Below are 57,671 nucleotides of genomic sequence, written 5' to 3' on the forward strand. Positions count from 1 at the left end.
CAGATGTAAAAGAAGCAACACCAGAAGCAGATGTAAAAGAAGCAACACCAGAAGCAGATGTAAAAGAAGCAACACCAGAAGCAGATGTAAAAGAAGCAACACCAAAAGCAGATGTAAAAGAAGCAACACCAAAAGCAGATGTAAAAGCTACAACACCAAATGCAGATGTAAAAGCTGCAACACCAAAAGTAGATGTGAATAACGATGCACCTCAAGAGATAACAGGTGGACAATACCAGTTTAGAGATGGGCATTATGTCTATCTTGATAAGGATGGTAAGTTAGTTACAGGATTGAAGAGTATTGATGGTAATATACAATATTTTGATCAAGACGGAACGCAAGTAAAAGGAGAATTTCGTACAGTACCAGGCAAAAACAAGCAATACTTTGATAAAAATACAGGTAATGCTTCAGTTTACCTAGATAAGTCAAATATTGCTATAACCGGCTATGATATAAATGGTAATCAAATTAAATCTAATTTCCTCATAGATACATCCGGTAATACATATTACTTTGATAAACAGGGTGTAATGCTAACTGGATTACAAACTATTGAAGATAAGCAGTATTACTTCGATGAACAAGGTTTAATGAAGAAAAGTTATGCAGGAACGTTTAACGGACAATTTATATACTTTGATTCAATAACTGGTGTGGGTAAAACAGCGGTTGAGTATCAATTTGAACAAGGAATAACGATTCAAAATGACAAGTTTACGCCACATAATGCCGCCAAAAGTTATGACACAAAAAGCTTCGATAATGTTGAAGGGTATTTAACTGCAGATACATGGTATCAACCGAAAGATATTTTAACGAATGGTACAACTTGGACTGCATCAACTGAAAATGATAAGCGACCATTGCTAATGACATGGTGGCCAGATAAACAGACACAAGCTGATTATTTGAATTATATGTCAAAAATTGGAGTGGTAACGGATGCAGCACAATATACCGCACAATCTGATCAAGGTACTATGAATGTAGCTGCTCAAGGTGTGCAGACCAAAATTGAAAAACGTATTACACAAAAAGCAAGTACACAATGGCTAAAAGATGCTATGCTAGTATTCATCAAAGACGAATATAACTGGAGTGGTAAATCCGAAAACATCGATTACGGAGGATTACAATTTCAGGGCGGATTCTTGAAATATAATAATAGTCCGCTAACTCCAGATACTAATTCATCGTTTCGCCTATTGAACCGAGTGTTATTCAATCGAGATGATCAAAGTGATGCTAAAGGATCGGAATTTTTATTGGCTAATGATGTTGATAATTCAAATCCTATTGTGCAAGCAGAACAATTGAATTGGTTACATTATTTGATGAATTTTGGTACTATTACCGCAGATGATCCAGATGCTAATTTTGATGGTATCCGTATTGATGCAGTGGACAATGTTGATGCTGATTTAATCGATATTGCAGGCGATTATTTTAAATCTGTCTATAAAGTTAATCAAAAAGATAAGGCTAATAAACATATCTCTATTTTGGAAGATTGGAGTGGTCTTGATCCTGATAAGTTAGATGATATTGGTAATCCACAACTATCTATGAACGTTAATGTGCAAAATTCATTACTAGATGTGTTAACTAAATCACCGGCGGTTCGAAAAAATATGGATACAATGATTGCTAATGTGTATGGTTCAGACAAAAAATCTACTAATAGTAATGCAACATTGAAACGTCTAGATAGAGATCAGAGTATTCCTAACTATAGCTTTATTCGTGCACACGATAGCGAAGTACAGACTATCTTAGGAAATATACTAACATCACGTGTTCATGCTGAATCAGGTAGCAAGTTTACTTCAGAACAATTAAAGGAAGCTTTGAAAATTTATTACGATGATCAAAATTCTCCGCAAAAAATATATACACATTACAATATGGCTAGTGCTTATGCTGCCTTGTTGACAAATAAAGACACGGTTCCACGTGTTTATTATGGGGATTTATACACTGATGGCGGTCAGTATATGGCTACCAAGACTCAAAACTTTTCTGCAATTACAGCATTATTAAAAGCACGTGTCAAATACGTTTCAGGAAATCAAACCATGTCTGTCGATTCAATTCATAAGGATGTATTGACGAGTGTTAGAGATGGTAATGGTCAACTCAATGAGGGCATTGGTGTTATTCTCAGTAATAATCCAACATTGGATATAGGTCATGATACTATTACATTATCTATGGGTGCAAACCATGCCAATCAAAAATATCGTGCGCTACTGTTAGCAACAGATAAAGGCATTGATGTTTATGATACTAATAATGAGCTTTCTGCTTTTAACCCGTCCCAAGCGCCTATTTTGGTGACTGATGATAAGGGAAATCTCAATGTAACAAGTGAATATATTAGAGGATACGGTCAAAATAATTCACTTGTATCGGGTTACTTGGCAGTTTGGGTGCCTGCTAATGCAAGTGATACACAGGATGCAAGAATTGCTTCACAAGAAGATACTAAATTAGTAAATAATCCATCTTCTGATGATACATTTCGTGTTAATTCTTCATTAGACACCAATGTTATCTATGAGGGATTTTCAAATTTCCAAGATAATCCAACAACAGAATCAGAAAGAACAAATGTTGTTATTAGTAAAAATTCAGGTTTATTTAGGTCGTGGGGTGTGACGAGCTTCCAAATGGCACCACAATATCGTTCAAGTCATGATGGAACATTTTTAGATGCTACAATTGATAATGGCTATGCCTTCACAGACCGATATGATGTTGGTTTCAATACACCGACAAAATATGGGACAGATGCTGACCTCCGTGCTGCTTTAAAAGCATTACATGCTGAAGGTATTCAAGCAATGGCTGATTGGGTACCAGACCAAATTTATAATTTATCTGGTCAACAGGTAGCATCTGTTACTCGAGTAGATGAAAAGGGTACTACCTGGCCTAATGCCCAAATTCAAAATATGCTGTATGTAGTTAACACTAGTGGTGGCGGAAAGTATCAAGCTAAGTATGGCGGAGAATTTTTAGGAACATTACAGCAAAGCTATCCTGAATTGTTCAATAAAAATCAAATTTCTACTGGTGTTCCTATGGATGCTAATACTAAAATTAAAGAATGGTCAGCAAAGTATTTTAATGGGACAAACGTGTTAGGACATGGTGCATTTTATGTCTTAAAAGATTGGGCAAGTAACCAATATTTCAATGTTGCTAAAACTGATGAATTATTCTTACCACTTCAACTGATGAATAAATTAGCACAAACTGGTTTTTCAAGAGATGACAAAGGTGTGAAATACTTCTCTACTAGCGGATATCAAGCAAAAGATACTTTTGTTCAGGATGGTGATGGTAATTGGTATTACTTTGACAAAGAGGGATACATGGTTCAGTCAGTTCAAGGGGAGAGTGGACTTGTCCAGGTTGGTGCAAAAAAATCAGATGGAACGTATGATTCCGTGGGTGGTAAATATTACTACTTTATGCCAAATGGTATTGAGCTGAGGAATAGTTTTGTAAAAGATATTAATGGTAGCACTTACTACTTTAACAGTATGGGTGAAAGATTATCAGATCAGTATGTATTTGATGCTAATGGTAATGCGTATCATTTGAATACTGATAGTACAATGTCTATAGGATTGCTGTCGGTAGGTGATCAGACGCAGTATTTTGGTAAGAATGGCATTCAACTGAAGGATTCTTATGCTTATGATAAGAAAGAAGATCAATGGTACCAATTTGCCGCTGACTCTGGTAATGGGAAAGAGATAGAACGTCCAAATAATGTTGATACAGTTGGGTATGTTGTTATTGATACTGACTCAACTATTGGTATTAGCACAGATTATACTGCTTATATTACAAGTTCTGTACGTAATGACGGCCTTTTTGTAAATGCACCTTATCAATTTAAGGATTCCAAATTATTTGATATGTCTAACAAATATAACGGATATCAAGTGCAGGTACGTCAACAATATACAGATAGTAAGGGTAGAAACTGGAATATGGTCGTATTAAACGGTCAGAATGTCTGGGTGGACAGTCTAGCATTGACAAGGATGCCATTCAAGTCGATGAACCAAATAAGTTTTATGCGTTATAATAACCGTAATGATGGTTTATTCTTAAATGCACCTTACCGTAAGACAGGTGCACAATTGTCAGGTATGACAAACCAATATAAGGGACAACTGGTGACAATTGTAGGAGTAGCTAATATTTCTGGTAATGATTGGAATTTGATTAGCCTCAATGGTGTACAATATTGGGTAGATAGCCAAGCATTGGGGACAAACTTTACTCGAAATATAACTCAGAAGGTATTTGTTAATAGTGCTACGCGTAATGATGGTTTATTCCTAAATGCGCCATACCTTCAAGCAGGCGCTAAACTGGTTGGTATGACGAAAAGTTATAATAATCAAATTGTGACCATTAGCCAACAATACTTTGATAAGCAAGGGAAAGTTTGGAGTCAAGTGGTGCTTGGCGGTCAAACAGTCTGGGTGGATAATCAAGGATTGTCGCAGATGCAGACTAAAAATATTGATCAACAAAGATACATTAATAGTAACAATCGTGAAGACGGTTTGTTCGTGAACGCCCCATATCGAGGTACTGGTTCACAGTTGATAGGGATGACAACATCATATAACGGTCAACATGTTAAGGTAACAAAGCAAGGGCAAGATGCCTATGGTGCCAATTGGCGATTGGTGCAATTGAACAACCAAGCGATATGGGTAGATGCTAAGGCATTAACAACGACATTCTCACAACGAATATCAGACAAGTTATACATTAACAGTACACAACGTGTGGATGGTTTGTGGGCCAACGCCCCGTATACAGTTAAGAATACGAAGTGGGTTGGTGACACAAAGTCTTACAATGGTAAATATGTCCAAATATCGGAAGCCTATTCAAATGAGTTAGGTAATACCTATTACTTGACGAACTTGAATAGCAAAAAGTTATGGATTGATAAGCGGGCTTTTACGGACACAGTTGATCAAGCAGTTGCCTTGAATGCAACTATTAAAGTACGCAAGCAAGTAGATGGCATGTTTAGTGTGGCTCCATATGGTGAGTCGGGTGCCAAATTTGTTGATTACGTGACACCGTATAATGGACAAAAGGTTCAGGTAACCAAAACACACGGTGATGTTCAAGGTGCAACGTGGTATTTGGCAACGATTGATGGCAATCAAGTATGGATAGATCAACGATCATTTTTACCGATTGTGACAAAAACCGTAGCGTATTCAGCAACGATTGCATCACGAACAAATCAAGATGGCCTATTTAAGCAGGCACCCTATGGCGAATCAAATGCTAAGTTGAGTGGTTATGCAAGTGACTATCAAGGGAAGAAAGTGACAGCGATAGAAGAGTACACGAACCCGAAAGGAATCACGTGGGTTTTAGTTAGGTTAGATGACCAGCAAGTTTGGATAGATAAGCGCGCATTGCGAATATAGATAGAGCAATTAAAAGGGTTAAGATTATCAGAGATGATAAGTCTAGCCCTTTTTAATGTTGAAGTTATGTAATGTTGTGATATAATCGATTTATTTATATTACCAATGAGGGGTATGTCGTAATGATTTGTAGGTTGCATAGTTATGAAATTTGATTTACTGGAAACAAATAATGAGCAACGAACTTGGAAAAATTCACAAAACATGGTGTTAGCGGTATCAACCATTGTATTAGGAATTGTTGTCGGCTTGAGTTCACTGCTTTTAGCACTTTTCTTGGATTTAATTGAACATTTATTTCTACATTATAAAGAAACAGCATTGTTACCAGCCCCAACAGCAACTGCACCAATGGTAAGATTGGTTTCTGTTGTCTTAGGTGGTATTATTGCTGCAATCATTTGGTGGTTTTTACGTACTAAAACAAAATCAACGGTCAGTATTAAAAAAGCGATGTCAGGTGAACGCATGCCATTTTGGCAGACAATTGCTCATGTCATGACACAAATATTTTATGTTGGTGCTGGTGGATCGGTTGGCCGTGAGTTAGCACCGCGAGAATTAGGTGTGCTTTGGTCTCAAAAGTGGCAAAATTTGTTAAATAAATACCATATACCAAAGTTATCCGAAGACGATCAACGTCTGTTATTAACAGCCGCTGCGGGCGCAGGGTTTGCTGGTATCTATATTGCACCCATTACAGGAATGCTTTTTTCAGTGGAGATGTTGTACAAAAAGGTCACATTACGCACAGTTAGTGTTAGTTTGACAATGGCTACAATTGCGATGATTATTGGTTCTTTAGTCAAGGGATTCAAGCCATATTACATACTTAGTGACGTCAAATTTACGGTTATTAGTATTGTCTTTGTATTGATAATTGCACCATTAAGCGGTTTAGCGGGTGGTTGGTTCAGACGATTCTTTCAATGGGCTGAAAAAAATCAAACTAAAAATAAGCATATTCTATGGCAATTACCAGTTGTTGCGCTAATGACAGGTACAATATCATTTTTTTTCCCTGAGATAATGGGAAACGGTCGCGCATTGGCACAATTAGCTATAGACAGTAACCACTTACCAATGTTGAGTGTGTTAATCAGTGGCGCCATACTCAAGACGATAATAACTGTCCTGACTATTCGATCTGGTGCTTCCGGTGGGACACTAGCCCCATCAATTGCAATTGGTGGGGCTTTGGGGGCAACGCTAGGACTAATAGTAAGTATCTGGGTTCCAAGTTTTTCAATTAGTCAAGGTGCTGTTTTGGGTGCTGGAACCTTATTAGCTGCCTCCCAGCAAGCACCGTTTATGGCAATGTTCATGCTAATTGAAATTATTCATTTAAACTATTCAGCTTTGTTACCGATGGCACTTGGTATTCTTATTGCCAGTGTTGTCTCACGACGTGTCCTAGCGAAGTAAACAAAATGCAACGACCTGATACTTTAGTTCTAGGTGTTGTTACACCTGAACTTTTGGGAATTTATTGCACAATATTGGTGGCTAATATTTCCAGTTGGTGGATTTTTAATGGCATTTTTAAATATCTAGAGATAAAAAAACACGATCTGAAAAGGTCGTGTTTTTTACAAATTAGCTTCCAATGTAATGGTATTACCTTCGGAATCTTTAATTTTAAGTGCCACTTTGTTACCAAAACGTTTTTCAGGTTCGTTGAGTAACGATACAAAGTTATTACGCAAATGTTTCTGTAAATCTTCTTGATGATCTCGCACCAGCAACTCCAACTGGTCGGTAGGTTTTCCAGACACAAAGTTAATATCTTCGCCATCTAGCATTAGATGTCGTCCACTTTTGTGACCAGATTGAGGCAGATCAAAGACGTCACGCCAAAAGCGATAGGCGCGGTTGATATCTGTAGCCGGAATTGTTTTAATGTTGAGCTTACGTGGTTTCATAATATTTTATTTTGTCTTTCTATCAGAAGCAGTGTTGTTGTTAACAGATTTTTTAACATTGGTTTTCTGCCCAGTTAACTCATAGTGTTGATCTTTTAGTACTTTCTATGATAGATAGTATACGACAAAACCGTAATTCAATCAAACTCCAAGTTGAATTTATGAGTTGTCTGTGTCGAAAGCACAATGTCAGTTTGTGCTAAAAACCGTTTAACATTTAAATAATTTTTTAAAATCTAATTTAAAAATAAACTTTGGAAATAAAATGATAAATAAATGTCTTTATTATTAAAATAAACATATATAAATGACATAAAAGCGTTGACAAATTAAATTTGATAGGGTAAATTGTATTCAACGAAGAAAAGATGAGTAATGTTGTAGCGTTAAATAGAGAGTTTACGATTGGTGAAAGTAAACAACGTAAAGACATGAACAATGGTCTTGGAGTTAAAGGTGTTATGAGTGTTCGATCATTTAATGGCGGCATAAATAATACCCGGGAGAGCCCGATATCGCGAAACTGATTCTTAGCAATGTTGATGATCAGTATGAGGTGTGTTTAATTAGCACACGAATATCAGGTGGTAACGCGATAAGTCGTCCTGTAATCTAATTTTTTAGATTACAGGATTTTTTTGTTTGAAAAAATTTAGAAGTAATCATTTTATGAGCTGATGCTGATGCACAGTAGAATTTGAAGAGAGATAAGATGCAAAAAATAACACCTAGGCGATTTTTTGAAATCACACGTGCGCTAAGTAAATTATTAGGTTGTGGATTGGTGCAGACACGAATGTCATTTGATTAATATGCACAGCACACGAAGTCGGAAACATAGTTGAGGGATGGTTTGTCTTTCATACATACAAGAACAATTTTTTAGATATTTTAAATGGATATACTAAGAAATGCAATACATAGTAAATGGGGTCTATTATGCACAAAACAAGAAATATTATTATCACAGGAGTTGCCATCTTAGTAATTATCGTGGTGGCATTTTTCTCATTTCATTCTACCAAAGTGTCTAAAAATGTCACACAACAAACAATCAGGTTAGGTAGCTCACCAGGTCCATATAGTGATCTATTTATTAAGGGAATTAAGCCGATTTTGGAAAAACAAGGTTACAAGGTGACTAATAAGTCATTTGCTAATCTGTTAAATGCAGATATAGCACTTAGTGAAAATCAAATAGACCTGAATGTTGACCAACACACGGCGTATTTAAATAATTTTAATAAAGAAAAGAAAACTAATTTAACTGCACTCACAACAATACCTACAGTACCAACAGGTATCTATCCAGCAAATAAAAAATCACTCAATGATGTCAGTACCGGCGACAGTATTGCTATTCCAAATGATCCAGCCAATGCGGCAAGAGCATATAACTTATTAGTCAAAGCAGGTTGGATTACTTTGAAAAAAGGGACTACTTTGGTCAACGCAACGACTAAAGACATTTCCGATAATAAATACAACCTAAAAATTTCAGAATTGGATTCTTCAACGATACCACGCACGATTAAAGAATTTGATTATGTCATTTTACCTGGTTCAGTGGCTTACAGTGCTAAAATTTCGACTAAAACGATATTATTAGCCGAAAATATTCGAAATGAATATCAGCTAGTTGCAACGACAAATAAACAAAACGTCAATAAAAAATGGGCAAAAGCTGTTAAAAAAGCATATCAATCTAAGGAATTTAAAAAATACTTGGAAGCGCACAATAAAGATAATTACTGGGTTACAGATGAACATCAATAAAGATATGAAATTTTAGGAGAAAATTATATGACGTTGATAAATTGGGATCATACAATGATTAACGTACCAAATTTGAAGGAAAGTATTGATTTTTTTGCAGATGAAGGCATTATTTATAAATTGGGTGGACGTCACGAAAATTGGGGAACAGCTAATGCGTTAGGTTATTTTGGCATTAACTATATAGAATTAATCAATGTTTTTGAGCAACAGAAAGCAGGTTTGGTTAGTCGTGCTAGTTCAGCAGCTGTTTATGATGTTGTACAGGACTTTAATCAACATAAAAAAAGATTCAACACAGTTGCAATTCGGACGGATGATTTAGAAAGCATTAGACAACGTTTAAAGTTATTAGGCATTGCAGCGGGTCCTATTTTAGAAGGTAAGCGACTTAATGAGAAAAATCAGTTAATTACTTGGCGTATATTTTTTATTGATGATGATATTGATGGTTTGCCATATCCGTTCTTTATTGATTGGGAAAATTCAGATGCAGATCGAGAGCGTCAGTTAGTAGCACAAGGATTAATACAACAACATCCTGCAGGTGATTTAAATGTTGTCAAAGCCGTTTTTGAAGTGAGTAATCCGGTACAAGTCTCGCAACAATGGGCCAAGATAATTAATAGTACGGTCATAGACGATCATGGTAAATTTATTGTTCCTATTGGAGAAAAGGCTTTTGAGTTTATAGCGGGCACCGCCAATCATCTCACCACGCTACATTTCAGTGGGGCACATGCTTCAAAGCGTCAGAGAACCATTAGTTTTGGAGAAGCGCAATTTATTTTTGATTAGATGGTAGTGTGAGTAATATTGGTTTATTCAAAACTAATGGGTCATGTATATATTACGATAATTTAAGAAACAAGAGAGGGACTTTTAACATGACAGAGCTATCCAAAAACGAATTAGAAAAGAAATTAGTTGCATATCGACACTATTTTCATCAGTATCCGGAACTAGCTGATAATGAAGTGCAAACAACAGCTAAAATCACAGAAATTTTGAAAAGTTGGGATATAAAAATTTTACCAACGAATTTAAAAACTGGTGTTTTTGCAGAAATTGGCATTCAAGAAGGACCAGTTGTGGGGTTAAGAGCAGACATTGATGCATTACCGATTCAAGAAAATTCAGGCGTTGATTTTAGTTCTAAGGTGCCCGGTGTCATGCATGCTTGTGGACATGACACGCATATAGCAGCGTTATTAGGGGCTGCCTATTTATTAAAACAACAAGAGGCACGATTAACAGGTAAGGTGAAACTTATTTTTCAATTATCAGAGGAGGATAAAGAAGGTGCGCTACAAGTTATTGAAGATGGACAGATTGCAGATGTAGATGCAATTCTAGGTTTTCACAACATACCGCATCATGCCACGGGTGAGTTTGGTATTCGGGCTGGTGTTGTAAACGGGGCAATTGACAAATTCAAGGTTGTCTTGCGTGGTGTGGGGACGCATGCTTCTAAACCAGAAAAAGGATACGATCCGATTGTTGCCTTAGGTGCTGAAATTAATGCATTACAGTCAATCGTCAGCCGGAATTTGAATGCCTTTGAGGCAGGTGTTCTTAGTATTACTCACGTCAATGCAGGGAACACATGGAATATTTTGCCCGAGGAGGCATTTTTTGAAGGAACAGTTCGAACCGCAAGTCCAGCATTAAGAGAAACAATCAAAACACGTTTTTTCGATATTGTAAACTATACTGCAAAAGCTCATCAAGTCACTGCAGATATTGACTGGTACGAGGGTGACCCATCTGTCAATAATGATGCGGACTTAGTAGCTATTGTAAAAGACGAAACGCGTAAATTTGCATCCGTTTATGAGCAAAATCCGTCTTTAGGTAGTGATGATTTTGCATGCTATCAAGTGAAAATACCTGGTGTGTATGTCAATATTGGAAATGGTGAAACCGTTGATTTGCATAATCCCCGTTTCAAGGCTGATGATGGTGTCGTTATTGCGGGTAGTGAGTTTTTTGAAAAAAATGCAATTCGTATCTTAAAAGAACTGAAACTTCATCCAGCTAATATTTCACAATGACATATGAAGTAATAAAGCAGGTGTGACATTATAAAAAACTAATTTTTGGAGGGTATTAAAATGGTCGATTTCAACACAGAATTAATTCATGGCGCAGAGGTTAATGACAATAACACAGGTGCTGTCAATCCACCGATATATAATTCGTCAACATTTGCATTTGATGATGTGACCGTACCAATAAAATGGGACTATGCTAGGTCCGGTAATCCAACGCGAGAAGCATTGGAAGAACTCATAAAAAAATTGGAGAGTGGTTATAAGGGTTTTGGATTTTCTTCAGGACTTTCTGCGATACATGGCGTTTTATCTATATTTGAGCCAGGGGATCATTTGGTAGTTGGTGATACCGTTTATGGTGGTACTTTTTCACAATTAAACGACTATTTTAAGCGTTGGGGGTTAGAAATAACAGCAGTTAATACGCAGAACTTGAATGAAGTGAAGCAGGCAATTAAAGAAAACACGAAAGCAATTTATTTTGAAACATTTTCAAACCCATTATTGCGAGTGACAGATGTTGCAGCAATTAGTCAGATTGCCAAAGAGAATCACATTTTAGAAATAGTTGATAACACTTTGTTAACGCCATATTTGCAACAACCATTGAAGTTGGGCGCAGATATTGTTATTCATTCTGCTACAAAATATTTAGGCGGACATTCTGATTTAATTGCTGGTTTAGTTGTGGTAAATAATGAACAATTAGCAAAGAAAATTTACTTTTCTCAGAATCGATTGGGAGGAACATTGTCTCCTGAAACTTCAAATTTGGTACGCCGAGGCATTCAAACACTAGCTGTTCGTCTTGACAGGCAAATTGAAAATACGAATAAAATCATTGCATATCTAAAAGAAAATGACCTAGTCGCAAAGATTAATTATCCGAGTGTCAATAAAGATTCCAAAGATTACGAAATTGCTTTACGTACAACTAATGGGTTCGGCGCGGTATTATCTTTTGAAATTAAAGCAGGCTACGATGCGATTAAATTAGTTAATAGCCTTAAATTATTTAAAATCGCAGTGAGCTTAGGGGCAGTAGAAAGTCTTGTGGAGTTACCTGCGACAATGACACATTTTGAAATACCAAGAAACCAACGATTGAAAATTGGTATAAAAGATGAGTTGATTCGTATTGCGGTTGGACTAGAATCAGCAGATGACTTAATAAATGATTTAAAACAAGCATTTGTTAAAATACAAAAATAAAGGAATTTATAATGAAAAAGAAGTGGATTTATGGGCTCGTAATTGTAGTAATTTTTCTAATTGGTGGTGGTTATCTATTACATAATAATAGTACGACGGTAAAGTCAGATAATGGTGATAAAGCATCGCTTGTAAAAAATGGCACATTAACGATTGGATTAGAAGGAACCTATGCACCATTTTCATATCGACAAGATGGTAAACTAAAGGGATTTGAAGTCGATCTTGCTAAAAAAGTAGCTGAAAAATCAGGTTTGAAGGCTAAATTTATACCAACAACTTGGGATGGCTTGATTGCCGGTGTAGGGGCTAACAAATTCGATGTGGTGTTTAACGATGTTGCTATCACGCCAGAACGTCAGGCAAAATACTTGTTTGCAACACCATACCTCTATTCAAGAGAAGTATTGGTTGTGAGGAAGGATAATAAAGAATTAAAGAACTACAAGGATGTTAAAGGACATACGTTGGCAGAAGGTGTTGGATCAAATAACGAGACAATCGCTAAAAAATTTGGGGCAAAAACGATTGCATCGAGTGAGTTTACTAACACGGTTAGTTTGATCAAACAAGGACGAGCAGAAGGTGCTTTCAATGATGAAGGTGCGTTTGCAACTTATATTAAAGACAATCCTGCTGATGCCAAAGTGCTAAAAGCGATTAAAGTACCTACTTCAGCAAGTCCAGCAGCAAAAATTGCGCCTATTTTGAATAAGAAAAATAAAGGTCTTCAAAAACAACTTAATCGTGCAATCACAAAATTAATTGATGATGGGACTATCAAAAGGTTATCTGTTCAGTACTTTGGTTCTGACTTAACGCAAAAATGATGAAGGAGAACGCATTGTGTGGAAAATAATCATTGATGTAACACCGCAGATATTGCTAGCTGGACTTCAGTATACCGTAACATTATCAATACTATCTTTTATATTTGGTTTAATTATTGCGACAGTAGTTGCACTTTTTCGTCGCGAAAAACCAAAACAACATAATCAAATCGCCTACATTGTGTGGCTTATTTTGGATACATTTTTACGATTTTATGTTTGGCTATTTCGTTCTACGCCTTTACTTGTACAGTTATTTATTATCTTTTATGGGTTGCCTAGTATAGGTTTGCAAATTGGTGCTTTTCCAGCTGCGGTTATCACATTTAGTTTAAACGTAGGGGCATATGCTTCTGAAACAGTTCGAGCTGCTTTGGATTCTGTACCACAAGCACAGTGGGAAGCAGCTGCGACTTTGGGATTGTCGAGAAGACAGACAATATTTGAAATTATATTCCCCCAAGCTATACGTATTGCATTACCACCATTATCAAACGAATTTATTGGTTTAGTAAAAGACACATCTTTAGCATCAACCATCACAATAGTTGAAATGTTTGCAATTACACAACAAATTACGGCTAAAAATTATCAACCGCTATTAATGTATTCAATTGTTGCTGTTATTTACGCCTTCTTTTCAACAATTTTGGTATTTCTTCAAAAATATTTAGAAAAAAGAACCTCTCGTTATCTAAAAGCTTCGTCTTTATTAGGAGAAAACAATGATTAACGTCGATCACTTGAATAAGTCATATGGAAAACATACTATATTATCAGACATTTCATTAACCATTAATGACAATCAAACAACAGTTATTTTGGGCTCTTCAGGTGCAGGGAAATCCACATTATTGCGCTCGTTTGATTTATTAGACATACCAGATTCAGGCACATTAACTATTGCTTCTGAATCTATTGAATTTAGAGATGGTTACACGAATGAACAATTACAAAAAATTCGAGCACAGACATCCATAGTGTTTCAATCCTGGAACTTATTTCCGCATTTAACGGTTTTAGGAAATGTGATTAAAGGTCCTATATCAGTGTTGAAAAAATCACAATCAGAAGCTAATCGAGATGCTAGAGCGCTACTGAAACAAGTGGGATTAGAAAATTATGAAAATTATTATCCGGTGCAACTATCCGGAGGGCAACAACAACGTGTCGCTATAGCAAGGGCATTAGCAATGGAACCTAAATTTATACTACTAGATGAGCCAACATCTGCCTTAGATCCCCAGTCAGAGGCCAATGTTTTGAATGTGTTGTCGAAATTATCACGTCAAGGACAGGCATTAGTTATTGTGACACATAATATGGCGTTTGCACGCGCAATTGCAGATGAAATTGTGTTTTTAGAAGCAGGAAAAGTTTCGTTTTCAGGCAGTCCATCTGCATTTTTCACTTCTAAAAATGAACGAATTGAAAGATTTTTGAATAAACAAACAGCGCTGCCATTATTGGAAGATTGATTATTGTGAAGGTCGGTACTAGATAAACATTCATAAATAACGAAAATATAACTTATTTTATTTATATATGAAAATGATAAAAATATTTTATTATAATTAAAAATAATATATAAAAATGGCAAAAACATGTTGACAAATTAAAACTGATAAGGTAAATTATATTCAACGAAGAAAAGATGAGTAATGTTGTAGCGTTAAGTAGAGAGTTTACGATTGGTGAAAGTAAACAACGTAAAGACATGAACAATGGTCTTGGAGTTAAAGGTGTTATGAGTGTTCGATCATTTAATGGCGGCATAAATAATACCCGGGAGAGCCCGATATCGCGAAACTGATTCTTAGCAATGTTGATGATCAGTATGAGGTGTGTTTAATTAGCACACGAATATCAGGTGGTAACGCGACAAGTCGTCCTGTAATCTAATTTTTTAGATTACAGGATTTTTTTGTTTAAAAAAATTTAGAAGTAACCATTTTATGAGCTGATGTTGATGCACAGTAAAATTTGAAGAGAGATAAGATGCAAAAAATAACACCTAGGCGATTTTTTGAAATCACACGTGCGCTAAGTAAATTATTAGGTTGTGGATTGGTGCAGACACGAATGTCGTTTGATAATCATAATTAAGCATAATTTTGGTAATTTAGATAAGAGAAGGATACATTTATATGCAATTCAGCGAACCAAGATTTCGATAGTATCTTGGTAAAATTGTTTTCCGAAAGTTTAGGTCATTTTAAAAGGATAAAGTATGAAAAATAAAACGTATAAAGTATTAAAGTGGTTCAGTAGATGGATAGATTTAAAGGCTGTTCCTGCGTTTGTTGATTCTGAATTTGAAACAGTATTACCATTTGATAGGAACCGATCTTAACATAATAGAGATTAATTAAAAATTTGAATTATTAATCTGTATATAGAAAATTTGAGGAGAATAAATATGAGTGATCAAATATTGCAAAAAGAATTAGAAAACATTGAGGTAACAGATACACTGCAAGCGTGTCCAATTGATTTTTCGCAATCAAAAGTTGCTAATCCGCGAGCACATCAGAAGCAAAAAGAATATGATAATGGCCATGATAAATCTAATTTTAATGAACGAGAAAAATTTGCAGCTTATCAAGGACCGCAGTTTAAAGCTCGTTTTACAGATGGGACATTACCTGTCGAGAAAGACCGTTATCGATTAATTTGGTCGCGCCATTGTCCATGGGCCAATCGTATTTCTATTGGAATTGACTTATTGGGGTTAGATAAAGTGATTTCTAATGGGATTGTTGATCCTTTAAGACCAGCTGGTGTTGTTGGGGATTGGTTCTTTACGTTAGATGAAAACAATGTTGATCCAATATTGGGAATTCATTCACTTGGAGAAGCTTACAGATTGGCAGATCCGACATATGATAAAAGAACTACAGTACCGGCACTTGTTGATATCCAAACAGGTAAGGTTGTTAACAACGATTATAACAACTTGGTTAAAGAATTTGTTTTATCATGGCAAGAGTACATACCAGAAGGTGCTCCGGATTTATACCCGGAGAGCTTACGTCCAGATATCGATGCGTTGAGTGATATCATTTTGATGGATATTAACTATGCTGTCAACGAAGCAGGTCATGGGCGTTCCCAAGCAGATTATAAAAAATGGTACGACAAAGTATTTAATCGATTAGATTGGCTAGAGGAACGTTTAGGCAATCAACGTTACTTATTCGGTGACCAAATAACGTTAGTAGATATTAATTTATATGTTACATTAGCACGATTTGATTTAGTATTTTATCAAAAGTATTTTGTTAATAAAAAGCGTTTGGTTGATTATCCAAACTTGTGGAATTATGCTAAGGATTTATATGCTATTCCTGCGTTTGGCGATAATACTAATTTTGACTCAATGCGTCAGCGTTTTTATGAGGTTGACCATACACCACAAGAAGATCTACCTCGAATTATTCCATTGGGCCCAGATGATAGTATTTGGAAGGAAACAAATGACAGAGCAGAAAGATTTGGTTAATAATACGCAAAGGTTAGCTCAGTTAGTTGTGAACTCTGAGTTCACATATCAATCTGATGAACTTAGTGTTGCTAAAAAATGTTTTGTTGATTATTTAGCAAGTGTTTATGTTTCTAGAAGCGAACCAGCAGTGAAACGTTTATTTAATACATTGAAGGGGGCGGGACCAGCTGTACTTTTTGGTCAAAACAGTACAGCTAGTATAGAACATGCTGCATTATTTAATGGATTTTCTGCACACTATAAGGATTTTGATGATGTTCAAGCAAATTTTCGTGGTCATCCGAGTGTCGTGATTTATTCAGCTTTGTTAGCTCTGTCCGATGGAACTGAAAGTACGAGTAGATTTTTTGAGGCCTATATTGTGGGTGTGGAAATTGCCGGTCAAATTGGCTTTCAAGTTAATCCAACACATAAATTATCTGGGTATCACACAACTGCAACTCTTGGTACGATTGCTGCAGCTGCTAGCCTTGCTTACTTTAAAAACTTTTCCTTAAATCAAACTATCAACATTTTATCCTTTGCTGCTACACAGGCGGCAGGCCTGTCAATAGAAGCGGGTACAGATACTAAGCCAATACATGCTGGATTAGCTGCACAGCGCGCAGTACAATCTTATCAATTTGTGTGTAGTCAGCTTACAACTAATCAAGATGTGTTTAACAATCAAACAGGTTGGATAAAAACAGTTGTAAGACAGGAGTTAAATTTAGGTTTGATTGAGTCAACGTGGTTGAATCCGGCTCAGATTACCACTCCTGGCATTTGGTTTAAACAACATCAATTTTGTTCGGCTGCCATGTCGGGATATGATGCGGTAAAGAAAGGATATTTACAAGGTATTAATATAGAGAATATCCATCAAGTTATTTTTCATTTTAAGCCTGATGGGGATAAAGTACTGCGATATAAACAACCGTTGAATGGCCAAGAAGGAAAGTTTTCAATTGAGTATATTGCATGGCAAATTTTAACTCTTGGAGATGTGAATGATGAACTTTTTGATAACAATGTAAAAACAAAACATTTTCAAGAATTAAGCTATCTGTTTAAAAGGGTTAATGATTTAAAGAACGTATCTGTTGATCAAAGAGAAATACTTGTTGAGTTCATACTAAAGGACAAATCTGTTAAAAAAATATACATTGATTGGCCCAAGGGATCACCACAACAACCGCTAACTCTCTATGACATATATTCGAAATTATCAAAAGTATTGGTCATGGACGATAGTAAGTTATTTAACATCCTGACATCAGGATTAGAATCGAAATCAGTAGTAGGATTGTTCAATATGATTGGGGAATTTTAAGGTGTTTACATTGGAGGAATTTGTTATTATTAATCGGCTCATTAAAAAAAATGAAATAAAAGAGTTACAGATTTTATTACATGAAGCGTACAAGAATGACACAAAAGTGGGTATTAACTTTCAAGCGGCAAGTGTTTCACTACAACAGATTGATGAACATATAGAGAACACAGCAACATTTGTGACTGAAATAGACCATAATATTGTGGCAACGGTTTCTGTCAGATTACCTTGGTCAGACAATCCAGGACCCTATCCTGTGCCTCACCTTGGTTGGATTGCTACACATAGCCAATTTTCAAAGCAAGGATATGCAACACAGCTGATTGATTGGGTTGAAAGGGAATACATTCAAAAACAATTAAAATCACCATTGGTAAGTTTGGGTACTGCAGTCGAGCATCCTTGGCTAAAAAAATTTTATAATTCAATTGGTTATCAATCTGTTGAAGAGGTACAAAAAACTTCAGATCATTTGACGGTGTATATGGTAAAGCCTTTGAATAAAAAATTTGACCATATGCAGTCTGAAAAATTGAAGAAATATTTAAATAGAAATAGCATAAAATTAAGTTATTAGTGAGTAGGTAAAATATGAATTTTGATTGGCATTACTTTGTAAACGCATTTCCAGAGCTTGTAAAATATATTCCAATGACGCTTTTGTTAGCAATCCTGTCGATGCTATTAGCAATTGTACTGGGCGGCATAATCACACTATTACATTTTTCACATTATAAGGTTATTCATTGGTTTGCCTCAATCTATGTATCTTTTTTCCGAGGAATGCCTGCTTTGGTGCAGTTATTTCTAATATATTATGGCTTGCCACAGATTTTCCCAATATTTAAAGGATTACCTGCTATTATTGCTACAATTATTGGGTTAGGGTTCAAACAATCTGCATACCTATCGGAAGTATTTAGGGCAGCGGTAAATTCTGTTGATAGAGGGCAAATAGAAGCTGGACAATCACTTAATATTAAAAGCTATAAAATTTTTCGATATGTGATTCTACCACAAGCATTCATTAATGCATTACCTGCTACAGGAAATACTTTTGTTGGCTTATTAAAAGAAACATCATTGGCTTTTACTTTGGGCATAACCGAAGTTTTTGCAGAAGGAAAGATGTTGGCAGGCGATTCATTTAAATATTTTGAAACATATTTAGCTGTTGGTCTCACATACTGGGCGTTAATTATTCTTTATTCATGGGCACAGTCTGGGGTAGAGAAAGTACTTAACACGCCATATAGTTAGAAAGGATAGAGATTATGTCTTTGATTGAGGTAAAAGATTTATCTGTAGAGATTAAACAAAAGAAAATATTGCAGGAAATTAATTTTTCAGTTGAGAAAGGCGAAGTGACGGTTTTGGTTGGACCAAGTGGTTCAGGAAAAACAACGCTCTTGCGTACACTAAATTTGTTACAAAAACCCTCTCAAGGTATTATAAAAATTGGTGAAACTTCTGTTGATGTTAGCAAAATCAATAAAAAATCAACTAGATCTCTGCGATCGGAATCAACAATGGTATTTCAACAGTTTAATTTATTTAAAAATATGACTGTTATTGAGAATGTGATGGCGCCACTGTTGTTAAACAAATTAGCTAAATGGGATGAAGCTCATGATATTGCTAAGTCAGTTTTATTGGAAGTGGGATTGGCAGAGTTTCAAGATAAGTATCCAAGCTCACTTTCCGGTGGGCAACAGCAGCGCGTTTCTATAGCTCGAGCAATCGCAGTAAAACCGTCAGTTGTTTTGTTAGATGAACCAACTTCAGCATTGGATCCCGAGTTGGTGGGCAGTGTTTTAAAAACAATACTGGCATTGGCTAAGCAGCATATAACTATGGTTATTGTGACACATGAAATGGAGTTTGCCCGATTGATTGGGAATCAAATTATTTTCTTGGAAAATGGGAAAATTGTTCATAAGGGTTCACCTGACAAAATTTTGTCAAGTGATGGTCCCAAAAGAGTTAGTGATTTTATGAACTCTGTTTCAACAAATAATTATTTATAAGATGCATGGAATAAAACGAAAAGAGAAGAGAATATGAAAAAAAAGAACCCAATAATTAGTTTAATCGTTGTCGTAGCCTTAGTTGTTATAGCTATTATTAGTACTTTAGTTTACCAAAATAACAACCACAAGAGCAAAGCACAGGCACAAGCCAATGCTAAACAAAAAGTACTTAAAATTGGCGCTACTGGAACAAGCTTTCCAACAGCATACAAATCCAAAGGAAAACTAATTGGTTTTGATGTTGACGTCATTAATGCTGCAGCTAAAAAAGCAGGATATAAAGTACAGTGGGTCACCGGTGAATTTGATGGTTTATTAGGTCAATTAGATAATAACAAGATTGATACTGTAGCCAACGACGTTGCCATTACACCAGAAAGAAAAGTTAAATATAATTTTAGTGATATCTACAATAAAGAAGAAACAACAGTAGCCGTTAATAAAGATTCTAACTATAATACATTAAATGATTTAGCAGGTAAGACAATTGCTGGAGCATCTGCTTCAAATAATACTAAAAATCTTCAGAATTATAATAGTAAAATTAAATTGAAGTTGTATGATGCTCGTGACATCACTTTCCAAGCATTATTAGCGGGACATGTTGATGGTGTTGTTAATACACGTAATAATTTGCAAGCTTTAATTAAAGCTCAAAATTATCCTTGGAAGGTTGTCAAGGGAAGTGCAGCAACTGTGGATATAGCCTTGCCTTTCCGTAAGGACGATAGTGAAAGCACAAAAATATTAAAGAAGATTAATCCTGCAATTAAGGAACTCAAAAAAGATGGTACATTGAAAACATTATCTGAAAAATATTTTGGTTATGATGCAACTACTGGTTTAAAGTAAAAGGAGAATGAGGCAATCAAATGACAATTGATAACAAAATTTTAGAAGATAAATTGGCCCAAATACGTCATCAGTTGCATCAACATCCGGAATTATCTAGCCAAGAACATCAAACTACTTTGTTTTTAAATAGCTACTTGGAAACACTAGGTTATCGTATTGTAACACCTCAAACATTATTGACTGGTGTCATTGCTGAGATAGGTCCTAGTGATTCGAAGATAATTATTGGACTAAGATCAGATATTGATGCTTTACCAATCACTGAAAAAACTGGGCTCACATATGCATCAGTTAATGAAGGCGTTATGCATGCTTGTGGCCATGATTTTCATATGGCTTCATTGCTGGGGGCAGCAGAATTGTTAGCTGAACATGCCAATAAATTAACTGGTAGGATTCGATTAATTTTTCAACCAGCAGAAGAAACCCACGTTGGTGCCCAGGCTGTGGTAGAAGCTGGTGGAATTGAAAACCTGAATGCGATTATTGGATTTCATAATAAACCAGATTTAAAAGTTAACGAAATTGGTATTTTGACTGGCGGATTAATGGCGGCTGTTGATCAATTTAAAGTTTCTTTTCGTGGTCAAGGCACCCATGCTGCCATGCCACAGTTAGGAAATGATCCCATCGTTGCTTTAACCAATACTGTCAATACATTACAAACTATCGTTAGTCGTAGAACAGATCCACAAAGTCCAGTTGTTGTTTCTGTTACCCATATTGATGGTGGTAGTACATGGAATGTGTTACCAGAAACTGCTTGGTTTGAGGGCACGGTACGTAGTTTTGATCAGAGTAGTCGTCAACTAGCGAGAAAGCAGTTCTATCAAATTGTTAACGGACAAGCTGAGACATTCGGTTTGTCAGTTGATATTTCTTGGATTGAAGGTCCAGATGTTGTTGATAATGACATCGTGCTGACGCCCATTGTTATGGAAGAAACTAAAAAACATGCAAAATTAATAACACCAAAACCTTCTAATGCGGGTGAGGATTTTGCATACTTTAGTCAAAAAATACCAAGTGTTTTTGCATTTATTGGTAGTTCTGGAACAACAGATTGGCATCATGATGATTTAATTGTTGATGATCGTGGCTTGTTGCCAGCTGCGAAATGGTATTTTTACACAGCTAATCGTTTACTAGAATACTTTGGTGGAAAAACACTTAATGATAGATAGGAGTAATTTTAAAAAATGGTGGTAAAAGCAATTACTGATGAACAGTATCAGGAAAAAGTAGGAAATGGTGTATCCATAGTTGATTTTTGGGCTACTTGGTGTGGACCATGTCGTATGCAGTCGCCAGTGTTGGAAACCATATCTGAAGATAAAAATAATATTAATTTTTTTAAAGTTGATGTGGATACTAATCCAGAAACAGCTGCTTCACTTCGTATTCGGGCTATACCCACTTTAGTTGTACACAAAGATGGGAAAATAGTTGAGCGATTAACCGGCTTTCATAGTAAAGAACAACTGTTAGAAATTTTAAATGGATATACTGAAGGATAATTTGTAATTTGGTGTAGTGCACGCGTAATTATTAATGTGTGGTCTAGTTCTAGTTAAATGGCTTTGATAAAAATAGGATTCATGGAATCGTTTAATTTAAAGAAAATTTTAAATAACAATATAGAGAGTAGGCAGATCATTGACAGATGTATTAGATTCAATATTGCTGCAAGGTAACTTTAGCACTCCTGCTGTTCGTGCTATTTGGAGTGATGAAAATAAAATAAAAAAACAGCTTAAAGTGGAGGCGTCACTTTCTAAAATTGAAGGTCAACTAGACGTGATTCCACAAAAATCAGCCGATAAAATTGTTTCGATTGCTAGTATTGAAAATTTTAATATCAAAGACTTGGCAAAAGAGGCGCAAGAAAAGCGTCATTCATTAATTGCTCTTGTTCACCGCTTACAAACCTTAGCTGGTGATGAGGATGGTGAGTATGTTCATTTTGGTGTAACAACACAAGACATTGTGGACACTGGAACAGTTTTGCAAGTGAAAGAAGCATATGATGTTTTGCTTAAAGATAGTAAAAATTTGATTGCCATATTAAAGGTGCAAACAAATCGTTATCGTGATACTATCCATATTGGAAGAACCCATGGTATTCAAGCTATTCCAACTACTTTTGGTTTTAAATTAGCGGTTTGGTTAGATGAACTAGTTCGTGATCACAAACGATTGGTTGAGTTAAAGAGTCGAAACATTTTTGTTGGCAATATCAATGGTGCAATAGGAACATATGCCGGGTTTGGGGCGAAGGGACCAGAAATTGAACAAAAAGTTCTTGAAGACTTAGAGTTAGATGTTCCGACCATTTCGTGGCAAGCCTCTCGTGATCGACTTGCCGAATTTGCAACGGTTATTGGTATCTATTCGGGAACACTTGGCAAGATTGGTCATGAATTATTTAATCTTATGAGAACTGAAATTAATGAAATTCAGGAGCCTTTTAAAAAAGGTGAGGTTGGTTCTTCAACGATGCCACAGAAACGGAACCCAGCATTGATTGAAAGTTTGGCCGCACTTACTCAACCAATACTTAAAGATGTTGGCCTCATGTTGGAAACAATGGAAATTGATTCAGAACGCGACTCCATGCATTGGCGTAACGAGTGGATTGTTTTGCCAGAAATTACCAACTATTTGGATACACAGTTAACTTTGGCTGCAACTATTATCAAAGACCTTCAGGTTAATGAAAGTCAGATGCTACGTAACGTTAATTTGCAAAATGGTCTTCCCTTTGCTGAACATATCATGTTCAACGTAGGAGTGGTTATTGGAAAACAATCTGCGCACGAACTTGTTTATAAAAGCGCAATGAAAGCAATTGAGCAACATGAGAATTTCTTGGACATTTTATATGAACAACCCGAAATCAAAAAGGAATTTACGCGCGATGAATTAAGGAGTTGGACCGATCCCACGAAAGTTTTAGGTAGTATTTCAGTAAAAATTGATGATGTATTAAATAAAGCAAATGAGCTTTGAATTGTTGGTTTATAAGTGCAGACAAATCTGTTTAATATGAATAATAGTTAATCAGTTATTTGGCAACAATTAGTCAAAAATACTAATGAAATTTTATTTATCATAGGTCTCTTCTATTATTTCTAAATATAGAAGGGGCTTTTTATTGAAAAAAATAGAATAGGTTTGAAGCGCTATCGTTGTTTGAATTAAAATTAATTCTAGTTCAAATCTACTAAATTGATTACAGATAAAAAATGTAATGCTTGAACGGAACTGAAAAACAATTGAATCTGATTTTTTAAAATTCTGTTGTTGCGTACTAAATTTAGATATCAGATAGCATGTTGTGTACAATGATATATGTAATTTATAACATGAACTATTCAATCTTACTTATTAGGAGGTTTTAATATGGTAAAAATTTTACTTTCTTCACGAGCATTTATAAACAAGTTAATCACTGAAAATTTTATAAATCTGTTAGGAGAGGTTAATTACAATCAAGACCTGATTGTAATTATTGTAAATTCTGTCACAGAAGGTAAAACTCACCCCAAGATGATTGAATTACAGAAATTTGTCAACAAAATGGGATTTAAAAAGGTTGTTTTGTTTGATGTTTCAGAAGATGATCAGGCAATTCTGTTTTCGGCTAAAGCGATCATTTTAAATGGAGGTTATCAATTTATATTGTTAGATAATTTAATCAAATATGGGTATTTGAAAATTTTGAGAAATTTAGTTTATCAAGGGAAGCCGTTTTATGGCATTAGTGCAGGTGCTATTGTCTTAGGGCCTGATTTGAGCTTATATGCAAACTTATATCCTGAAGATGATTTAAATAAAGACTCAAGAACTACGGCAATTGGTGCTACTAGTATTCGAGTATATCCACACTACGACAAACATTCGAAGATTAACGATCAATTAGAAAAGAATATAAAAAACTTTGAATTAAGGACGAATACAATTATTAGTAGATTAGACAATGAACAAGGAATTTTTGTTATGAATGATCAAATCAAACTAATATCTCCTTACTAAATAAAATATTGACAGGGAACACACATGAGTAATTTTGAGGTTACCTATAAACCGTGCCACATTAAAATATTTAATTAACTTAACAAGTAGCTAACAATACTATGGAAGACAATAGATACCAAAAGGTGTCAAAATGCCTATGATTATCCTGTTTTGTCAACTGCTTCAATGTCTTGTTTGTACGTCATAACGGTGTAGACGCCAATAAGTATAGCAAATAAGCTCATGAGTAACCAGGCGATGTTTGGTGAATAAAAATTAGCAGCACCAAGAAAAAGAGATTGTCCGATAGGGGTTGTAGACATGGCGCCTGTATTGATTAGTCCAGATACACCGGCTAAACGTTTACGATCAATGCGTTTCATTAAAATTGCACCGAAACGCGGGTTTATTTTAGCTTCAATATAAGAAAATATGAAAATAATGCCTAGCCATAATATAGTGTTCGGGTAGAATATGGGAACGGCAGCGATGAGAACAATACCGATACTGGCGTAACCAACGAGTTGTTTTGTAGTGATGTTTTTCAAAAAATCATTGGTAATCAAGGATCCAAGTAATAATCCAACAGAACTAACGGCGCCAAACATGGCGACCGTGGTACCAAAATTACCAATGATCAGTGTTTGGTTACGCAACAATGTTAGGTTTAACACACCGTTGAAAGAAGTACCAATGAAATTAATAGCAGTTGCGAGTAACAACATTTGGAAAAAAAGACGATCTTTGTAGACGTACACAAAAGTTGATTTTAAATCCGAAAGCAGTGATGTTGATATATCAGCGTGAGTTGTGGCTTCTATATGCTGCTCGGCGGCTTTAAAATGGCGATGGTTAAGAAACATAATTAACCACGCGGCAATAAACATCAAGGCATTGATTAAGCTGAACACTGCGTAATCTTGTTTTAACAATCCGAGTAAAGCAACACCGGCAAAACCACCAATCAAACTCACGGTAATGCTAATTGCTTGTTCTAGGCTCATTGCATCTTGCATATCGTTATCAGTTAAAATATAACGCGACACTGGTTTCATCAGTAAGTTACTATATGATCCAATGACATCAGCGATAAATACTAGTAGAAGTAGCACTAAAAAACTGATAAATTGGTTAGCAAACAGGATCATAATGATGGTAATTATGAAAAAAACGCTAGCTTGTGACAATCGCGCAACTGTCCATGCACGAAGATGATTTTTAGTTTTATCAGCTAAATTTCCAGCGATGACAGATAATAATGCAGGCAACATTTCTGTGAATGCAACTAAGGTTACGGCCAGTGTCTTATTTGGTAAACTGGCAGCGTAAACAAGAAAAACAATATTAAAAAAACTACTGCCAATGTTATTAATGAATTGTGAAATAATCATGATACGAAACGCAATATTTGTTTTAGCAACATGCATATAGGGTGACTCCTTTGATTTGAATAAATTAAGCATACACGGTAAAATTATTGAAATAACAAAAAGAGAATATACTCTCTTTTTACTGCCAGTTAGCATATATTTTTCGTAATGAGGTTACAATGATAGATTATGGTGCAACGTTTAAGCGGTTACGCGAAGACAAGGGATTAAAAATTGTAGATTTAGAACAGGTTAATATTTCACGTTCCTTAATTGGTAAATTTGAAAAAGGACAAACACGTATGTCGGCTGATCGCTTAGATAAATTATTAGCGGACATGGGTGTTAGTCATGATGAATTTCTATTTCTCGGTGGTGAAACGAATAATAATTATATTTATACTACGCTACAAAATATTGGCACACAGACTGGTAAAGCTAAGGAAATTCAGCATCTTGAAAAAGTGATAAGTCAATCAACTTTTGATTTAAGACATGGTCGAGGTGGTATCAATGCGCGTTTTATGCGTGAGTTTGGTCTAATGGTGAAGGCTGGGTTCGATCATAAGAATGATTTTGACGAGTTATATCAATCTGATCAGGTACAAAAGCATGTCAAACCTGCAGTTAATTTTTTAAAAGCAACTGAGACATGGGGACGTATGGAGTTAGACCTATTTATGTTATTTTATATTGGCATGGGTCCAGATGATTTACTTGTTTTAGGCCGGTTAGCGACTCAAAAGGCTGGTCTTTATTCGCAATTACGTACGGAAAAGAAACGATTACTGGATATTATTTATACTGCTTTTAATGGGTTATTGTATATTGATTTAAATGGTGCAACTGAAATGCTGTTACAGGAAGAAAAAATATTAAGCAGTATGAATGAATCACTAATTGATTTGACTAGTGAACGTATTCGTCTACGTGCAGGAAAAGGTTTATTAAAAATCATGAGCGGAGATACTTCTAATGGGATTAAAGCGGTGATGTCCGTAGTTGAAATTTATGAATTAGTTGGATTATTGGATAATGCAGCTGATCTTAAAAATATAGCAGAGCGTACGCAACAAGCAATTATTACAGGAAAAACTAACGAAATACCACATATGTACTCATTGTTGATTTAAAGTATGGTAAACTTATATTTATGGCATTATTAGAAGTAAGCGGCCTATCAATGGCCTACGCAGAGAAAACTTTATACGAAGACGCAGAGTTCGAGCTACAACAAGGCGAACATATGGGGATTGTTGGACAAAACGGTGCGGGTAAGTCAACACTTATCAAAATCGTTACAGGTCAAGAATTACCCTTATCTGGTAAAATCGAGTGGCAAAAAGGCCTCAAAATCGGTTATTTGGATCAATATGCAGAGATCCCAGATGGCATGGATTTGGTCGCCTTTTTGCATACTGCATATCAAGATTTATATGATAAGCAGGATCGTATTACCGACCTTTATAACGAATATGCGGCATCAATGAATGACAAATTGTTGGAACGTGCAGGTCGAATGCAAGAAGAGCTTGATGCGGCAGGTTTTTACGATGTTGATACAAAAATCGAACGCGTCATTTCGGGACTTGGTTTGGAAGCAATTGGTCGGGATCGTGCATTAGAGCAGATGTCAGGTGGTCAACGTGCCAAAGTCATTTTGGCTAAACTATTGCTTGAAAATGATGACGTCATCATTTTAGATGAACCAACAAACTATTTAGATGTGGCTCATATTGAGTGGTTAGAAGATTTTTTACAGAGTTATGAAGGCTCAGCAATGATTATTTCCCATGATTTTGACTTTTTGGATAAAGTAACAAATGCCATTATCGATGTCTCTTTTGGTAAAATTACGAAATTCCGTGGTTCGTTCAAAAAAGCAATGCGTCAAAAAGATGAACGTGCAGAACAACAATTACGTCAGTATGAAAAACAACAAGGCGAAATCGAAAAAGCACAGAAATTCATTGCTAAAAACAAAGCGCGAGCATCAACTTCTAAACAGGCGAAATCGCGTGAAAAGATGTTGGCACGTATGGACAAGGTTGATCCACCGTCAGAAGCATTACAAGCAAAGTTTAACTTTCCTTATGTAAACTCACAATCAGCAAATGCTTTGTCGGTTAATGAGTTATCTGTTGGGTACGTCACGCCAGTTTTGGAACCCGTAACCTTTTCCATTACAACCGGGCAAAAGTTAGTTTTTAAAGGATTTAACGGCGCTGGAAAATCAACTTTGATTAAGTCGATTCTAGGTGTGATTCCTGCACTTCACGGTGCTGCTGAATTTTCACCATCGGCAATTGTGAATTATTTCGATCAGGATTTGGAATGGGATAATGATAGCAAGACACCGCTGCAAGAAATGCAAGATCGTTTTCCAACATTAGAACCAAAGGCTTTGCGTACACGCTTAGCTGCTGCTGGTATTAATGCCGAAAACGCCCAAAAACCATTACAACAACTTTCTGGTGGTGAACAAACGAAGGTCAAGCTAGCGATTATGGAAATGAAACCAAGTAATTTCTTGATCCTAGATGAACCAACAAATCATTTGGACGAAGGAACTAAAAATGCCTTGCGTGCCGCTATTGATAAATTTCCAGGAAACGTGATTATTGTTTCCCACGAAGTGAGCTTCACTAAGGGACTTGGTGATCGTGAACTTAACGTGGCTGCATTATCATTTAAAAAAGAATCAGAATAGTTTTTATGAAAACACTGAAAGGTGTTTTTTTATTGGGTTGACAATTAAACGATAGTAAACCATAATGATAAATAAGTTTACTATTACAACATAGCGTAAAATTTTTGTTAGGAAAAATGATGAAAACAGATGAACGTATATTACAATTTTTTGCCGAACACGAAGGAGAGTATGTCAGTGGAGAAACATTGGCCAAGGCTTTAGACGTTAGTCGTGCTGCTGTTTGGAAAGTGATTAAAAAGTTAATAGAGCAAGGACATAACATTACGAGCCAACGTCACGTGGGCTATCGTTACCAAAGTGGTCAGGTTTTAAGTGTCCCGATGATTAATCAGCTGACCAAAAGTGACTGGCCAATACGTTTATTTGATACACTGGATTCAACCAATACTTATGCAAAAGAAGCATTAACAAATGGCGATATTTTAGAGCCGACGATGATTGTTGCAAATCATCAAACAGCTGGTCGTGGTCGATTAGGGCGTCAGTTTGTATCGCCTGCAGAGACTGGTTTATACATTTCATTTGCGTTACCGTTAGAGGTTGGAACAAAAGTTGTCCCAGGCTTGTTGACTACAGGGACGGCTGTTGCAGTCGCGCGCGCGATTAAAAAGACGCTTGGTATAGACCTAGAATTTAAATGGGTCAATGATTTGATATTTCAATCGTTTAAAGTTGGCGGTATTTTAACAGAAGGTGTGATGGACTTTGAAAGTCAAGGTGTATCAGCAATTGTTGTGGGCATTGGTCTTAACTTATTACGACCTAAAAATTTAGATGCATCACTTGAAAACAAGGTTGGTGGTATGGTTGATAAGTTGACAGTGTCACGTAATACGATTGTTGCAGCGATAAAAGATGAATTTGTTGCGTTGTATCAAACGTACAATGCGGGTGATTTCTTAGAAGCTTATCGTATGCATAATATCGTTTTAGATCAAATTGTTACGGTGAAATACGGTAGGAATTTGGTAACAGGCACAGCTAAGTCTATCAATAATCAAGGATATTTGATTATTGATACTGGAGATGACGTGATAACAATTGATTCAGGCGAAGTATTGAAAGTTAATCTACCAGAAACGATTTACCGTGGTTAATCATTGGTTAATTATTAATACATGCTTACAACGGACCAACTCTCAGAAAAATAGTGATAATATGTCAGAAGTATTTGATTTTAAAAGATTAGTAGCTAAATTTAAACAACAGCCCGCTGTGATCAGTGACGAGAAAACATATAATTATCAAGAACTGTATATGAAAGCGAAAACAGTATGCATGACCAATACTATCGTCAAGGATTATATTGTTTTGATTGCACGGCCTAATATTGATTTTATTTGTGAATTTTTAGCAGTTCATCTAATGCAGCGTATACCAATTGTTGTGACAGATGACAACAATTACCAACTCGCTGAGCAGTTACAGTCAATTCAAGGCCAATGGCAATGGCTTGCTGAACCATTGCAGGAGGTGAAAGTTCAGCAGCAACAGTTAAATACCCTGCTTTTTTTGGGTCAGACATCAGGAACGACAGGTACTGCCAAATTGTATCAGCGTGATTGGTTGTCTTGGAAAAAAGGCTTTGATCAATGCATCGACATATTCGACATGCACAATTATGAAGCGATTATGACAACTAGCCCAATAGAAACATCATTGGGGATGCACACCTTAATGCTGAGCCTTTATTCGGGGAAAACATTTTATTGTTTTGATCACCATGATCAACCAAAACCTTTAAAGCCGACGCTAGTATTTACTGTCCCAACATATTTAGTCCATGGCTATAATCATTGGGCAAATAATATTGCGATAAAAGGAGTTGTATCTTGTGGTGGAGAACTGAATAATGAGTTGGTACAAAACTGGCTAACGCACCATCATCAAACATTATATGAACTCTATGGTTCTGCAGAAACCAGCTTAGTATCATGGCAAAAGATAGATGACGTCAAAAAACAAAATGATGTAGGTCACTTATTTCCAGAGGTACAAATTAGTCTGACAGCACAACAACGCATTACGGTACGTAGTCCTTATTTATTTCGTGGTTATCTCGGTCAGCAGCATTTTATCTTATTCGTCGTGATGGATGATGTCGGTTATTTTCAAGATGAACATTTATACCTATTAGCTAGAAAAAGCGATATTATCAATCATGGTGGTAATAAAATTTACCCGAGTGAAATTGAAGCTGTTTTACGTTCCGTCGTAAATGAAGTCATTGTGTTTGGCGTACCTGATGCAGTCTATGGAGAAAATATAATAGCTATAGTGGTGACAAAACACACGCAAGGCATGCTAAAAAAACATGTGGCCTCTTGTCTACCCAAATATAAGTGGCCGATAAGGTACATTTTTGTTAATGAGATTCCTCGGACAAAGCAACAAAAAATTTCGAGAATATTACTGGCAGATTATTTTATTAAAGGGAAATGGACATGATTGCAATCACACCAAAAGTAAGTATTGTCAGTGCTAAAAGACTACCTATTGGTAAAATTCATGGGATGTATTCAGAAGAAAGTCCAGAAGAACTATTTGCGAGTTTGGTCAGACGGCAATTGGCTGATTTAACAGCGTATGACAATAAACAAGTTGACCAAATTGTTTTAGGAAATGTGACAAATCAAGGTGGTAATTTGGCCAGAAGATGTGCATTGACAGCCGGATTTGGCGTAGAAAAACCGGCTTATACGATTGATAGCCAATGTGCATCGGGGTTAGTAGCAATTGCATCGGGTGTGCAAGCAATTATGAGTGGACAAGCAACGATGGTGTTAGCCGGTGGTGTTGAAAGTACTTCTTTGGCTAATCAAGTGATTGACCGCCAAACAAAAAATGTGATGTCTCGTTTTCCAATGGTACCAAACAACCAATTGGATTTAGATATGGGTATTGTAGCTGAAAATATGAGTCAAAAATATCATATTTCTAGAAAGCAACAAGATCTTTATGCTTATCATAGTCAGTTAAAAGCCATTAAGGCAAGTGGACAGCATTTGGAAACGAGCGAGATATATCCTTACATCAAAAATGGGACAATTTATGAACAAGATCAGTGCATCAGAAAAGATACGACACTTGAAAAATTAGGACAAATAAAGCCTGCGTTTAAAGCAGGTGGTTTGGTCACAGCAGGCAATAGTTGTCCGATTAATGATGGTGCAGCAGCAGTGTTATTAAAAAATTTTGAAGCAGGAGAAGATGTACAAGGGTATTATTTGGGACATGAACTTGTGGGTGTGAAACCAGAAGAATTTTTACTAGGACCAATAGCTGCGACACGCCAATTATTAAAGAAGCAGAGCTTATCAATATCAGAAATTGATGTTGTTGAAATGAACGAAGCTTTTGCAGTTCAAGGCATTTTATGCCAAGAAGCTTTAGGTCTCAGAGATGAGCAAATTAATCCGTTAGGTGGTGCGTTAGCTTACGGACATCCATATGGTGCCACAGGCGGGATATTGATTGCCCGATTATTGCATAGTTTAAACCGGATACACAGACCAGCATTAGGTATTGTGACACTATGTGTGGCTGGTGGTATGGGGATGAGTGTGTTAATTGCTAATAAACATTGTGATAGTAAGTTGGAATGTTAATGGAGATAGGTGCTTTACGACATGTACGGTGCTGAATTTACGCCAACTGCCGATATAAAGCTAAGTTAATCAGTAATCTAAAGAGTTTGACAAAAAATAAAAATTAGAATAAAATAAAAACAATGAGAAATCATAGAGGTTGCCATAGCCATAAGTCGCTCGCGGAGTATTGATAGGTACTGTGAAACGTGTTAAAGGGGATATGGCCGAAGCCTACAGGTACTGTCATATCTGCAAGCTGGGCTATTAGTTAATAACTAATAGACTGTCGCAATTGCGGGGTGCTATGACAGAAACGATTGTTTGAATTGCAATCCGTGACTGCCAAATATGGCAGTCGCGGATTTTTATTTTATGTGAAGAGAGTGTGATAATGGTAGAAGCAATAACGCGTCCAACGCAAATCGAAATTTCTAAAAAAGCGTTGAAGCATAATGTGTCAGTGGTTAAAAGTGTTTCTGGTGCAGATAAAATATTTTTGGCAGTTAAGTCTAATGCCTATGGACTTGGATTAATCCCTACTTCCAAGGCAGCTGTGGAGGGTGGTGTGTATGGCTTGGCCGTTGCTATCATTGATGAAGCATTAGCATTGCGTCATGAACGTATTACTGCACCTATCCTCATTCTTGGTATTTCACCGTTTGAATATGCTGAATTAATGGCTGTACAGCATATTATTACAACAGTCGTCTCATTGTCGTGGCTTAAAGAGGCAGCACAATATTTGAGTGGCGAACAGCGATTGCATGTTTCATTAGGTGTTGATACTGGTATGGGACGTATAGGTTTTCGTGACCGGCAATCATTAGCTGAAGCAATTGCTTATCTGCAAGACAATAAGGATATTTTTGATTATGTCGGCCTAGCAACACATTTTGCTGAGTCTGATTCAGCTGAGACAGATTATTTTTATATGCAATTGAAACGTTGGCATGATATTACAGATGGGTTGCCCGAACCTGAATTTTATCATGTAGCAAACTCGGGCGCGGCAATGTATCACGCCGATGAAGTTCCGCATGAAGTAATTCGTGTTGGAACCGTGCTGTACGGTGTTGAACCATCTCGAGGCGAGTTAGCAGATGGTAAAAATTTAGAACCGGTAATGGCACTACGTAGTGAAATGAATTTTGTGAAACAATTGCCGGCCGGAGAAGGCATTAGCTATTCACACAAATACACAACGAGTGGCAATGAATGGATAGGAACTGTGCCAATTGGGTATGGTGACGGTTGGTTACGCAAGATGACCGGTTTTAATGTGATTGTTGACGGACAATACGCACCAATTGTAGGACAAGTCGCAATGGATCAACTGATGATCAGATTACCTCGTGAATATCCTGATGGTACAAAGGTGACTTTTATTGGAAAAGATGGCGATCTTGAGAATACATTAGAGGACGTTGCGCAACATGCAGGACTAGCCCCATGGGAAATTATGACTGGTATGCAGGGTCGATTGCACCGTATTGTGGTCGACTAAAATATCTATCAATTGGGTTACATTTTAAAATACTAGGAGAGAAAATAATCATGACAGAACGTACATATAATATTGCTATTCTCGGTGCAACAGGTGCAGTTGGCACACGACTAATAGAACAACTTGAACAGTCAACGCTTCAAGTAAATCATTTAAAGTTACTTGCCTCAGCACGATCAGCAGGTAAAAAATTACAGTTTAAAGGGCAGGACCTAACAGTTGAAGAGGCAACAGCAGATAGTTTTAACGGTGTTGATATTGTTCTGGCATCAGGTGGTGGCGCTGTGTCACATCAATTTGCACCAGAGGCAGTTAAGCGTGGTGCGGTGGTTGTTGATAACTCAAGTTACTGGCGCATGAACGACAATGTACCATTAGTTGTACCTGAAGTGAATGAAGATGCACTAAAAGAACATAATGGTATTATTGCTAATCCTAATTGTTCAACGACTCAAATGGTTGTAGCCCTTGAACCCATTCGACGTGCATATGGTTTGACACGTGTGATTGTGTCAACTTATCAAGCAGCTTCCGGTGCTGGACAATCATCATGGGAAGAATTAGTAGCACAAACTGAAGCACATAATGCAGGCGAGAAGATGATAGCTAACATATTACCGGTAAAAGGTGCCGATAAACATTATCCACTAGCTTATAATTTGTTACCACAAATTGATGTTTTTGAAGATGATGGCTACACGCATGAAGAATGGAAAATGATTCATGAAACTAAAAAAATTATGTTTGGAGATAAGAACTCTAAGTCAGTTAAAGTGACAGGAACAGCTGTGCGCGTGCCAGTTCCCGTTGGCCATGGTGAAACTGTTTATTTTGAAACAGAGCCAAATACTGGGGCAACAGCTGCTGGCATTCAAGAAGCATTAAGTCATGCTGAGGGTGTAGTTTTAGAAGATAATCCAAAAGAACAACTCTATCCACAGCCAATTAACGCTGAAGGCAAGCGTGAAACGTTTGTGGGTCGTGTACGTCCAGACTTAGAGAATGATGATTCTTTTCATATGTGGGTCGTGTCTGATAACTTGTTAAAGGGTGCTGCGTGGAATACTGTGCAAATCGCAGAGAGATTAGCTAGTTTAGATTTGGTTCATGTACCAGCAGATGCTGTCAATAAATTTGAATAGTATCTGCATGATACAATAAATTTATGGAAATATTTATTTTTTTAATCATTATCATATTATCAACTGCCTTGTATTTTCAAGTGAAACGAAATCCCGCGACGATGAGAATCGGTACGTACGGGATTTTTATGGCTTTTAATGTTGTTACTTTAATGCATTTTTTGTTGAAAATATCGAATGAGTTTTTAAAAGCAGAAATAAAAGTAGGCTACATCAGTGCAGTTATTTTTGGTGTGATATTAATGCTCAATATGGTCCGTCATAGTTGGAAAAAGTCTTATCATATTGGTTTGGCTTTATTAGTTTTTGCATATCTTGGTAGTATATTGTTTTTAATGCAATGGTCAGTTTGGTGGCGAAGTGCACCATGGCTAATGATATATTTTGTTTGGCAATTTGGGCGTTTTGCAATCAGCAGCTTAATATATGGTTATCGCATAAAAGCACCTCATCATGGCCCGTTAGTGGTCTTGGGCGGTGGTTTAGTTGATAGGTACAAAGTAGGAAATATAGTTAACGAACGTATAAAAGCAGCAGTAAAAGATGCAGAAGCAATGCCGGTTTATCCAATAATTGTTTTTTCTGGAGGTCGTGGGGATGATCAGCTGATTAGTGAAGCACAGGCAATGCGGGATTGGGCTGTGTCAACATATGGCGTACCCTTTAATAAAACATTATTAGAAGATAACTCACGCAATACTTATCAAAATTTGCAATATACCTCTCAACTACTCAATCAGCAACCCTTCACATTTTATACGAGTGAATATCATGTTTTTCGTGGTGTGTTATTGGCACAAGTGCAACATATTGAGGCAGAAGGACGCGGTGGTTATGTAGCACTTAATTATCGTATACCAGCATTTTTTCGAGAATTTGCTGGTGTTATGAGTCTAAACACACGGCGCCATGTGGTGTGGAGTTTGATTTGGTTGATGTTTGCAATGTTGATAAATATTATTAGTGTTTTTTAACCGTATGGTATAATTATTTTTATGAGTTGATTGTGTGAAATGTGGGAATTTGATAAAAAGTTATTTTTATAAACACAAAAATTGGAGAGTGGTATGTATATTTTTGGAAAACTAATGTGGTTTTTTCGCGAAAATAAAAGGTTATATGTTTTAGGATTATCTTTTCTATTTTTAACTGAAATTTCTCAAATGGTATCACCAGCTTTGATTGGTCTTTTCACAGATACGGTGATCTCACGAACATTGACAATTGAAAACCTGGCATTCTATACGGGTGGTATTTTATTATTTTCTATTTTAATGTATATCTTTAGATATGCTTGGATTACACATATTTTTCAAGGCTCTGCTTTACTTGAAAAAACATTGCGTCAAAAGCTATTCGATCATTATATGAAAATGGATACAACATTTTACCAAAGGCATCGAACAGGTGATTTGATGGCTCACGCAACGAATGATTTGTCAGCGGTGCAGCGTGTTGCATCTGGTGGTATTTTGATGCTTGTTGATTCTGTTGTTGTGATCATTTTTACTGTCATATCAATGGTATTGGTAGTTGGCTGGCGTTTGACATTAGTAGGCGTGTTGCCATTACCGCTTTTAGTTTTAGGTGTGCGCTATTTGTCGCCAAAGATGCGAGATGCGTTTACGTCATCACAGGAAGCATTTTCCCGCTTATCTAATAAATCACAGGAATCAATTGCTGGTGTTAAGGCAATCAAGACGCTAGGGCAAGAAGCAGAAGATATTGCTGATTTTGAAAATCAAGTTAAAGATACAATACAGATTAATAAACATGTTGCGTTTATCGATGCCTTGTTTGGACCAATGGCAACCATCATCATGACACTAAGTTATGTCGTTATGATAATATACGGTGGTTCCTTAGTTATTAATGAAGAAATAACGATTGGACAATTAGTATCATTTTCGACTTATTTAGGATTATTGGTTTGGCCAATGTTTGGTTTAGGTCAATTATTTAATGTTTTAGAACGTGGGAATGCATCCTACACACGAGTACAAACAATTTTATCAGAAAAGTCAGCCATTTTTGAAGAGGAAAATGGGGTGAAAGAAGCAGCTAGAGGTGACTTAGATATGCAAATTGTTCAGTTTACATATCCAGACGATCAGGACAAAATGCCCGCTTTAAAAGATATCAATATTACAATTCAAGCAGGAAAAACTCTGGGAATTGTTGGTCGTGTTGGTGCGGGTAAGACGACGCTTCTTAAATTGTTGCTGCGCCAGTTTGATGGCTATGAGGGTGCTATTCGAGTTGGATCCGTTAATATCAAGAATTACACTTTAAATGCATATTTGAAATCAATTGGTTATGTTGCACAAGAAAATTTTTTGTTTTCGACAACAGTGCGAGATAATATTCGTTTTTCTGACGTTGATAAAAGTCAGGAAAATGTTGAAGAAGCTGCTCGAAAAGCATCTTTTCACGAAGATATTTTATCTTTGCCAGAAGGTTATGATACAGAAGTTGGCGAACATGGTGTTAGTTTATCTGGTGGACAAAAACAACGGTTAGCTATTGCCCGTGCGTTGATTACTAATCCGGAAATTTTGATTTTAGATGATGCATTATCAGCTGTTGATGCACTAACAGAAAAACAAATTTTGAATACGTTAAGGTCAGAACGTCAAGAAAAAACAACAATTATTGCTGCACATCGTATTAGTTCAGTTATGAATGCAGATGAGATTATCGTGTTGGAACATGGAAAAATAACAGAACGTGGCAGCCACGCTGATTTGGTGGCATTAAATGGTTGGTATGCAGAGATGTATCAACAGCAGCAATTAGTAACAAAAATTGAAGATAAATTAAATGGCGAGGCGGTCGGTGATGTCTGAAAAAAATAAGTCGGTTTGGGCAAAAAGCCTGCCGATTAAGGAGCAACTTCATGTTATTGTAACGTTAATCAAGCTAGCTAAGCCATTTCGGAAGATGTTCTTTGGCGCATTGGCTTTTGGTGGTGTGTTTGCCTTACTTCAAGCAGCGGCCCCACGTGTGATTGCCTACTACTTAACAGATTATTTGCAACAGAGCGATAATGTCAGTTTACAAATCATGATTAGTTTTGCTATTTTGGTAGCGATAATACGTGTCAGCCAAGCAGTAGCAGATGTATTAAATGCTTATTATTTTACAGTAGCAGCAGAATACGCATTAGAAGATATTAGAGTGCAAGTGTTTAGTAAATTGCATGCGCTAGGTATGCATTTTTTTGACCAAGTACCTGCGGGTTCGTTGGTGACACGTGTGAACAATGACACTGCTGCGTTGGCAGACTTTTGGCGTTTTTTTATGCAGTTGACATTTGTCATTATGAGTATAATTGGTGCGTATATTGGCATGCTGACGGTGAGTGTTAAAGCAACGTTGCTGATGTTAATTATTGTGCCATTTGTTATTGGATCAGTCTTTTTATATCAGCGCTTTTCTTCGAGTTTATTCCGTCATATGCGTCAACGATTATCACATCTTAATGCTCAAATCGCTGAAAGTATTACTGGTATTGACGTTATTCAGGAATTCCACCAAGAGGATCGGTTTAAGAAGACATTTGCTAAGGTGAATAATGACTATTTCAATGCGCGTTTTAAAATGGTAAAAGCAGATGCCCTCTTATTAGAACCAATGATTGATTTACTGTTAGGGGCTGCAATGTTCTTGGTTCTTTGGTATTTCGGTGTTTTGTCGATGTCCACAGTGGTTACGGCGGGTGTTATTTATGCTTTTACCACCTATTTGAATAATATATTTAGTCCCTTGGAAAGTGTCATGAATCTATTTAGTCCATTTCAAGAAGGATTAGTTTCTGGCTATCGCATTTTAGGTATCTTGTCTGATGAAACATATGCACCCGCACAAAACATAAACGCGAGTGAAAGTATCACGGCGGGTGAAATAGAATTTAAACAGGTTGATTTTAGTTATGATGGTAAACACCAAATATTGAAAAATTTAACATTTTCTGCAAAACCAGGTGATACAGTGGCGTTGGTTGGACATACAGGATCTGGTAAGTCATCAACTATAAACACGCTTATGCGTTTCTATGATTTTCAAAAAGGTGAAATATTAATTGATGGTCACGACATTCGTGATATATATTTAAAAAGCATTAGACAAAAGATGGGCTTAGTATTGCAAGACCCGTTTATGTTTTACGGTGACATCTCATCAAATATCCGTATGTATGATGACACCATTACAGATAAACAAATTAAAGATGCAGCCATTTTTGTTGGTGCGGATAAATTTATATCTACACTACCAGGTCAGTATCATGCCAAAGTCCAAGAAGGTGGATCTGGCTTTTCTGCCGGTGAAAAACAGTTAATTAGTTTTGCCAGAACGATTGTTAGAGACCCCAAAATTTTGATACTTGATGAAGCAACTGCGAATGTTGACACAGAAACTGAAGCATTGATTCAAAAGTCATTATTAAAGATGCGTCAAAATCGAACAACCATCGCAATAGCACATCGACTGTCAACTATTAAAGATGCTGATTTGATTTTAGTCCTTGATAGTGGTGAGGTTGTTGAGCGCGGCACGCATGATGAACTACTCAAACAAGGTGGTCGCTATTATGACTTATATCGTTTGCAAGGAATCAATGAAACGAACCTAACAATTTGAGTATTAAATGTTAAAATATTCACATTCTTATGTTATGTTTTCTGCCATGACTTTGACGAAATTGATAGATAACAGGTACAATGGAAATAGAACAAAATTAGGTCAGCAGACTGTAAATTAAAAATTTAGTATTATAGTCGCAATCTTTTTTAAAGTATCAATGTGTGTGCATCATGTAAACACACATAAATAAGGAGAGATTTACGCATGTCAATGATTGAATTCAAAAATGTCGAGAAGTACTATGGTGACTTCCATGCACTAAAAAACGTTAATTTAAAGATTGACGAAGGAGAAACGGTTGTTTTGATTGGTCCGTCTGGTTCAGGAAAATCAACGTTAATTCGTACAGTTAACGGTCTTGAAGAAATTCAAGAAGGACAGCTATTAGTTAACGGATTTGATTTGCATGATCCAAAAACAGATATGAATCGCATTCGTAAAAATGTGGGAATGGTGTTTCAGCATTTTAATCTTTATGATAATAAAACAACGCTTGAAAACATCATGTTAGCACCACGCTTAGTTCTAAAGCGTGATGAAGCGGAAAATAAAAAAATCGCCATGGAATTGCTAGAAAAAGTGGGATTGGCTGACAAAGCAGCTAATATGCCATCAGAATTATCTGGTGGACAAAAACAACGTGCAGCAATTGCACGTTCGTTAGCTATGCGTCCAAAAGCCTTATTGTTTGATGAACCGACATCAGCTTTAGATCCCGAAATGGTTGGGGATGTTTTGGATGTCATGCGTGATATTGCCAAAGATTCTTCTATGACAATGTTGGTTGTGACACATGAAATGAGTTTTGCTAAGGCAGTTGCCGATCGTGTTATTTTTATGGCTGACGGTCAAGTTTTGGAAGACAGTACAACACAAGAATTCTTTGATAGTCCAAAAGAAGCGCGCGCACAACAATTTTTGAGTCAAGTTGAACATCATTAAGATTATGGAGGAGTTGCGTTTGTTGGCATTCATTACTTTGATTAAAAAGTTAATAGGATGCCAAATGACTAGCGCATAAATATTATGGAAAAAGCTAAAAAACGACAATTTGGTATTATTGCCACAATTGTTCTAGCTGCCGTTATTGTCCTCGGTTTAATGTGGGCAACAGCAACAGCTACTAAAAATGAAGAGCACAAAGATACTTTGGAACGTGTTGAACGACTCGGTCGAATTGTTTGGGGTGTCAAAGCAGATACACGTTTATTCGGGTTAATGGACACTAAGACAGGTATTTCTCAAGGATTTGATATTGATATCGCACGTGCCTTAACTGTTCAAATTTCAAAGCAAACTGGCGTGCCTATGTCTGCTGAATTCGTACCTGTTTCGTCATCATCAAAGATGCAACTATTAAAAAATACAAATATTGATGGTTCAGTATCAACAATGACGATTACGCCAGAACGTGAAAAAATTATTGATTTTACAGATCAATATTTTGATGCAGGGCAGTCTATATTAGTACGTAAAAACTCTGGTATCAAAAATATTCGAGATATGAATAGCTCTAAATACACGATTATTGTAGTAGTGGGGACAACAGCTGCCACAGAGTTGGCTAAGTTTGCGCCTAAAGCAAAAATGTTAGCGGTTCAAGATTATGCAACAGGTATGCAGGCGCTAAAGAGTGGTCAGGGACAGGCGATGTCAACTGATAACGCCATTCTATATGGTTTTGCAACAGAAAATCCAGAATATCATATTGCTGGAAACGCTTTTACACATGGACCATATGGTATTGCCTTTGACAATAACCAAGGGCCAATGATTAAACAAACAAACCGTGCGTTAAAGACGATTAAAGAAAACGGTATTTATAACCAATTAATCAAAAAGTGGTTTAGTGATGTTCCAGGCCTTGATTGGCATAGTTTGGAGGTGAAATAATGGCATTATTACAAAATAATTTCCCAACATTCTTGCAAGGATTTGGTTATACATTACTTTCTAGTATTATCGCCTTAATTGGATCGATGATTCTTGGTACTGGATTTGCTATCATGCAGATAGTACCGCAAAAGTGGATTCAGAAAATTGGGAATATCTATGTCCAAGTTTTCCGAAATATTCCATTGTTAATTATCACTTTCTTCTTCTTCCTAGTTGTATCTAAGTATATTAAAATGAGTGGTTTTACATCAGGAACAGTCGCATTGATGCTGTATACATCAGCGTTTATTGCAGAAACAGTACGTGCTGGAATTTTAGCTGTTAATACTGGCCAAATGGAAGGCGCACGTGCGAATGGCTTGTCCTTTGCACAAGCAATGAGATACATCGTATTACCTCAAGCGTTTCGTATCTCACTACCATCACTTGGTAATCAATTTATCAACTTGGTGAAAAATTCATCTATTCTAGCCTTTGTTGGTGGTTTGGATTTGATGTATCAAGGTAATATGATTGCAGCAAATACATTTGATACATTTAGTACTTATATTATTGTTGCTATCTTTTATTTGATACTGACATTACCATTGAGCTACTATATACAACATCTTGAGCGCAAGCTTAAGCGTGCAGCCTAAGGAGGAATTATGGTTACATTAGGAATATTTAGCGCCTTTACACCACAAAACGTCCTTTATCTCTTAGGCGGCTTGGGTATTACAGTAGGTGTATCAATCATATCGGTTATTTTGAGTCTGATTTTTGGTTCAATTGTTGGTATTATTCAATTTGAACGTTTGCCTTATTTTTCTAAATTTGTCGGAACAATTAATAATGTCATTCGTAATTTACCTTTGTTGCTAATTATCTTCTTTGTCTACTTTGCTTTACCAAAAATTGGCATTCACTTACCAATTTTCTGGGCAACAGTGATTGCGATGAGTACATTCGAATCAGCCATGTTGGCGGAAATTGTTCGAGGTGGGTTGGAATCAGTTGATATCGGTCAGTTTGAAGGTGCACGTGCCAACGGTTTGAGCAACATGCAAACAATGATTTATATCATTTTGCCACAAGCATATAAAAAGATGATTCCACCAATTATTTCGCAATTAATTTCATTAGTGAAAGATACAAGTTTAGCTATGGGTATTGTGTTGTCTGAGATGACCTATCGTGGACAAATAGTCTATGCACAAAACTCGACGTACATTATTCCCGTACTGATAGCAATAACACTTGTTTACTTCTTATTGAACTATGGTTTGTCGTTAATTGCTAGATGGGCTGATCACAAATTAGCTTAAAATTAGTAAATGTTTTTCTTATTTTTCAAACAATTATAAAAGCATATTGTTTGAATATAACGATATAAAATTAGTTGTATATGAGAAAATATCGTGATATAATATTGTCTATCAGTGTAATATTTTAAATTTATCAAGATATCTCGGGAGGATATTAAGCATGGAAAAATGGCAAAAAGTGACCATTGGCGCAGTAGCAGCCGCAGTCGTTGTCGTCGGTGGTACTCGAGCAGCAGGTTTGTGGGGCGCAAAGTCCGCAAATAGCGATACGTTATCATTTCAATTACCAACACCAATCCAAACATTGGATATTTCTAAGAATACGGATACCTATTCTGGAACAATTATTGGTAACTCTGGTTCTAACCTAATGCGTGTCGATGCCAAAGGTAAGCCAAAATTAGAGTTGGCTAAATCTGTTAAAGTATCAGATGACGGTTTGACATACACTGTTGTTTTGAAAAGTGGTCTTAAATACTCGGACGGTTCAAGCTTAACAGCTAAGGATTTCGTTTATTCATGGCAACGTATTGTCAATCCAAAAACTGCTTCACAATATGCTTATCTTGCTTCGGGTGTGAAAAATGCCGATAAGATTGCTGCGGGAAAAGCAAATGTTGATACACTTGGCGTGACTTCAAAAGGAAACACAATTACTTTTGAATTAGAGCGCCCAATGCCACAGTTTGAATACTTGCTAACTTTTGGTAACTTTATGCCACAGAAGGAAAGTTACGTTGAGAAGGAAGGCAAAAAGTATGCAACAACTGCCGCTACAGCACTTTACTCAGGACCATATAAGGTTGAAGGCTGGAGTGGTACAAATAACAAGTTTAAATTAGTAAAAAATGATAACTACTGGGATGCTAAGAATGTCAAGACAAAGCAAATTGACATTCAAATTGTTCAAAAGCCAGATACAGCTGTGCAACTCTACAAGCAAGGTAAAATTGATCGTGTATCAATTGCTAACACACCGGAGTTATACAATGCCAATAAGAACAATAAAGATGTTGTCAAGGCACCGGAAGCAACCACAGCATATATTGAGTATAATCAGACAGGGAAAAACAAGTTCTTAGCAAATGCTAAGATTCGTGAAGCTTTGAATCTAGCAACTAATCGTAAAGAATTAACACAACAAGTTACAGCAGGTATATCAACACCTGCAACAGGTTTGGCACCAGAAGGTTTGGCTAAGACTTCTTCTGATGAAGATCTAGCTAAGTATGTGGCTCCTGGCTATAAGTTTGATGCAGCCGCCGCTAAGAAAGCCTTCCAAGAAGGTTTGAAAGAACTTGGCGAAACACAAGCAACAGTGACAATTACATCAGATGCTGATTCACCAGCCGGAAAGACTACTGTAGATTACTTACAAGGTTCTTGGGAAAAGACGTTGCCTGGTTTGAAGGTCAACCAAAAGCTTGTACCATTCCAACAAAGATTGAAAGATTCACAGACACAAAACTTTGATATTGTTGTATCACTTTGGGGTGGTGATTACCCAGAAGGATCAACATTCTATGATTTGTTTAAAGATGGTGCATCTTATAATAATGGGCAATTTAAAAATGCCGCATATACTGCAGCCGTTAACAAGGCTGAAACTACTGATGCGCTAAAAGATTCAGCACGTGATACTGACTATAAGGCAGCTGAAGCAGCTTTGTTGAAGGACAATAATATTAATCCATTGTACTTCCGTTCAGGATACTCTCTTCAAAATCCAGATGTTACAGGTATTATTGTGAATACAACTGGTGTACAGTATGACTGGAAGTCAGCTGTAAGAAAGTAAGCGTTGTTAATAACTAATTACATTAGAAATGCAAAATAAGAATTGACTTTAGTTAATTCTTATTTTGTTATAGGAAGTCATAATATGTGGAAATACATTTTTAAAAGATTAGTGCTTCTAGTATTCACACTTTTCTTAGTTACAACAGCGACGTTTTTCTTGATGCAAATTATGCCAGGAACGCCGTTCAATAATCCTAAGTTAACGCCTGAAGCATTAGCACAATTGAAAACAACTTATGGACTCGATCTGCCTGTCTGGCAACAATACTTAAACTACTTGGTTGGCGCTGCTCACGGTGATTTTGGTACATCATTTCAATATCAAAATCAGTCTGTTAGCATGTTAATTGGACAACGTTTACCTGTGTCTGCGCAATTAGGTGCACAAGCATTAGTTGTTGGTGTGATTGCTGGTTTATTCATGGGTGCAGCATCAGCAAGAAACAAAAATAATAAAATTGATGGCACACTGGGTATTATCTCAACATTGGGTATTTCAATTCCTAGTTTTATATTAGGTATCGTGCTAGTATACTTGTTTGGATTTAAATGGCCACTTTTCCCTGTATCTGGTTGGGGTGACTCATTCTCACAGACAATTTTGCCAACATTGGCGCTAGCAGTTAGCCCAGCTGCTGTGACGACACGATTTGTTCGTTCTGAAATGATTGAATCACTAAGTTCTGACTATGTTCAGTTAGCCAAAGCTAAAGGATTAAGTGCGAAAGAAGTTGTTAATCAGCACGCTTATCGTAACTCGATGATCCCAGTTTTGACGTTAATTGGTCCTATGGCGGCTGGTCTTTTAACTGGTTCAACATTGATTGAACAGATTTTCTCAATTCCCGGTATTGGACAGCAATTTGTTTTGTCAATTCCATCAAAAGATTTCCCAGTGATTATGGGAACAACCATTGTTTATTCAGCAATGTTAATGGTTATGATTTTGATCACGGATATTTTGACAGCAATTGTTGATCCACGTGTTCGTTTGCAATAAGGAGGCTTATGATGGCAGCAAATACTGAAGATTTTGTCATCGTTGGCGCGCAAAACTCTGAAGCCAACGAACATATCTCAAAGCCAGCCTTGTCATTTTGGCAAGATGCTTGGCGTCGCCTCAAGTTAAATAAACTTGCGGTTATTTCAATGTGGTTCTTAATATTTATTCTAGGCTTTGCAGTGGTGTCCAATTTCTTTGTACCACAACAGGCAGCGAATTCATTTAATTCTGATAAGGTTGGTGTTTATAAGAATTTACCACCTAATTCAGGCTTACCAATTCCTGGTTGGAACGGTAAGATAAAATCACCAGGTGATAGTACCGCGACAGATGTGTACCAATCACAAAACGTCCCATCAGGGCAAAAATATATTTTAGGTACTGATAATATTGGACGTTCATTAGCAAAACGTGTAACTGTTGGTTTACGCATCTCATTGTTAGTTGCTATAGTTGCAACATTCATTGATTTATTAATTGGTGTGGCATATGGCGTATTTTCTGGTTGGAAAGGTGGCTGGATTGATAACGTTATGCAACGTATCATTGAAATTTTGTCATCTATTCCTAACTTAATTATTGTCACAATGCTTGGTTTACTACTGGGCGGCGGTGTATTGTCAATTATTTTAGCCATTGCAATGACAGGTTGGCTAGGTATGGCTAGACAAGTTCGTAATATGACTTTAACGTTAAAAGAACGTGATTATGTCTTAGCTGCGCAGTCTTTGGGTGAAAGTTCTTTTAAAATTGCAATCAAACATCTGATACCAAATATGGCTGGAACAATTATTGTTCAAATTATGATGACTGTTCCTAATGCCATTATGTTTGAAGCGGTATTATCAGCTATTAACTTGGGTGTTAGGCCGCCAACTGCATCATTGGGATCATTGATTTCTGATGCACAGGCAATGTTACAATTTTATCCTTATCAAATATTAATTCCATCAGCAGTGTTGGTTTTGGTATCATTAGCATTCATCCTTTTGGGCGATGGCTTACGTGATGCTTTTGACCCACGTGCGAGTGAAGACTAAGAGGTGTGCAGATTATGAGTAATCCAATTTTAAAAGTTGAAAATTTGCACGTGAACTTTAATACTTATGCGGGAACAGTGCAAGCAATACGTGACGTATCATTTGATTTGAATAAAGGTGAAACATTGGCCATTGTTGGTGAATCGGGATCTGGAAAATCAGTTACGACAAAAACATTAATGGGATTAAATGCTAAAAATGCTTCGATTCCTGATAATTCAAGATTAATTTTTAAAGATCGCAATTTGCTCGATTTAAAAGAGGAAGAGTGGCAAACGATTCGTGGTAATGAAATTGCTATGATATTTCAAGATCCGATGACCAGCTTAGATCCGACAATGAAAATCGGGATGCAAATTGCAGAACCTTTGATGAAACATCGTAAAATGAAAAAGGAAGATGCTTTAAAACGGGCATTAGAGTTAATGAAAGGTGTTGGCATTCCTAACTCAGAAGAACACATCAATGATTACCCACATCAATGGTCTGGTGGTATGCGACAACGTGCAGTTGTGGCAATTGCACTAGCAGCAGATCCAGAAATTTTGATTGCTGATGAACCAACGACTGCCTTAGATGTTACTATTCAAGCACAAATATTGAATTTAATGAAATCGTTACAGAAAGAAACTAGTAGTTCGATTATATTCATTACACATGATTTGGGTGTTGTTGCGGGAATGGCTAATCGTGTAGCTGTCATGTATGCTGGTAAGATTGTTGAGTATGGCACGGTGGACGAAATTTTCTTCAATCCACAACATCCATATACTTGGGGATTGTTAAATTCAATGCCGACAACTGATACACAAATTGGCTCGCTAGAAGCTATTCCAGGCACACCACCAGATTTGTTGGACCCGCCTAAGGGCGATGCTTTTGCTTCACGTAATGTCTATGCCCTAGCAATTGATTCAAAAGAGGAACCACCCTTCTTCAAAGTTAGTGACACGCATTATGCAGCCACATGGTTGCTTGATGAGCGTTCACCAAAAGTAACACCGCCTGTGCAAATTCAAAAGCGATGGGCACGTTGGCAAGAAATTCAAGGGCAGGAGGCTTAATCATGACTGGGAAAGAACCAAAAAAGTTAGTTGAGCTAAAAGACTTGCAACTGTATTTTAATAAAGGAAAAGCCAATGAAGTTCGTGCTATTGATCATGTAACTTTTGATATTTATGAAGGCGAAATATTTGGTTTAGTTGGTGAATCTGGTTCTGGTAAAACAACCATTGGGCGTACAATTTTAAAATTGCACGAACAAACTGGTGGTGAAATTTTGTTTAATGGTGAAGATGTCACGCATTTAAAGGGGAAGCAATTATCGGCATTCCGTAAGGATGCACAAATGATTTTCCAGGATCCACAAGCGAGTTTGAATGGCCGTATGAAAGTACGTGATATCATTGCCGAGGGTATTGATATCAACAAATTAGCTAAAAACAAAACAGAACGTGATGCTAAAGTACAAGAACTATTGAAACTTGTTGGGTTAAACGAAGATCATGCAACACGTTATCCTCATGAATTTTCGGGTGGACAACGACAACGTATCGGAATTGCGCGTGCGCTAGCAGTTGATCCTAAATTTATCATAGCTGACGAACCAATATCAGCACTAGATGTATCTATTCAGGCACAAGTTGTGAATTTGATGAAGGAATTACAAACTAAACATTCCTTGACATATTTATTTATTGCACATGATTTGTCTATGGTGAAGTATATTTCTGATCGTATTGGTGTGATGCATTGGGGTAAATTGCTTGAAATTGGTTCAGCAGACGCAGTGTATAATCATCCTTTACACCCTTATACTAAAAGCTTATTATCAGCTATTCCAGTTCCTGATCCAGAGGTTGAAAGCGTAAGGCAACATATTACGTATGATACAACTATCGAAACAGATGGTAAGGCAAGGCAAATGATTGAAGCTGCGCCTGGACATTTTGTCCTCGCAACAGAAGAAGAAGCTGCATTATATAAAGCACAACAAGTTTAAAACATTAAAAAGTTGTCATGGATTGAGAAAAATCTATGACAACTTTTTATATTGCATTGCAACGTGAAATTAATATGAAAAATGTGTATAATTATAATGAGTTATTAATGAGAAAGTGAGACAGTATGGTAAGATTACAAGACGATTTTTACGAGGCAATTAATGGTGAATGGGAAAAAACAGCGGTTATTCCTAATGACAAACCGCGAACAGGTGGATTTAGTGATTTATCTGACGAGATTGAGCAATGGTTAATTTCTCAGACTAGTAGATGGCAACAGGGTGACGATTTACCTGAAAATACTATTTTACAAAATTTTGTTGCTTATCATCGCTTGACATCTGATACACAAACACGTGACCAACTGGGGGCAAAGCCAATATTACCACTGATTGCCAAATATCAGAGTTACACATCATTTTCAGAATTTGCGAACCATATTGTTGAATTAGAAAAATCAGGCTTTCCAAATGCTTTGCCACTAGGCATTGAACCCGATTTTAAAGATGCGCGAACGAATGTGTTGTGGGCTGGGGCGTTAAGTTTGCTCTTACCAGATACAACTTACTACGAAAAGGGGCATGCGCAAGGTCAAGTGTTGTTGGGTAAATTTAGAGAGGAACAAGAAGCTTTGTTACCTCACTTTGGTTTTTCACAATCGGAAACCACAAAATTAATTGATCAATATTTAGCACTTGATGCACGTGCAGCAGCAGTTGTATTGAGTCAAGAAGAAAGTCATGAATATGCTAAACTGTATCATCCCTATGATTGGAATAAATTTACAAGTCTAGTGCCAGAGTTGCCGTTGGATGATATTTTGACTGAATTGGTGGGACAAAAGCCGGATACTGTTATTGTGCCAGAAGAACGTTTTTGGGCTGTAGCGGAACAGTTTTATTCTGAAGAAGCCTGGCCATTATTAAAAGCCTATCTTATTGTGCAGGCAGCGAACCAATTCACAGGTTATTTGTCTGAGGAGCTTCGTGTTCTAGGGGGACAATACCAACGTGAATTAACGGGATTGCCAGAAGCAATGGGTACAGAGAAAGCAGCAGTTTATTTAGCTGTGCAGCCATTTAATCAAGCAATTGGCTATTATTATGCCCAGAAGAAATTTTCTCCAGAAGCAAAAGCAGATGTTGAAGATAAAGTGGCAAGTATGATTGATGTATTCAAGCAACGTTTGCAATCAAATCAATGGCTTAATGAAGAAACACGTATCAAGGCAGTCACAAAATTAAATACAATTGTGCCACATATTGGTTATCCTGAAAAATTACCGCAAAGACTATATAAAAAGGTTGTTAACTCGGATGCAAGCTTGTTTGAAACAGCGACGCAATTTCGACAAATTGAAATTGAGCACGCGTGGTCAAAATGGCATCAACCAGTTGATCGTAGTGAATGGCATATGCCAGCGCATTTGGTTAATGCTTATTATGATCCACAACAAAATCAAATTGTATTTCCGGCTGCTATTTTGCAAGCACCTTTTTATAGCTTAGAACAATCATCGTCGGCAAATTATGGTGGTATTGGTGCAGTTATTGCACATGAAATTTCACATGCATTTGACACAAATGGCGCATCATTTGATGAATTTGGTAGTTTAAATAATTGGTGGACAGATGATGATTTTGCGGCATTCCAATTACGCACGGAAAAAGTTGTTAAGCAATTTGACGGTCTTGATTCGTATGGGGCTAAAGTAAATGGTAAGTTAACTGTTTCTGAAAACGTTGCCGATCTTGGCGGATTAGCTGCTGCATTAGCCGCTGCTAAGCGAGATGATGGTTTTTCAGCTGTTGATTTCTTCGAAAGCTGGGCAGCCATTTGGCGTATGAAAGCACGTCCAGAATACATGCAGTTACTTGCTGCTTCTGATCCTCATGGTCCGGCTAAATTACGAGTTAATGTACAAGTGAAGAACTTTGATGAGTTTTTTGAAACGTTTGATGTGAATCCAACGGACGAAATGTGGTTATCACAAGATGAACGTGTTCAAATTTGGTGAAATAGTTGGTTGATTTATGTTAAGTATTCCATAATGATAGATAGTTATGATAATTTTTATTTGTGTAACGTGTATAATTAAAACTTACTGATTATTTATTTTGGGGAGAATATGAATGTTTAACATAAAAAAAATGAACAGGTGGCAACTGTTTTTAGTTTTTCTAATACTAGCAAGTGTTTGTATGTTACCACAATTGGCCAAACAAACGATGTACATGAATTCTTGGGATGTGCCATTTCATTTATCTCGGATGTATGAGTTGGAAAAGGGATTTGAGGTTGGCAAATGGTTGCCTGATATCTCTGCCTATACATTTGGAGAAAATGGTTACGGTGTTAACCTCTTCTATGGTTATTCATTCACATATTTTGTAGCTGTGATTTATTTTTTCACACAGCAGGCAGTTACAGCAGTACTTATTGGTTATGTTGTTTTGTTGACGTCTGCAATGGCTGTCAATTTTTATGCAGGTACATTATTTTTTACAGGCACTAATACAAGATTGAAGTCCTTTGCATTTAGTGTTTTATATGTCTTGGCACCAGTGACTTTTGGCGAAATTAATGTACGCGGTTTACCTGGTGAACTAATTGGTATTTTACTTTTTCCCGCAGTTCTAGCAGGATTTTATGGCATAATGTTTACTAATCGTAAAAATTATGTGCTTACAAGTATTCTAAGTGCAGTAATTGTTACCAATCACGTGCTATCGGCATTTTTATTAGTCATTATACTTGTAGTGATGGTATTTATTTTTTTCTTTCAAAAAGAAGTAACTCTTGCTAAAATAGTGCGGTTAATCAAAGTTGGGCTACTCACAATATTGCTTTCTGCATTTTACGTTATACCATTTCTGCAACATCTATTAACAGATAAAATTGCTGGAGCCAATAAAATGTGGGGAACAGTTAGTCCCTGGGAATCTATTGCAGCATCAGTTAATAACCAAGCAACGTTAAATTGGACAGCAATACCTGTTGGACTATTCGTGTTTATAATGAGTATCATCATCTCAGTGGAATTGTTACATTTTAGAACACTTTCTAAACAGGTTAGAACAATCGGTTGTTGGTTAGTTATTAGTTTAGTTACTGTTTTTTATATGCCAACAGAGTTTTTTGCAAAAACACCGCTGCATGTTTTTCAAATGATGGGACGATTTTATCCTCTTATTATGCTGCTATCTTTGTTATTCGTGATTGAAGGATTAGATCATTTTTATGAAATTGGCGTGTTACATCTGAAAACAATGAATTGGATCTTTATTGCGGGAATTATGTTGTCCTTGTTTAGTGCTTGGAAAATGCAGGGTGATGCTTATTATAGTGCGAAATTACCTATTGCAAACTATCAAAAAGGCGGCAAAGCATTTCCGAAAACTGTGGGAAATAATGACTTTGAGTACCAAATTAACCACTATTATCAATTACCTTTAGGTAGTAAGGATTATTTAGGTCAAAAACGTGTTAAATTTGTCAGTGGGTACCAAGTAGCTAGTTGGGGAGACACAAGAGATGCAACACGCATATATATTGACAATCAGTTGAGTTCATTAAGATTATTTCACAAAGGATATACTTTTGAAGTTAAAAACATACCAGAAAGTGCAAAACAAATATTGCTTCCAATGACTAATTATCAGGGTTGGCAAGCGACAGATGGTGCCGGAAAATCTCTATTAATTAAAACGGTTAAAGGTAAACTAGCAGTTGAACCTAAGGGCAGTCAAGTCATCCAACTAACGTATCATAAAACAGTATTACATCAAGTAGCAATAATTATTTCGGCAATGACGATGGTGATATTCGTATTTGTTAGTATTTTTATCATTTTGAAAAATAAAAAACGCGCCTAACCAAGCATGTTACGAGAAAACAATCTTTGAATTGTCGTAACATGTTTTTTCTATGCCATGGATAGTAAAAAAATAAGAAAGAACCTATAAATTCTGATACAATAGTGTGTATTGACTTTTTGAAGCGAGTAAGATGGTATGTATGAAAAAATGATTCTTTTAATAATTCAGCTATTGTTAGTGGCTGTGATGCTGATGATGCTAACGTTAGTAATTCGGGCTTATATAGTGGGAAAAAAGCCTATTTTTCAGCGTTTTGGTTTAGGTATGATTATTGGTTTTTTCACTGATTTTGGTGATACCTTAGGCATTGGGTCATTTGCGACGACGACAGCTGCTTTTCGTGCAACGCATTACGTTAATGACGATCGAAAGTTACCGGGCACACTAAACGCCATGCATGCGATACCAGTGATAGTGGAAGCACTTTTTTTCATTACTGCGGTTAAAGTCGAATTAATGACACTCATTCCGATGACCACAGCAGCTGTTATTGGTGCCTACATTGGTACGCATGTAACCAGAAAATGGCATGCACCGACTGTACAGCGCGTGATGGCGGGTGCTTTACTGATAGCAGTGATTATCATGATTGTCCGAATGATCACAACACCAGGTGCAGATAATACGATGGCTGTTCATGGATTACATGGGTGGTGGTTAGTTCTAGGTGTGGTATTTAATTTAGGTATTGGCATATTGATGACAATGGGGCTAGGGAACTACGCACCAGAACTCATTTTCTTTTCTCTGATGGGAGTTAACCCTGCCGTTGCGTTTCCTGTTATGATGTTAGATGCCGCCTTAATTATGCCAACGACAGCGTGGAATGTCATTAAAATGGATCGCGTATCCTGGCGTGGTTTTGCCGGAGTTGCAATTGGTGGTGTATTAGGTGTGATTGTTGCTGCGAAATTTTTTACTAGCATGGATGTTGAGCTGCTTAAAAAACTAATTATTGGTGTATCATTATGGACAGTTTATGGCTTACTGCGTGATTCATTTAAAATTAATTGGAAGAAAGTACATTAAAAGTCTTGCTAAGTCTCTGAAAATTTGGTACTATTATATAGTTGTTTGAGATATGGGAGTGTAGCGAAGTCTGGCTAAACGCGACGGACTGTAACTCCGTTCCTTCGGGTTCGTAGGTTCGAATCCTACCGCTCCCATAGCCGATTTAATAGTTAACGGCTAAATAAATTAACTATTGCCCCTTCGCCAAGTGGTAAGGCATCGGTTTTTGGTACCGATATGCGCTGGTTCGAATCCAGCAGGGGCAATTATAAAAAAGGAATCCGATTAGGATTCCTTTTTTTCTGTTAATAGTGATATACGTATCGCTTATTTTTTTGGGGGATGAAGTACTAGTCCGTGTTCTGGGGTTCGCGCGTTAATCACGATGTCTTCAATTTTGAAAATATGTGCTAATTGATCAGGTGTGAAATGCGCCTTTTTTTCGGCAATTTGACGTAAAGACTTACCTGTCCGAATAGACTCTTTAGCTAGTTTTGCTGCTTCTTGATAACCAATGATTGGGGTCATAGCAGTAGCAAAACTAACAGATAAATCAATATCTTGTGCGAGTCGAGATTTGTTGCTGGTGATACCATCAATAGCGTTTAGACGTAATGTATTCATCGCTGCAGTAAGATGTTCAATCCCTGTAAAGAGCGAACGGAATATGATTGGTTCAAAAGCGTTGAGCTCTAGTTGTCCTGCTTCGGCAGCAGCAGTAATTGTTGCATCAAATCCAAATATTTCAAAAGCAACCTGATTCACCACTTCTGGAATAACTGGGTTAACTTTACCAGGCATAATTGAAGAGCCGGCTTGTTTCGCTGGTAAGTTAATTTCTAGTAAGCCTGAACGGGGTCCAGAGCTAAGTAGACGTAAATCATTAGCAATTTTAGATAAACTCATAGCTAATGTTTTTAGAGTGCCTGAGAGGGCAACGAGGCTATCAAGATTTTGTGTTGCATCAAATAAGTCATGTGCCTGTGTTAAGGGTAGCTTGGTAATACCGGCTAAATTTGGCACAATATGTACTTGGTAGTGATAACTGACATTAATACCTGATCCAATCGCAGAACCACCCAAATTAAGCATATATAAAGCATCACGAGCAGCGGTGATACGTAAGTCATCTCGACGTAAGGGCTTTAACCAGGCATGGAAACTATTGCCTAATGTCATCGGAACTGCATCCTGTAGTTGCGTTCGGCCCATTTTATACGTGGTTGAAAATTCATCCGCTTTATTGCCTAAAGCGTCAATCAGGGCACGCAACTCAGAAAATAATGGCTCAAGTAAACGTAATAGCGCTATTTTACCTGCACTTGGATAAGTATCGTTTGTACTTTGTGCCATATTAACGTGATCATTTGGATTGATATAATTATAATCACCACGCGCATGTCCTGTTTGTTCAAGTGCCACATTAGCAATGACTTCATTAACGTTCATGTTAGTTGATGTGCCGGCGCCACCTTGAATGTCACTAATTGGGAACATGGTTAAATCAATAGGATTATTGATAAGCGTCTTGACGGCACTGACAATATGTTTAGCGACAGAACGATCAAGATTACCAGATGTCGCATTCGTTTTGGCGGCAGCTTGTTTGATTTCTAGAAAGGCGCGAATCAGTTCAGGATGTGTTGACTCTGATGAAATGGGGAAATTATTCAAAGCACGTTGTGTATGTATACCATAATAAGCTGATTTTGGAATATCTAGTTGACCGAGTGAGTCAGATTCAGTACGCATGATGCTCTCCTTAGTAAATTACTATAGGACCATTTTATCTCTTGTTGCAACTATACCAATTAATTGTGTTACATATCATGACATTGAATTTTTTTAGTCATTAATGATGAGGTTATGTGTTTGCTTTGATCAAATCAAATTAAAACAGCGCATCATAAGATACGCTGTTTGTTACTATTTTACATCTAACACTTCCGCAGTATGGTTATCTTTTCCAATAACGACGCGGTCAACAACGTCTGTAAACAAACCATGCTCGACAACGCCAACCATCTTAATCAACTCATCCCCTAGTTCACGTGGATTCTCAATAATTGGTAGATGGAGATCAATTAAAAAATTAGCTGAATCTGTGCGAACGGGATTACCATTTTGATCTAACCGCCATGTGGGATGAAACCCATCAGCTTGGAATCGCTTAAACAACTGGTTAGAGCCATATGGAATGACTTCTACTGGTAAGTATTGATTGAGTTTGGGAATACGTTTTGTTGCGTCAACGACCCAAATATTTTCACGAGAATTGAAAGCAACAATTTTTTCCCATAGCAAGGCGGCACCACCACCTTTAATTGCAGAAAAATCATCGGCAATTTGATCTGCACCGTCAATTGTCAAGTCGATTTTATCAATATCATCAACGTTGTACATTGGAATACCAAGCTGGGCAGCATTTCGACGAGTTTTTTCAGAAGTTGCGACACCGACAATGTTTAGATTTTCATTGGCAACGCGCTCTCCAAGTGCCTCGACAACATGAACAATAGTTGACCCAGAACCAATACCGACGACCATACCATTTTTAACAAATTCAGCAGCACGACGGCCAGCAATGATTTTTTGTAACTCTTGACTCATAATTTATACTCAATTTCCTGATATTTGGCTGGATTACTTGCAAACGCTTTTTTAACATAGGGGCAAACTGCTTTGATTGTCATATGATTATTTTGAGCTTCAGTAATTACTGCATCAAGTAATTTTGCAGCAATACCTTGCCCGCGTAATGACGGATCAACTCGTGTTGCATTAACCGAGTACGTTTGACCATCATTGATAGTTGTATAGATAATTTCGGCTAATGTTTTATCATCTTCTTGTAAAAAATAACGTCCAGGTTCATGTTGAAAGTCCATAATTTTTCTCCATTTCGTTGCTATAAATTTTACTTTGTGCAACATATCAGTGACACTGTTTGTTACTCAATTATACCGCATAATTTAGCCATTAGGTGGGTTGTTATATTTTAAAAGTACGCTTTGGTTCAGGTATATCAAAATAAAATTTTAAAAAATAGGCGCATTATAACGTATAATAATAAAGATAGATGAATTAATAAATGGAGGAAAAATATGGCTCTTAATTATTTTATTGGCTGTATTTAATATGTAAATATGCGTGGATTTGAAATTGTTTCAGCTAAGGCAAGTGACGGTCTTAATTTACCTCAACGTAGCACACAATCAGCTGCCGGCTATGACTTCGAAGCATCAGAGGATATTGTTATTCCTAGTGCTGCAAGTAATCAATTTTTTAAGGGCTTAAGTATTTTATCATTGGGTAAGTTAAAGGGTGTGCGTGATAATGCAGATCTTCAAAATATGCTCAAACCTGTATTAGTGCCAACTGGCATAAAAGCTTACATGGCAGAAGGTGAGTATCTACAATTGGTATCACGTTCTAGTGGCCCAATCAAAAAACGTATCATGATGCCAAATGCAGTTGGTATTGTGGATGCGGATTATTATAACAATCCTTCGAACGAGGGTGAAATTTTTTTCCAATTTATTAATTTTGGGCTAAAAGATGTTCACATTAAAAAAGGCGAGCGCATTGGTCAGGGTATTTTCTTGCCATATTTATTGGCTGATGGGGATGAAAATACAACTAAATCTTCACGACAAGGTGGTTTTGGTTCGACTGGACAAAATTAATATGAAATTAGTCCTTCAGTAAAAAATAAGGGTTAAATAACTATGGCTGATGAACAAACAGATATTGTGTTGCGTGATGAAA

Annotated in this window: 48 protein-coding genes, 2 tRNA genes, 1 riboswitch and 2 other annotated features (1 of these 53 running past the window's edge); of the genes, 45 read left to right on the plus strand and 5 right to left on the minus strand. The window is 36.7% G+C overall.

Going from position 1 to position 57,671, the window contains the following annotated elements; genetic code table 11:
- The coding region (locus K5Q13_RS05360; RefSeq protein WP_220740687.1) for a glycoside hydrolase family 70 protein at positions 1–5,486 on the plus strand (5,486 nt) is incomplete at its 5' end.
- 144 nt (positions 5,487–5,630) lie between these two features.
- The gene (locus K5Q13_RS05365; protein ID WP_220740688.1) at positions 5,631–6,911 is read left to right on the plus strand and encodes a chloride channel protein; all 1,281 of its coding nucleotides are present in this window, start codon (positions 5,631–5,633) and stop codon (positions 6,909–6,911) included.
- 164 nt (positions 6,912–7,075) lie between these two features.
- Here K5Q13_RS05365 and K5Q13_RS05370 read toward each other — a convergent pair whose 3' ends face one another.
- Complete coding sequence (locus K5Q13_RS05370; protein WP_220740689.1) at positions 7,076–7,408, minus strand: VOC family protein; 333 nt, start codon at positions 7,406–7,408, stop codon at positions 7,076–7,078.
- Positions 7,409–7,759: 351 nt separating this feature from the next.
- Positions 7,760–8,019 (plus strand) — a binding site (T-box leader).
- A 328-nt stretch (positions 8,020–8,347) separates the two neighbouring features.
- Here K5Q13_RS05370 and K5Q13_RS05375 point away from each other — a divergent pair.
- From K5Q13_RS05375 to K5Q13_RS05455, 17 genes are all read left to right on the plus strand, one after another.
- Positions 8,348–9,184: a MetQ/NlpA family ABC transporter substrate-binding protein gene (locus K5Q13_RS05375; protein ID WP_220740690.1), complete on the plus strand. Its 837-nt coding sequence runs from the start codon at positions 8,348–8,350 to the stop codon at positions 9,182–9,184.
- A gap of 27 nt (positions 9,185–9,211) precedes the next feature.
- Positions 9,212–9,982, plus strand: coding sequence for a VOC family protein (locus tag K5Q13_RS05380; RefSeq protein ID WP_220740691.1), 771 nt, complete (start codon positions 9,212–9,214; stop codon positions 9,980–9,982).
- 89 nt (positions 9,983–10,071) lie between these two features.
- Complete coding sequence (locus tag K5Q13_RS05385) at positions 10,072–11,238, plus strand: amidohydrolase (protein WP_220740692.1); 1,167 nt, start codon at positions 10,072–10,074, stop codon at positions 11,236–11,238.
- Positions 11,239–11,298: 60 nt separating this feature from the next.
- Complete coding sequence (locus K5Q13_RS05390) at positions 11,299–12,450, plus strand: trans-sulfuration enzyme family protein (protein ID WP_220740693.1); 1,152 nt, start codon at positions 11,299–11,301, stop codon at positions 12,448–12,450.
- A gap of 11 nt (positions 12,451–12,461) precedes the next feature.
- Entirely contained in the window at positions 12,462–13,280 is an 819-nt protein-coding gene (locus K5Q13_RS05395) for a transporter substrate-binding domain-containing protein (RefSeq protein WP_220740694.1), read from the plus strand.
- A 16-nt stretch (positions 13,281–13,296) separates the two neighbouring features.
- Positions 13,297–14,013: an amino acid ABC transporter permease gene (locus K5Q13_RS05400; RefSeq protein WP_220740695.1), complete on the plus strand. Its 717-nt coding sequence runs from the start codon at positions 13,297–13,299 to the stop codon at positions 14,011–14,013.
- Positions 14,006–14,758 (plus strand): amino acid ABC transporter ATP-binding protein, encoded by a 753-nt coding sequence (locus tag K5Q13_RS05405; protein ID WP_220740696.1) that lies wholly within the window; start codon positions 14,006–14,008, stop codon positions 14,756–14,758. Before K5Q13_RS05400 ends, K5Q13_RS05405 begins: the two co-directional genes overlap by 8 nt.
- A gap of 159 nt (positions 14,759–14,917) precedes the next feature.
- Positions 14,918–15,177: a binding site (T-box leader), on the plus strand.
- A gap of 522 nt (positions 15,178–15,699) precedes the next feature.
- Complete coding sequence (locus K5Q13_RS05410; RefSeq protein ID WP_220740697.1) at positions 15,700–16,782, plus strand: glutathione S-transferase C-terminal domain-containing protein; 1,083 nt, start codon at positions 15,700–15,702, stop codon at positions 16,780–16,782.
- Positions 16,757–18,097, plus strand: coding sequence for an MmgE/PrpD family protein (locus tag K5Q13_RS05415; RefSeq protein WP_220740698.1), 1,341 nt, complete (start codon positions 16,757–16,759; stop codon positions 18,095–18,097). The genes K5Q13_RS05410 and K5Q13_RS05415 overlap by 26 nt, the downstream gene beginning before the upstream one ends.
- A gap of 1 nt (position 18,098) precedes the next feature.
- A complete protein-coding gene (locus K5Q13_RS05420) occupies positions 18,099–18,677 on the plus strand; it encodes a GNAT family N-acetyltransferase (protein WP_246574197.1) in 579 nt (192 codons plus the stop codon).
- A 14-nt stretch (positions 18,678–18,691) separates the two neighbouring features.
- Positions 18,692–19,360: an amino acid ABC transporter permease gene (locus tag K5Q13_RS05425; protein WP_220740699.1), complete on the plus strand. Its 669-nt coding sequence runs from the start codon at positions 18,692–18,694 to the stop codon at positions 19,358–19,360.
- Positions 19,361–19,374: 14 nt separating this feature from the next.
- Entirely contained in the window at positions 19,375–20,127 is a 753-nt protein-coding gene (locus K5Q13_RS05430; protein WP_220740700.1) for an amino acid ABC transporter ATP-binding protein, read from the plus strand.
- A gap of 33 nt (positions 20,128–20,160) precedes the next feature.
- The gene (locus tag K5Q13_RS05435) at positions 20,161–20,982 is read left to right on the plus strand and encodes a transporter substrate-binding domain-containing protein (protein ID WP_220740701.1); all 822 of its coding nucleotides are present in this window, start codon (positions 20,161–20,163) and stop codon (positions 20,980–20,982) included.
- Between the two features lie 20 nt (positions 20,983–21,002).
- On the plus strand, positions 21,003–22,169 hold the full coding sequence (locus K5Q13_RS05440) for an amidohydrolase (protein WP_220740702.1): 1,167 nt from the start codon (positions 21,003–21,005) through the stop codon (positions 22,167–22,169).
- A 15-nt stretch (positions 22,170–22,184) separates the two neighbouring features.
- The gene (trxA, locus tag K5Q13_RS05445; RefSeq protein WP_220740703.1) at positions 22,185–22,502 is read left to right on the plus strand and encodes a thioredoxin; all 318 of its coding nucleotides are present in this window, start codon (positions 22,185–22,187) and stop codon (positions 22,500–22,502) included.
- A 139-nt stretch (positions 22,503–22,641) separates the two neighbouring features.
- Complete coding sequence (purB, locus tag K5Q13_RS05450; protein ID WP_220740704.1) at positions 22,642–23,994, plus strand: adenylosuccinate lyase; 1,353 nt, start codon at positions 22,642–22,644, stop codon at positions 23,992–23,994.
- Positions 23,995–24,387: 393 nt separating this feature from the next.
- The gene (locus tag K5Q13_RS05455) at positions 24,388–25,020 is read left to right on the plus strand and encodes a Type 1 glutamine amidotransferase-like domain-containing protein (protein ID WP_220740705.1); all 633 of its coding nucleotides are present in this window, start codon (positions 24,388–24,390) and stop codon (positions 25,018–25,020) included.
- A 143-nt stretch (positions 25,021–25,163) separates the two neighbouring features.
- Here K5Q13_RS05455 and K5Q13_RS05460 read toward each other — a convergent pair whose 3' ends face one another.
- Positions 25,164–26,429, minus strand: coding sequence for an MFS transporter (locus K5Q13_RS05460; RefSeq protein ID WP_220740706.1), 1,266 nt, complete (start codon positions 26,427–26,429; stop codon positions 25,164–25,166).
- Positions 26,430–26,551: 122 nt separating this feature from the next.
- On the opposite strand from K5Q13_RS05460, the gene K5Q13_RS05465 reads away from it, so the two are divergent.
- The 24 genes from K5Q13_RS05465 to K5Q13_RS05580 all read left to right on the plus strand — a co-directional run bounded on the left by K5Q13_RS05465 (position 26,552) and on the right by K5Q13_RS05580 (position 54,169).
- On the plus strand, positions 26,552–27,505 hold the full coding sequence (locus tag K5Q13_RS05465; RefSeq protein ID WP_220740707.1) for an Rgg/GadR/MutR family transcriptional regulator: 954 nt from the start codon (positions 26,552–26,554) through the stop codon (positions 27,503–27,505).
- 20 nt (positions 27,506–27,525) lie between these two features.
- Positions 27,526–29,082 (plus strand): ABC-F family ATP-binding cassette domain-containing protein, encoded by a 1,557-nt coding sequence (locus K5Q13_RS05470; protein ID WP_220740708.1) that lies wholly within the window; start codon positions 27,526–27,528, stop codon positions 29,080–29,082.
- Between the two features lie 119 nt (positions 29,083–29,201).
- Positions 29,202–30,182 (plus strand): biotin--[acetyl-CoA-carboxylase] ligase, encoded by a 981-nt coding sequence (locus K5Q13_RS05475; RefSeq protein ID WP_220740709.1) that lies wholly within the window; start codon positions 29,202–29,204, stop codon positions 30,180–30,182.
- Between the two features lie 61 nt (positions 30,183–30,243).
- On the plus strand, positions 30,244–31,533 hold the full coding sequence (locus K5Q13_RS05480) for an AMP-binding protein (protein ID WP_220740710.1): 1,290 nt from the start codon (positions 30,244–30,246) through the stop codon (positions 31,531–31,533).
- On the plus strand, positions 31,530–32,693 hold the full coding sequence (locus tag K5Q13_RS05485; protein ID WP_220740711.1) for a thiolase family protein: 1,164 nt from the start codon (positions 31,530–31,532) through the stop codon (positions 32,691–32,693). Before K5Q13_RS05480 ends, K5Q13_RS05485 begins: the two co-directional genes overlap by 4 nt.
- 125 nt (positions 32,694–32,818) lie before the next feature.
- Positions 32,819–32,988: riboswitch (Lysine riboswitch) on the plus strand.
- A 78-nt stretch (positions 32,989–33,066) separates the two neighbouring features.
- On the plus strand, positions 33,067–34,179 hold the full coding sequence (gene alr, locus K5Q13_RS05490; RefSeq protein WP_220740712.1) for an alanine racemase: 1,113 nt from the start codon (positions 33,067–33,069) through the stop codon (positions 34,177–34,179).
- A 50-nt stretch (positions 34,180–34,229) separates the two neighbouring features.
- Positions 34,230–35,321: an aspartate-semialdehyde dehydrogenase gene (locus K5Q13_RS05495; RefSeq protein ID WP_220740713.1), complete on the plus strand. Its 1,092-nt coding sequence runs from the start codon at positions 34,230–34,232 to the stop codon at positions 35,319–35,321.
- Between the two features lie 128 nt (positions 35,322–35,449).
- Positions 35,450–36,295, plus strand: coding sequence for a YdcF family protein (locus K5Q13_RS05500; protein WP_246574199.1), 846 nt, complete (start codon positions 35,450–35,452; stop codon positions 36,293–36,295).
- A gap of 93 nt (positions 36,296–36,388) precedes the next feature.
- Complete coding sequence (locus K5Q13_RS05505; RefSeq protein ID WP_220740715.1) at positions 36,389–38,167, plus strand: ABC transporter ATP-binding protein; 1,779 nt, start codon at positions 36,389–36,391, stop codon at positions 38,165–38,167.
- Complete coding sequence (locus tag K5Q13_RS05510) at positions 38,160–39,962, plus strand: ABC transporter ATP-binding protein (protein ID WP_220740716.1); 1,803 nt, start codon at positions 38,160–38,162, stop codon at positions 39,960–39,962. Before K5Q13_RS05505 ends, K5Q13_RS05510 begins: the two co-directional genes overlap by 8 nt.
- 207 nt (positions 39,963–40,169) lie before the next feature.
- Complete coding sequence (locus K5Q13_RS05515; protein WP_281420517.1) at positions 40,170–40,907, plus strand: amino acid ABC transporter ATP-binding protein; 738 nt, start codon at positions 40,170–40,172, stop codon at positions 40,905–40,907.
- A gap of 84 nt (positions 40,908–40,991) precedes the next feature.
- Complete coding sequence (locus tag K5Q13_RS05520; protein ID WP_220740717.1) at positions 40,992–41,858, plus strand: substrate-binding periplasmic protein; 867 nt, start codon at positions 40,992–40,994, stop codon at positions 41,856–41,858.
- The gene (locus tag K5Q13_RS05525; RefSeq protein WP_220740718.1) at positions 41,858–42,499 is read left to right on the plus strand and encodes an amino acid ABC transporter permease; all 642 of its coding nucleotides are present in this window, start codon (positions 41,858–41,860) and stop codon (positions 42,497–42,499) included. Before K5Q13_RS05520 ends, K5Q13_RS05525 begins: the two co-directional genes overlap by 1 nt.
- Positions 42,500–42,508: 9 nt before the next feature.
- Positions 42,509–43,168, plus strand: a complete 660-nt coding sequence (locus tag K5Q13_RS05530) for an amino acid ABC transporter permease (protein ID WP_220740719.1) — start codon at positions 42,509–42,511, stop codon at positions 43,166–43,168.
- Positions 43,169–43,328: 160 nt separating this feature from the next.
- The gene (locus tag K5Q13_RS05535; RefSeq protein ID WP_220740720.1) at positions 43,329–44,966 is read left to right on the plus strand and encodes a peptide ABC transporter substrate-binding protein; all 1,638 of its coding nucleotides are present in this window, start codon (positions 43,329–43,331) and stop codon (positions 44,964–44,966) included.
- Between the two features lie 84 nt (positions 44,967–45,050).
- The gene (locus tag K5Q13_RS05540) at positions 45,051–45,968 is read left to right on the plus strand and encodes an ABC transporter permease (RefSeq protein ID WP_220740721.1); all 918 of its coding nucleotides are present in this window, start codon (positions 45,051–45,053) and stop codon (positions 45,966–45,968) included.
- An 11-nt stretch (positions 45,969–45,979) separates the two neighbouring features.
- A complete protein-coding gene (locus K5Q13_RS05545; RefSeq protein ID WP_220740722.1) occupies positions 45,980–47,011 on the plus strand; it encodes an ABC transporter permease in 1,032 nt (343 codons plus the stop codon).
- Positions 47,012–47,025: 14 nt separating this feature from the next.
- On the plus strand, positions 47,026–48,075 hold the full coding sequence (locus K5Q13_RS05550) for an ABC transporter ATP-binding protein (RefSeq protein WP_220740723.1): 1,050 nt from the start codon (positions 47,026–47,028) through the stop codon (positions 48,073–48,075).
- 2 nt (positions 48,076–48,077) lie between these two features.
- On the plus strand, positions 48,078–49,013 hold the full coding sequence (locus K5Q13_RS05555) for an ABC transporter ATP-binding protein (protein ID WP_220740724.1): 936 nt from the start codon (positions 48,078–48,080) through the stop codon (positions 49,011–49,013).
- A gap of 125 nt (positions 49,014–49,138) precedes the next feature.
- On the plus strand, positions 49,139–51,031 hold the full coding sequence (locus K5Q13_RS05560) for a M13-type metalloendopeptidase (protein ID WP_220740725.1): 1,893 nt from the start codon (positions 49,139–49,141) through the stop codon (positions 51,029–51,031).
- 115 nt (positions 51,032–51,146) lie between these two features.
- Positions 51,147–52,889: a 6-pyruvoyl-tetrahydropterin synthase-related protein gene (locus K5Q13_RS05565; protein WP_220740726.1), complete on the plus strand. Its 1,743-nt coding sequence runs from the start codon at positions 51,147–51,149 to the stop codon at positions 52,887–52,889.
- A 138-nt stretch (positions 52,890–53,027) separates the two neighbouring features.
- On the plus strand, positions 53,028–53,921 hold the full coding sequence (locus K5Q13_RS05570; protein ID WP_220740727.1) for a sulfite exporter TauE/SafE family protein: 894 nt from the start codon (positions 53,028–53,030) through the stop codon (positions 53,919–53,921).
- Between the two features lie 54 nt (positions 53,922–53,975).
- Positions 53,976–54,058 (plus strand) — tRNA-Tyr (locus K5Q13_RS05575).
- A gap of 39 nt (positions 54,059–54,097) precedes the next feature.
- Positions 54,098–54,169, plus strand: a tRNA-Gln gene (locus K5Q13_RS05580).
- Positions 54,170–54,230: 61 nt separating this feature from the next.
- On the opposite strand, the gene K5Q13_RS05585 is transcribed toward K5Q13_RS05580, so the two are convergent.
- From K5Q13_RS05585 to K5Q13_RS05595, 3 genes are all read right to left on the minus strand, one after another.
- A complete protein-coding gene (locus tag K5Q13_RS05585; protein WP_220740728.1) occupies positions 54,231–55,655 on the minus strand; it encodes an aspartate ammonia-lyase in 1,425 nt (474 codons plus the stop codon).
- 174 nt (positions 55,656–55,829) lie between these two features.
- Entirely contained in the window at positions 55,830–56,513 is a 684-nt protein-coding gene (rpiA, locus tag K5Q13_RS05590) for a ribose-5-phosphate isomerase RpiA (protein WP_220740729.1), read from the minus strand.
- Positions 56,510–56,791 (minus strand): GNAT family N-acetyltransferase, encoded by a 282-nt coding sequence (locus tag K5Q13_RS05595; RefSeq protein WP_220740730.1) that lies wholly within the window; start codon positions 56,789–56,791, stop codon positions 56,510–56,512. Before K5Q13_RS05595 ends, rpiA begins: the two co-directional genes overlap by 4 nt.
- Positions 56,792–57,049: 258 nt before the next feature.
- Between K5Q13_RS05595 and K5Q13_RS05600 the strand changes: the two genes are divergently transcribed.
- The gene (locus K5Q13_RS05600) at positions 57,050–57,589 is read left to right on the plus strand and encodes a dCTP deaminase/dUTPase family protein (RefSeq protein ID WP_220740731.1); all 540 of its coding nucleotides are present in this window, start codon (positions 57,050–57,052) and stop codon (positions 57,587–57,589) included.
- Positions 57,590–57,631: 42 nt separating this feature from the next.
- Positions 57,632–57,671, plus strand: the beginning of a protein-coding gene (locus K5Q13_RS05605; RefSeq protein WP_220740732.1) for an NUDIX hydrolase. It continues 434 nt past the right edge of the window; the window shows 40 of its 474 coding nt (coding positions 1–40); it begins with the start codon at positions 57,632–57,634; its stop codon lies beyond the right edge, outside the window.

It is taken from the genome of Leuconostoc miyukkimchii, from assembly GCF_019656055.1.
GTDB lineage: Bacteria > Bacillota > Bacilli > Lactobacillales > Lactobacillaceae > Leuconostoc > Leuconostoc miyukkimchii.

What these genes read in the sequence shown, in the direction of transcription:
- K5Q13_RS05365 (WP_220740688.1), top strand. Translation starts at nt 5,631, where the DNA reads ATGAAATTTGATTTACTGGAAACAAATAATGAGCAACGAACTTGGAAA.
- K5Q13_RS05370 (WP_220740689.1), bottom strand. Translation starts at nt 7,408, where the DNA reads ATGAAACCACGTAAGCTCAACATTAAAACAATTCCGGCTACAGATATC.
- K5Q13_RS05375 (WP_220740690.1), top strand. Translation starts at nt 8,348, where the DNA reads ATGCACAAAACAAGAAATATTATTATCACAGGAGTTGCCATCTTAGTA.
- K5Q13_RS05380 (WP_220740691.1), top strand. Translation starts at nt 9,212, where the DNA reads ATGACGTTGATAAATTGGGATCATACAATGATTAACGTACCAAATTTG.
- K5Q13_RS05385 (WP_220740692.1), top strand. Translation starts at nt 10,072, where the DNA reads ATGACAGAGCTATCCAAAAACGAATTAGAAAAGAAATTAGTTGCATAT.
- K5Q13_RS05390 (WP_220740693.1), top strand. Translation starts at nt 11,299, where the DNA reads ATGGTCGATTTCAACACAGAATTAATTCATGGCGCAGAGGTTAATGAC.
- K5Q13_RS05395 (WP_220740694.1), top strand. Translation starts at nt 12,462, where the DNA reads ATGAAAAAGAAGTGGATTTATGGGCTCGTAATTGTAGTAATTTTTCTA.
- K5Q13_RS05405 (WP_220740696.1), top strand. Translation starts at nt 14,006, where the DNA reads ATGATTAACGTCGATCACTTGAATAAGTCATATGGAAAACATACTATA.
- K5Q13_RS05410 (WP_220740697.1), top strand. Translation starts at nt 15,700, where the DNA reads ATGAGTGATCAAATATTGCAAAAAGAATTAGAAAACATTGAGGTAACA.
- K5Q13_RS05415 (WP_220740698.1), top strand. Translation starts at nt 16,757, where the DNA reads ATGACAGAGCAGAAAGATTTGGTTAATAATACGCAAAGGTTAGCTCAG.
- K5Q13_RS05425 (WP_220740699.1), top strand. Translation starts at nt 18,692, where the DNA reads ATGAATTTTGATTGGCATTACTTTGTAAACGCATTTCCAGAGCTTGTA.
- K5Q13_RS05430 (WP_220740700.1), top strand. Translation starts at nt 19,375, where the DNA reads ATGTCTTTGATTGAGGTAAAAGATTTATCTGTAGAGATTAAACAAAAG.
- K5Q13_RS05435 (WP_220740701.1), top strand. Translation starts at nt 20,161, where the DNA reads ATGAAAAAAAAGAACCCAATAATTAGTTTAATCGTTGTCGTAGCCTTA.
- K5Q13_RS05440 (WP_220740702.1), top strand. Translation starts at nt 21,003, where the DNA reads ATGACAATTGATAACAAAATTTTAGAAGATAAATTGGCCCAAATACGT.
- trxA (WP_220740703.1), top strand. Translation starts at nt 22,185, where the DNA reads ATGGTGGTAAAAGCAATTACTGATGAACAGTATCAGGAAAAAGTAGGA.
- K5Q13_RS05455 (WP_220740705.1), top strand. Translation starts at nt 24,388, where the DNA reads ATGGTAAAAATTTTACTTTCTTCACGAGCATTTATAAACAAGTTAATC.
- K5Q13_RS05460 (WP_220740706.1), bottom strand. Translation starts at nt 26,429, where the DNA reads ATGCATGTTGCTAAAACAAATATTGCGTTTCGTATCATGATTATTTCA.
- K5Q13_RS05465 (WP_220740707.1), top strand. Translation starts at nt 26,552, where the DNA reads ATGATAGATTATGGTGCAACGTTTAAGCGGTTACGCGAAGACAAGGGA.
- K5Q13_RS05470 (WP_220740708.1), top strand. Translation starts at nt 27,526, where the DNA reads ATGGCATTATTAGAAGTAAGCGGCCTATCAATGGCCTACGCAGAGAAA.
- K5Q13_RS05475 (WP_220740709.1), top strand. Translation starts at nt 29,202, where the DNA reads ATGAAAACAGATGAACGTATATTACAATTTTTTGCCGAACACGAAGGA.
- K5Q13_RS05480 (WP_220740710.1), top strand. Translation starts at nt 30,244, where the DNA reads ATGTCAGAAGTATTTGATTTTAAAAGATTAGTAGCTAAATTTAAACAA.
- K5Q13_RS05485 (WP_220740711.1), top strand. Translation starts at nt 31,530, where the DNA reads ATGATTGCAATCACACCAAAAGTAAGTATTGTCAGTGCTAAAAGACTA.
- alr (WP_220740712.1), top strand. Translation starts at nt 33,067, where the DNA reads ATGGTAGAAGCAATAACGCGTCCAACGCAAATCGAAATTTCTAAAAAA.
- K5Q13_RS05495 (WP_220740713.1), top strand. Translation starts at nt 34,230, where the DNA reads ATGACAGAACGTACATATAATATTGCTATTCTCGGTGCAACAGGTGCA.
- K5Q13_RS05500 (WP_246574199.1), top strand. Translation starts at nt 35,450, where the DNA reads ATGGCTTTTAATGTTGTTACTTTAATGCATTTTTTGTTGAAAATATCG.
- K5Q13_RS05505 (WP_220740715.1), top strand. Translation starts at nt 36,389, where the DNA reads ATGTATATTTTTGGAAAACTAATGTGGTTTTTTCGCGAAAATAAAAGG.
- K5Q13_RS05510 (WP_220740716.1), top strand. Translation starts at nt 38,160, where the DNA reads ATGTCTGAAAAAAATAAGTCGGTTTGGGCAAAAAGCCTGCCGATTAAG.
- K5Q13_RS05515 (WP_281420517.1), top strand. Translation starts at nt 40,170, where the DNA reads ATGTCAATGATTGAATTCAAAAATGTCGAGAAGTACTATGGTGACTTC.
- K5Q13_RS05520 (WP_220740717.1), top strand. Translation starts at nt 40,992, where the DNA reads ATGGAAAAAGCTAAAAAACGACAATTTGGTATTATTGCCACAATTGTT.
- K5Q13_RS05525 (WP_220740718.1), top strand. Translation starts at nt 41,858, where the DNA reads ATGGCATTATTACAAAATAATTTCCCAACATTCTTGCAAGGATTTGGT.
- K5Q13_RS05530 (WP_220740719.1), top strand. Translation starts at nt 42,509, where the DNA reads ATGGTTACATTAGGAATATTTAGCGCCTTTACACCACAAAACGTCCTT.
- K5Q13_RS05535 (WP_220740720.1), top strand. Translation starts at nt 43,329, where the DNA reads ATGGAAAAATGGCAAAAAGTGACCATTGGCGCAGTAGCAGCCGCAGTC.
- K5Q13_RS05540 (WP_220740721.1), top strand. Translation starts at nt 45,051, where the DNA reads ATGTGGAAATACATTTTTAAAAGATTAGTGCTTCTAGTATTCACACTT.
- K5Q13_RS05545 (WP_220740722.1), top strand. Translation starts at nt 45,980, where the DNA reads ATGGCAGCAAATACTGAAGATTTTGTCATCGTTGGCGCGCAAAACTCT.
- K5Q13_RS05550 (WP_220740723.1), top strand. Translation starts at nt 47,026, where the DNA reads ATGAGTAATCCAATTTTAAAAGTTGAAAATTTGCACGTGAACTTTAAT.
- K5Q13_RS05555 (WP_220740724.1), top strand. Translation starts at nt 48,078, where the DNA reads ATGACTGGGAAAGAACCAAAAAAGTTAGTTGAGCTAAAAGACTTGCAA.
- K5Q13_RS05560 (WP_220740725.1), top strand. Translation starts at nt 49,139, where the DNA reads ATGGTAAGATTACAAGACGATTTTTACGAGGCAATTAATGGTGAATGG.
- K5Q13_RS05565 (WP_220740726.1), top strand. Translation starts at nt 51,147, where the DNA reads ATGTTTAACATAAAAAAAATGAACAGGTGGCAACTGTTTTTAGTTTTT.
- K5Q13_RS05570 (WP_220740727.1), top strand. Translation starts at nt 53,028, where the DNA reads ATGTATGAAAAAATGATTCTTTTAATAATTCAGCTATTGTTAGTGGCT.
- K5Q13_RS05585 (WP_220740728.1), bottom strand. Translation starts at nt 55,655, where the DNA reads ATGCGTACTGAATCTGACTCACTCGGTCAACTAGATATTCCAAAATCA.
- rpiA (WP_220740729.1), bottom strand. Translation starts at nt 56,513, where the DNA reads ATGAGTCAAGAGTTACAAAAAATCATTGCTGGCCGTCGTGCTGCTGAA.
- K5Q13_RS05595 (WP_220740730.1), bottom strand. Translation starts at nt 56,791, where the DNA reads ATGGACTTTCAACATGAACCTGGACGTTATTTTTTACAAGAAGATGAT.
- K5Q13_RS05600 (WP_220740731.1), top strand. Translation starts at nt 57,050, where the DNA reads ATGCGTGGATTTGAAATTGTTTCAGCTAAGGCAAGTGACGGTCTTAAT.